Origin of the sequence: Bradyrhizobium sp. CCGB01 (genome assembly GCF_024199795.1) — a bacterium.
Classification (GTDB): Bacteria; Pseudomonadota; Alphaproteobacteria; order Rhizobiales; family Xanthobacteraceae; genus Bradyrhizobium.
In genome coordinates this window covers 9,177,943-9,235,387 of the sequence record NZ_JANADK010000001.1, presented here as the reverse complement: position 1 = coordinate 9,235,387, position 57,445 = coordinate 9,177,943, and the positions used below count along the sequence as shown (strand labels likewise).

General features: G+C 64.6%; 51 protein-coding genes (2 of these 51 running past the window's edge). 30 read left to right on the top strand and 21 right to left on the bottom strand.

Features of this window, described 5'->3' with window-relative positions:
* Positions 1-647, bottom strand: partial view of a DNA mismatch repair protein MutS gene (gene mutS / locus NLM25_RS43450; RefSeq protein ID WP_254141028.1) — the start only. Its footprint begins 2,092 nt before the window's first position; only the first 647 of its 2,739 coding nucleotides appear in the window; its start codon is at positions 645-647; its stop codon lies off the left edge, out of view.
* Between the two features lie 216 nt (positions 648-863).
* On the opposite strand from mutS, the gene pcaF reads away from it, so the two are divergent.
* The 6 genes from pcaF (at position 864) to NLM25_RS43420 (ending at position 7,618) form a co-directional block, all read left to right on the top strand.
* Positions 864-2,072, top strand: a complete 1,209-nt coding sequence (gene pcaF, locus NLM25_RS43445) for a 3-oxoadipyl-CoA thiolase (protein ID WP_254141027.1) — start codon at positions 864-866, stop codon at positions 2,070-2,072.
* A 137-nt stretch (positions 2,073-2,209) separates the two neighbouring features.
* On the top strand, positions 2,210-3,103 hold the full coding sequence (locus tag NLM25_RS43440) for a dioxygenase (protein ID WP_254141026.1): 894 nt from the start codon (positions 2,210-2,212) through the stop codon (positions 3,101-3,103).
* A gap of 121 nt (positions 3,104-3,224) precedes the next feature.
* Positions 3,225-3,926, top strand: a complete 702-nt coding sequence (pcaH, locus tag NLM25_RS43435; RefSeq protein WP_254124040.1) for a protocatechuate 3,4-dioxygenase subunit beta — start codon at positions 3,225-3,227, stop codon at positions 3,924-3,926.
* Between the two features lie 15 nt (positions 3,927-3,941).
* Positions 3,942-4,529, top strand: coding sequence for a protocatechuate 3,4-dioxygenase subunit alpha (gene pcaG, locus NLM25_RS43430; protein ID WP_254124039.1), 588 nt, complete (start codon positions 3,942-3,944; stop codon positions 4,527-4,529).
* 260 nt (positions 4,530-4,789) lie between these two features.
* A complete protein-coding gene (locus NLM25_RS43425; protein WP_254141025.1) occupies positions 4,790-6,481 on the top strand; it encodes a methyl-accepting chemotaxis protein in 1,692 nt (563 codons plus the stop codon).
* Between the two features lie 75 nt (positions 6,482-6,556).
* On the top strand, positions 6,557-7,618 hold the full coding sequence (locus NLM25_RS43420; RefSeq protein WP_254141024.1) for an ecdysteroid 22-kinase family protein: 1,062 nt from the start codon (positions 6,557-6,559) through the stop codon (positions 7,616-7,618).
* Positions 7,619-7,747: 129 nt separating this feature from the next.
* Here the strand turns inward: NLM25_RS43420 and NLM25_RS43415 are convergent, their stop codons facing one another.
* From NLM25_RS43415 to NLM25_RS43405, 3 genes are read right to left on the bottom strand one after another with little or no spacing between them, the layout of a single operon-like run.
* On the bottom strand, positions 7,748-9,304 hold the full coding sequence (locus NLM25_RS43415; RefSeq protein WP_254141023.1) for an MDR family MFS transporter: 1,557 nt from the start codon (positions 9,302-9,304) through the stop codon (positions 7,748-7,750).
* A gap of 4 nt (positions 9,305-9,308) precedes the next feature.
* A complete protein-coding gene (locus tag NLM25_RS43410) occupies positions 9,309-10,478 on the bottom strand; it encodes an HlyD family secretion protein (RefSeq protein WP_254141022.1) in 1,170 nt (389 codons plus the stop codon).
* On the bottom strand, positions 10,471-10,953 hold the full coding sequence (locus tag NLM25_RS43405) for a MarR family winged helix-turn-helix transcriptional regulator (RefSeq protein ID WP_254124034.1): 483 nt from the start codon (positions 10,951-10,953) through the stop codon (positions 10,471-10,473). The genes NLM25_RS43410 and NLM25_RS43405 overlap by 8 nt, the downstream gene beginning before the upstream one ends.
* Positions 10,954-11,110: 157 nt before the next feature.
* Between NLM25_RS43405 and NLM25_RS43400 the strand changes: the two genes are divergently transcribed.
* The 8 genes from NLM25_RS43400 (at position 11,111) to NLM25_RS43365 (ending at position 20,543) form a co-directional block, all read left to right on the top strand.
* Positions 11,111-11,605: a Fur family transcriptional regulator gene (locus NLM25_RS43400; RefSeq protein ID WP_254141021.1), complete on the top strand. Its 495-nt coding sequence runs from the start codon at positions 11,111-11,113 to the stop codon at positions 11,603-11,605.
* 35 nt (positions 11,606-11,640) lie between these two features.
* Positions 11,641-12,594 (top strand): DMT family transporter, encoded by a 954-nt coding sequence (locus NLM25_RS43395; RefSeq protein ID WP_254124032.1) that lies wholly within the window; start codon positions 11,641-11,643, stop codon positions 12,592-12,594.
* Positions 12,595-12,606: 12 nt separating this feature from the next.
* Positions 12,607-13,890, top strand: a complete 1,284-nt coding sequence (ispG, locus tag NLM25_RS43390; RefSeq protein ID WP_254141020.1) for a flavodoxin-dependent (E)-4-hydroxy-3-methylbut-2-enyl-diphosphate synthase — start codon at positions 12,607-12,609, stop codon at positions 13,888-13,890.
* A gap of 152 nt (positions 13,891-14,042) precedes the next feature.
* Entirely contained in the window at positions 14,043-14,939 is an 897-nt protein-coding gene (locus tag NLM25_RS43385) for a TauD/TfdA family dioxygenase (protein ID WP_254141019.1), read from the top strand.
* 86 nt (positions 14,940-15,025) lie between these two features.
* The gene (locus tag NLM25_RS43380) at positions 15,026-17,710 is read left to right on the top strand and encodes an SUMF1/EgtB/PvdO family nonheme iron enzyme (protein WP_375167872.1); all 2,685 of its coding nucleotides are present in this window, start codon (positions 15,026-15,028) and stop codon (positions 17,708-17,710) included.
* 81 nt (positions 17,711-17,791) lie between these two features.
* Positions 17,792-18,223, top strand: coding sequence for a hypothetical protein (locus NLM25_RS43375; RefSeq protein ID WP_254141018.1), 432 nt, complete (start codon positions 17,792-17,794; stop codon positions 18,221-18,223).
* Between the two features lie 163 nt (positions 18,224-18,386).
* Positions 18,387-19,724: a Rieske 2Fe-2S domain-containing protein gene (locus tag NLM25_RS43370; RefSeq protein ID WP_254141017.1), complete on the top strand. Its 1,338-nt coding sequence runs from the start codon at positions 18,387-18,389 to the stop codon at positions 19,722-19,724.
* A 45-nt stretch (positions 19,725-19,769) separates the two neighbouring features.
* Entirely contained in the window at positions 19,770-20,543 is a 774-nt protein-coding gene (locus tag NLM25_RS43365; RefSeq protein WP_375167897.1) for an N-acetylmuramoyl-L-alanine amidase, read from the top strand.
* A 218-nt stretch (positions 20,544-20,761) separates the two neighbouring features.
* Here NLM25_RS43365 and NLM25_RS43360 read toward each other — a convergent pair whose 3' ends face one another.
* The 3 genes from NLM25_RS43360 to NLM25_RS43350 all read right to left on the bottom strand — a co-directional run bounded on the left by NLM25_RS43360 (position 20,762) and on the right by NLM25_RS43350 (position 23,867).
* Positions 20,762-22,372 (bottom strand): Na+/H+ antiporter, encoded by a 1,611-nt coding sequence (locus tag NLM25_RS43360; RefSeq protein ID WP_254141015.1) that lies wholly within the window; start codon positions 22,370-22,372, stop codon positions 20,762-20,764.
* 46 nt (positions 22,373-22,418) lie between these two features.
* Entirely contained in the window at positions 22,419-23,276 is an 858-nt protein-coding gene (gene bla / locus NLM25_RS43355; RefSeq protein WP_254141014.1) for a class A beta-lactamase, read from the bottom strand.
* A 216-nt stretch (positions 23,277-23,492) separates the two neighbouring features.
* Positions 23,493-23,867 carry a nuclear transport factor 2 family protein gene (locus tag NLM25_RS43350; protein WP_007598116.1) on the bottom strand — a complete coding sequence of 125 codons (375 nt, stop codon included), beginning with the start codon at positions 23,865-23,867 and terminating at the stop codon, positions 23,493-23,495.
* A 95-nt stretch (positions 23,868-23,962) separates the two neighbouring features.
* On the opposite strand from NLM25_RS43350, the gene NLM25_RS43345 reads away from it, so the two are divergent.
* Complete coding sequence (locus NLM25_RS43345; RefSeq protein WP_254141013.1) at positions 23,963-24,391, top strand: GFA family protein; 429 nt, start codon at positions 23,963-23,965, stop codon at positions 24,389-24,391.
* Positions 24,392-24,576: 185 nt separating this feature from the next.
* Positions 24,577-26,388, top strand: a complete 1,812-nt coding sequence (locus NLM25_RS43340) for a caspase family protein (RefSeq protein ID WP_254141012.1) — start codon at positions 24,577-24,579, stop codon at positions 26,386-26,388.
* Between the two features lie 36 nt (positions 26,389-26,424).
* On the opposite strand, the gene NLM25_RS43335 is transcribed toward NLM25_RS43340, so the two are convergent.
* Together NLM25_RS43335 and NLM25_RS43330 are read right to left on the bottom strand one after the other, a co-directional pair.
* Positions 26,425-27,114 (bottom strand): DUF1345 domain-containing protein, encoded by a 690-nt coding sequence (locus tag NLM25_RS43335; RefSeq protein ID WP_254141011.1) that lies wholly within the window; start codon positions 27,112-27,114, stop codon positions 26,425-26,427.
* A 9-nt stretch (positions 27,115-27,123) separates the two neighbouring features.
* On the bottom strand, positions 27,124-28,047 hold the full coding sequence (locus NLM25_RS43330; protein ID WP_254124021.1) for a polyprenyl synthetase family protein: 924 nt from the start codon (positions 28,045-28,047) through the stop codon (positions 27,124-27,126).
* A gap of 161 nt (positions 28,048-28,208) precedes the next feature.
* On the opposite strand from NLM25_RS43330, the gene mtgA reads away from it, so the two are divergent.
* The 3 genes from mtgA (at position 28,209) to NLM25_RS43315 (ending at position 30,032) form a co-directional block, all read left to right on the top strand.
* Complete coding sequence (gene mtgA / locus NLM25_RS43325; RefSeq protein ID WP_254141010.1) at positions 28,209-28,883, top strand: monofunctional biosynthetic peptidoglycan transglycosylase; 675 nt, start codon at positions 28,209-28,211, stop codon at positions 28,881-28,883.
* A gap of 169 nt (positions 28,884-29,052) precedes the next feature.
* The gene (gene rpmF / locus NLM25_RS43320) at positions 29,053-29,235 is read left to right on the top strand and encodes a 50S ribosomal protein L32 (protein WP_007598106.1); all 183 of its coding nucleotides are present in this window, start codon (positions 29,053-29,055) and stop codon (positions 29,233-29,235) included.
* 146 nt (positions 29,236-29,381) lie between these two features.
* Entirely contained in the window at positions 29,382-30,032 is a 651-nt protein-coding gene (locus tag NLM25_RS43315) for a hypothetical protein (RefSeq protein ID WP_254124731.1), read from the top strand.
* A gap of 6 nt (positions 30,033-30,038) precedes the next feature.
* Here the strand turns inward: NLM25_RS43315 and NLM25_RS43310 are convergent, their stop codons facing one another.
* Positions 30,039-30,296 carry a hypothetical protein gene (locus NLM25_RS43310; RefSeq protein WP_254141009.1) on the bottom strand — a complete coding sequence of 86 codons (258 nt, stop codon included), beginning with the start codon at positions 30,294-30,296 and terminating at the stop codon, positions 30,039-30,041.
* Positions 30,297-30,516: 220 nt separating this feature from the next.
* On the opposite strand from NLM25_RS43310, the gene NLM25_RS43305 reads away from it, so the two are divergent.
* Positions 30,517-32,211: a bifunctional diguanylate cyclase/phosphodiesterase gene (locus NLM25_RS43305; protein WP_254141008.1), complete on the top strand. Its 1,695-nt coding sequence runs from the start codon at positions 30,517-30,519 to the stop codon at positions 32,209-32,211.
* A 268-nt stretch (positions 32,212-32,479) separates the two neighbouring features.
* Here the strand turns inward: NLM25_RS43305 and NLM25_RS43300 are convergent, their stop codons facing one another.
* A complete protein-coding gene (locus NLM25_RS43300) occupies positions 32,480-32,848 on the bottom strand; it encodes an antibiotic biosynthesis monooxygenase (RefSeq protein ID WP_254141007.1) in 369 nt (122 codons plus the stop codon).
* A 97-nt stretch (positions 32,849-32,945) separates the two neighbouring features.
* On the opposite strand from NLM25_RS43300, the gene NLM25_RS43295 reads away from it, so the two are divergent.
* Entirely contained in the window at positions 32,946-33,416 is a 471-nt protein-coding gene (locus NLM25_RS43295; protein ID WP_254124017.1) for a MarR family winged helix-turn-helix transcriptional regulator, read from the top strand.
* Between the two features lie 126 nt (positions 33,417-33,542).
* A complete protein-coding gene (locus NLM25_RS43290) occupies positions 33,543-33,842 on the top strand; it encodes a hypothetical protein (protein WP_254124016.1) in 300 nt (99 codons plus the stop codon).
* A 295-nt stretch (positions 33,843-34,137) separates the two neighbouring features.
* On the opposite strand, the gene NLM25_RS43285 is transcribed toward NLM25_RS43290, so the two are convergent.
* The 7 genes from NLM25_RS43285 to NLM25_RS43255 form a co-directional block, all read right to left on the bottom strand.
* Positions 34,138-35,646 carry a tripartite tricarboxylate transporter permease gene (locus NLM25_RS43285; protein WP_254141006.1) on the bottom strand — a complete coding sequence of 503 codons (1,509 nt, stop codon included), beginning with the start codon at positions 35,644-35,646 and terminating at the stop codon, positions 34,138-34,140.
* A 4-nt stretch (positions 35,647-35,650) separates the two neighbouring features.
* Complete coding sequence (locus NLM25_RS43280) at positions 35,651-36,136, bottom strand: tripartite tricarboxylate transporter TctB family protein (RefSeq protein ID WP_254141005.1); 486 nt, start codon at positions 36,134-36,136, stop codon at positions 35,651-35,653.
* A 63-nt stretch (positions 36,137-36,199) separates the two neighbouring features.
* Positions 36,200-37,177, bottom strand: a complete 978-nt coding sequence (locus tag NLM25_RS43275; protein WP_254141004.1) for a tripartite tricarboxylate transporter substrate binding protein — start codon at positions 37,175-37,177, stop codon at positions 36,200-36,202.
* A gap of 206 nt (positions 37,178-37,383) precedes the next feature.
* Positions 37,384-40,251 carry a PAS-domain containing protein gene (locus NLM25_RS43270; protein WP_254141003.1) on the bottom strand — a complete coding sequence of 956 codons (2,868 nt, stop codon included), beginning with the start codon at positions 40,249-40,251 and terminating at the stop codon, positions 37,384-37,386.
* Positions 40,252-40,604: 353 nt separating this feature from the next.
* A complete protein-coding gene (locus NLM25_RS43265; RefSeq protein ID WP_254141002.1) occupies positions 40,605-41,480 on the bottom strand; it encodes an acyl-CoA acyltransferase in 876 nt (291 codons plus the stop codon).
* A 37-nt stretch (positions 41,481-41,517) separates the two neighbouring features.
* A complete protein-coding gene (locus NLM25_RS43260; protein WP_254124010.1) occupies positions 41,518-42,498 on the bottom strand; it encodes an amino acid--[acyl-carrier-protein] ligase in 981 nt (326 codons plus the stop codon).
* Between the two features lie 73 nt (positions 42,499-42,571).
* The gene (locus NLM25_RS43255; protein WP_254141001.1) at positions 42,572-43,789 is read right to left on the bottom strand and encodes an acyl-CoA dehydrogenase family protein; all 1,218 of its coding nucleotides are present in this window, start codon (positions 43,787-43,789) and stop codon (positions 42,572-42,574) included.
* A 358-nt stretch (positions 43,790-44,147) separates the two neighbouring features.
* Here NLM25_RS43255 and NLM25_RS43250 point away from each other — a divergent pair, with 358 nt between their 5' ends.
* From NLM25_RS43250 to mtnA, 3 genes are all read left to right on the top strand, one after another.
* A complete protein-coding gene (locus tag NLM25_RS43250; RefSeq protein ID WP_254141000.1) occupies positions 44,148-44,420 on the top strand; it encodes a phosphopantetheine-binding protein in 273 nt (90 codons plus the stop codon).
* 272 nt (positions 44,421-44,692) lie between these two features.
* The gene (locus tag NLM25_RS43245) at positions 44,693-45,568 is read left to right on the top strand and encodes an S-methyl-5'-thioadenosine phosphorylase (protein ID WP_254124007.1); all 876 of its coding nucleotides are present in this window, start codon (positions 44,693-44,695) and stop codon (positions 45,566-45,568) included.
* 33 nt (positions 45,569-45,601) lie between these two features.
* Entirely contained in the window at positions 45,602-46,708 is a 1,107-nt protein-coding gene (mtnA, locus tag NLM25_RS43240; protein ID WP_254140999.1) for an S-methyl-5-thioribose-1-phosphate isomerase, read from the top strand.
* A 95-nt stretch (positions 46,709-46,803) separates the two neighbouring features.
* Here mtnA and NLM25_RS43235 read toward each other — a convergent pair whose 3' ends face one another.
* Positions 46,804-47,439, bottom strand: a complete 636-nt coding sequence (locus tag NLM25_RS43235; RefSeq protein WP_254140998.1) for an HAD-IA family hydrolase — start codon at positions 47,437-47,439, stop codon at positions 46,804-46,806.
* A gap of 109 nt (positions 47,440-47,548) precedes the next feature.
* On the opposite strand from NLM25_RS43235, the gene NLM25_RS43230 reads away from it, so the two are divergent.
* Positions 47,549-48,310: a trypsin-like serine protease gene (locus NLM25_RS43230; RefSeq protein WP_254140997.1), complete on the top strand. Its 762-nt coding sequence runs from the start codon at positions 47,549-47,551 to the stop codon at positions 48,308-48,310.
* 119 nt (positions 48,311-48,429) lie between these two features.
* On the top strand, positions 48,430-49,932 hold the full coding sequence (locus tag NLM25_RS43225; RefSeq protein ID WP_254140996.1) for an NAD(P)/FAD-dependent oxidoreductase: 1,503 nt from the start codon (positions 48,430-48,432) through the stop codon (positions 49,930-49,932).
* A gap of 217 nt (positions 49,933-50,149) precedes the next feature.
* Here NLM25_RS43225 and NLM25_RS43220 read toward each other — a convergent pair whose 3' ends face one another.
* Positions 50,150-51,076: a response regulator transcription factor gene (locus tag NLM25_RS43220; protein WP_254140995.1), complete on the bottom strand. Its 927-nt coding sequence runs from the start codon at positions 51,074-51,076 to the stop codon at positions 50,150-50,152.
* Positions 51,060-54,431: an ATP-binding protein gene (locus NLM25_RS43215; RefSeq protein WP_254140994.1), complete on the bottom strand. Its 3,372-nt coding sequence runs from the start codon at positions 54,429-54,431 to the stop codon at positions 51,060-51,062. The genes NLM25_RS43220 and NLM25_RS43215 overlap by 17 nt, the downstream gene beginning before the upstream one ends.
* 169 nt (positions 54,432-54,600) lie before the next feature.
* Here NLM25_RS43215 and urtA point away from each other — a divergent pair, with 169 nt between their 5' ends.
* The 3 genes from urtA to urtC all read left to right on the top strand — a co-directional run.
* The gene (gene urtA, locus NLM25_RS43210) at positions 54,601-55,860 is read left to right on the top strand and encodes an urea ABC transporter substrate-binding protein (protein ID WP_212487786.1); all 1,260 of its coding nucleotides are present in this window, start codon (positions 54,601-54,603) and stop codon (positions 55,858-55,860) included.
* A 133-nt stretch (positions 55,861-55,993) separates the two neighbouring features.
* Positions 55,994-56,920: an urea ABC transporter permease subunit UrtB gene (gene urtB / locus NLM25_RS43205; RefSeq protein WP_254140993.1), complete on the top strand. Its 927-nt coding sequence runs from the start codon at positions 55,994-55,996 to the stop codon at positions 56,918-56,920.
* 18 nt (positions 56,921-56,938) lie between these two features.
* Positions 56,939-57,445, top strand: partial view of an urea ABC transporter permease subunit UrtC gene (gene urtC, locus NLM25_RS43200; RefSeq protein ID WP_254123999.1) — the 5' portion only. 636 nt of this gene lie beyond the right edge of the window; 507 of the gene's 1,143 nt are visible here — the first part of the coding sequence; the start codon lies at positions 56,939-56,941; its stop codon lies beyond the right edge, outside the window.

Sequence of the window (57,445 nt, the reverse complement as noted above, 5' to 3'; positions counted from 1 at the left end):
CCGAATTCGCTGTCGTTGTAGAGCGCGTCGGTGACGATGGCTTCGTTCGGATTGATGCGGGCCAGCGTCGCGGCAAGCTCGCCGCTGGAGCATTCCATCACGGTGAATTCGGCGGTCGAGATGTCGATCCAGGCGAGGCCGAAGCGGTCGCCGCCGGCGGAGGAGCGGGCCCGCGCGATCGCCAGCAGGTAATTGTTGGCGCGCGCATCGAGCAGCGTATCCTCGGTCAGCGTGCCCGGGGTGACCAGCCGCACCACGCCGCGGCGCACCACGCTCTTGTTGCCGCGCGCTTTCGCGGCGGCGGGATCCTCGGTCTGCTCGCACACAGCGACCCGGTGGCCGGCGGTGATCAGGCGGTGCAGATAATCCTCGGAACGCTCGACCGGCACGCCGCACATCGGGATATCGGCGCCCTGATGCTTGCCGCGCTTGGTCAGCACGATGCCGAGCGTCCGGGAGGCGATCTCGGCATCCTCGAAGAACAGCTCGTAGAAATCGCCCATGCGGTAGAACAGCAGCAAGCCCTGATGCGCCGCCTTGATCTCAAGGTACTGTTCCATCATCGGCGTGACGCGCGCGATGGCTTCCGCCTGCGGCGCGGGCGTCGGTTCGGGGTCTGGCGCGGGAATGGGCTGTTGCATCGTCATGAGCGGCGCAACCTACAAAATTTCGCCTCCTGCTCCTATCGCTTTGGCCGGGGAGGGGAGGTTTTCCACGTTGTCCGCACCGCGGCATGCGCTGGCGGCGTGCGGGCCCTTCGGAACACGCAAGAAACCGTCAATTGACCTGCCGCGGGCGCCCTCCTAAAACTCCGCCGACATTGAAGAATTTGGGCCGAACCGCGGCATTCAGGGAGAACAACGATGCGTGACGTCTTTATCTGCGATGCCGTGCGGACCCCGATCGGCCGCTTCGGCGGCTCGCTCGCCAAGGTGCGTGCCGACGATCTGGCCGCCGCCCCCATCAAGGCGCTGATGGCGAAGCACCCGAAACTCGACTGGGCGCAGGTGGACGAAGTGTTCTTCGGTTGTGCCAACCAGGCCGGCGAGGACAACCGCAACGTCGCGCGCATGGCGCTGCTGCTCGCGGGCCTGCCGGATTCGGTTCCCGGCCAGACCCTGAACCGGCTCTGCGCCTCCGGCCTCGACGCGGTCGGTGCTGCGGGGCGCGCCATTCGCTCCGGCGAGATCGAGCTTGCGATCGCCGGCGGCGTCGAATCCATGACCCGCGCGCCCTTCGTGATGGGCAAGGCGCAGGAGGCCTTCTCGCGCTCCGCCGAGATTTTCGACACCACCATCGGCTGGCGCTTCATCAATCCGCTGCTGAAGGCGCAGTACGGCGTCGACGCGATGCCGGAGACCGGCGAGAACGTCGCCGAGGAATTCCAGGTCTCGCGCGCCGACCAGGACGCGTTCGCGATCCGCTCGCAGCAGCGCGCGGGTGCTGCGATTGCCGCTGGTTACTTCGCCGAAGAGATCACGCCGATCACCATTCCCGGCGGCAAGGCCGGCCCCATCACGGTCGACAAGGACGAGCATCCGCGTCCCGAGACCACGCTGGAAGGCCTCGCCAAGCTGAAGCCGATCGTGCGCAATCCTGGTACCGTGACCGCCGGCAACGCCTCCGGCGTCAATGACGGCGCCGCCGCGATGATTCTGGCCTCCGAAGCCGCGGTGAAGAAGCACGGCCTGACGCCCCGCGCCCGCATCCTCGGCCTCGCCTCGGCTGGCGTGCCGCCACGCATCATGGGCATCGGCCCGGTGCCGGCCACCCGCAAGCTGATGGAGCGGCTCGGCAAGAAGATCACCGATTTCGACCTGATCGAGCTCAACGAGGCCTTCGCCTCGCAGGGCATCGCCTGCATGCGCCAGCTTGGCGTCGCCGACGATGCCGATTTCGTCAACCCGCATGGCGGCGCCATCGCGCTCGGCCATCCCCTCGGCATGAGCGGCGCGCGTCTCGCGCTCACCGCCGTCCACGGCATGGAGAAGCGCGGCGGTAAGCTCGCCCTCGCCACCATGTGCGTCGGCGTCGGCCAGGGCGTTGCGGTCGCGATCGAGAAGCTGAGCTGACGGGACGCGTAGCGTCCCTTCATCCCGGGGCAGCCCGATAGGGTTGAACCCGGGATCTCGAGATTCCGGGTCTGGTCCTTCGGACCATCCCGGAATGACGGTGTTGGAGTTAAGCGGGTCGCTTCAGGGACCGTGCCATGATCATCGCGCGCGAGCAGGACGTCACGGCCGCCGCTCTGGCGGTGATGGAGCGGACGGCCGATCCGCGGATGCGGCAGATCATGATCTCGCTGGTCAAGCATCTGCACGGCTTCGTCCGCGATGTCAGGCTGACCGAGAAGGAATTCCGCGACGCCACCGCTGTGATCGCCGAGCTCGGCAAGCTGACGACCGACACGCATAATGAAGTCGTGCTGATGGCGGGCTCGCTCGGTGTCTCCCCGCTGGTGTGCCTGCTCAACAATGGCGATCAGGGCAATACCGAAACCGATCAGTCGCTGCTCGGACCGTTCTGGCGGTTGAACTCGCCGCGGGTCGAGAATGGCGGATCGATCGTCCGTTCCGAGACCCCGGGCGCACCGCTGTTCGTCAATGGCTGCGTCGTCGACAGTAACGGTCGTCCCGTCGCCGGCGCGGAGGTCGACGTCTGGCACGCTTCGCCCGTCGGTCTCTATGAGAATCAGGACCCCGAGCAGGCCGACATGAACCTGCGCGGCAAGTTCACGACCGATTCCGACGGGCGCTTTGCCTTCCGCTCGGTGATGATGGTCGGCTATCCCATTCCGACCGACGGTGTGGTCGGCCGCCTGCTGAAGGCGCAGGACCGGCATCCCTATCGTCCCGCGCATCTGCACGCCCTGATCTTCAAACCCGGATTCAAGGTTTTGATCTCGCAGGTCTACGACCCCAACGATCCCCACATCGACAGCGACGTGCAGTTCGGCGTGACGCAAGCGCTGATCGGCAAGTTCCTGCGCCACGATTCGCCGCATCCGGCTGCGCCCGGCGTCGCGACGCCCTGGTATTCGCTCGACCACACCTATCGGCTCGAGGCCGGCGAGGCCGTGCTACCGCGCCCGCCGATCAAATAGTACGCTCATGCCGGGCGCGCAGGAGGCCCGCTAAACCCGCTTCCCCCAATTAGTTATATCCTATAATGATCGGGGGAAGCGTTGACCGGCCGGACCAGAATGGCCGGGGAGGAGTTCGCCAATGACATTCATCTATCCCGTCGACAGCAACAAGGCGCATCCGCTGCCACTGTCGCCCGAATACAAGAGCTCGATCAAGCGCGCGCCGAACAAGCCCTTGATCCCGATGCGCCACACGCTGTCGGAGTTGACCGGCCCGGTCTACGGCCACGAGACCGTGCGCGAGGGCGATGCAGATCTCACCACCCAGCATACCGGCGAGCCGATTGGCGAGCGCATCATCGTGCACGGCCATGTCCGCGACGAGGACGGCCGCGGCGTGCCGAACTCGCTGGTCGAGATCTGGCAGGCCAATTCCTGCGGCCGCTATGTCCATGTCCGCGACCAGCACCCGGCGCCGCTCGATCCGAATTTTACGGGCGCGGGCCGCACCGTGAGCGACGCCGCCGGCTACTACCGTTTCGTCACCATCAAGCCCGGCGCCTATCCCTGGGGCAATCACCACAACGCGTGGCGTCCCGCGCACATCCATCTGTCGGTGTTCGGCCATTCCTTCGTCACGCGCCTCGTGACGCAGATGTATTTCCCGAACGACCCGCTGTTCCCGTTCGATCCGATCTTCAACTCGGTGCCGGACGAGAAGGCGCGGGCGCGCATGGTCTCCTCGTTCGACCTCGACAACACCCAGCCCGAATGGGCGCTGTGCTACCGCTTCGACATCGTGCTGCGCGGCAAGAACGCCACGCCTATGGAGAACCATTAAGTGCAGGGAAGCGAGATGGACAACGGTATCACCCCATCGCAGACCGTCGGACCGTTCTTCAAATACGGCCTGACGCCGACCGGCGAGTACGCCTGGAACGATGCGTTCACCAACTCGACGCTGACGCCCGACGTCACCGGCGACCGCGTCCGCATCGAAGGCCGTGTGTTCGACGGTGACGGCGTCGTGGTGCCCGACGCCATGCTGGAAATCTGGCAGGCGGACGCGCAGGGCCGCTTTGCCGACCCGCAGGACAAGCGCGCGTTGCCGAATGCCAGCTTCCGCGGCTTCGCCCGCTGCGGCACCGACAAGGACGGCAATTATTCCTTCGACACCATCAAGCCGGGCGCGGTGCCCGATCCCGACGGCAAGCCGCAGGCGCCGCACATCGTCCTTGCGGTGTTCGGCCGCGGCATGCTGCGGCATCTCTACACCCGCATCTATTTCAGTGACGAGGCAGGCAATGCGGCCGATCCGGTGCTGGGACTGGTGCCGCCCGATCGCCGCGCGACGCTGATCGCGACGCGCGAGGCGGGCAAGGCGGTCTACCGGCTCGACCTGCGGCTTCAGGGCGACGACGAGACGGTATTCTTCGACATGTGAGGCAACGCGGGCGGCGACGTTGACGCCGGCCCGCGCTTCTCATCCGGCGCAACGGAGCAGGTTGCTGCGTGGCATCGGGCCCGAGACGTTTCTCTTCGTGCTGTGAGTCAGTCGCCCTGACTCGCAGACCGGCCGTTTGACATCCAACTTCCGTAGTTTTCCGGTGTTCGCGCGATGCAATTTCCGCGCGAAGCAATCCTGTGTTTACCGCAGTCGTTTAGGGTCCGTTTGGATTTCGACCTGCGCCACCGGATTGATTCATGAAAATTCGTCTTTCCCTTTCTTCTGCGATCATTGCATTCGGGATCGTTCTGGCCATCGGTTTCACGGCCGTGGTCTCCACCAGCCTTTACGCGCTGCGCGAGCTCAAGGTCGGCGGCCCGCTCTATTCCGACATCAAGCTCGGCAACGACCTCATTGCCGACATCCTGCCGCCGCCGGAATATGTCATCGAGGCCTATCTCGAAGCCACCCTCGCCATGCGCGAGCCGGACCAGCTGGCGGCCCATGGCGAGCGTCTGGTCCAGCTCCGCAAGGATTACGACGAGCGCAAGGCGTTTTGGGTCACCTCCAGCCTCTCGGCCGACCTGAAGACGGCGCTGGTGTCGAAATCCGACGCCGAGGTGCAGAAGTTCTGGAAACTGCTGTCCGACCAATTGCTGCCGGCCCTCAAGGCCAAGGACACGGCCGCCTCCGAGCGCGCCTATGCGCAGCTCAAGGATGCCTACACCGCGCATCGCGCCGTCATCGACGGCATCGTCGAGAGTGCCAACAAGCAGAACGCCGACATGGAGAAGCTGGCCGCGGACCGCGACAGCTCGATCCTTTTCATCCTCCTCGGCGTTTCCGCCGCCGTCCTCGCCTTCATTGCCGCGGGCCTGCTCGGCGTCGCCCTCGGCGTGGTGCGTCCGATCGTGCGCATGACGGACACGATGCAGCAGCTCGCGACTGGCGATCTCGCCGCCGACATTCCCTTCGCGCATCGCAAGGACGAGGTCGGCTCGATGGCGGGCGCGCTGCTGGTGTTCAAGCAGGCCGCGGTCGAGAATTCGCGCCTGCGCGAGGAGCAGCTGCAAAAGGAGCAGGAGGCGGCGCTTGCCAAGCGTGGTGCCCTGCACCAGATGGCCGAGACCGTCGAGCGCGAGACCGGCCGCTCGGTCGATTCCGCGAGCGTGGCAAGCCAGGGCGTCGAACGGGCCGCCTCCAGCCTGTCCGAGATCGCCCGGTCGCTGTCCGCGGAGTCGCAAGCGGTGGCCTCGGCGTCCACCCAGGCCCTGGGCAGCTCGCAGACCGTCTCGGCCGCGGCCGAAGAGCTGAGCGCCTCGATCCGGGATATCGCAACGCAGGTCGCGCGGACCAGCACGGTCACCAAATCGGCGGTCGCCGGCCGCGAGCAGGCGCGTTCGACCATCCAGGCGCTGGCGGGCGCGGTGAAGAAGATTGCGGAGGTCTCCGACCTCATTGGCGGCATCGCCGGCCAGACCAACCTCCTGGCGCTCAATGCCACGATCGAGGCCGCGCGGGCCGGCGAGGCCGGTCGTGGCTTTGCGGTGGTTGCGGCCGAAGTGAAATCCCTGTCCGACCAGACCGCCAAATCCACCGAGGAGATCGGGCGTCTGATCGCGGAAATTCAGGCCTCGACGCAGGCGGCGGTCGATGCCGTCGAGACCATGGGAGGCCACATCGTCGAGATCGACGGCGTGGCGACCTCGGTTGCCGCCGCGATGGCGGAGCAGGACGCCGCAACGCGGGAGATCGCCCGGTCGATTTCCGAATCGGCCTCCGCCGCGAAGGAGGTCTCGGCCAAGATCGCCAATGTCAGCCGCGACGCCGCCTCGGTGGACGAGCGCGCCACGGAGGTGAGGCAGGCCATCAACGGCATGGCGGCCAATCTTGAATCGCTGCGGACGGTCGTGGTTCGGACCGTCCGCGATTCGACTGCGGCGGCCTGAGCAGGCGCGGGGTCTGGCGCTGGTGCCCGCGGTCGTGATCGTGCAGTATGGCGCGGGACGGGGGCATCGTGGTTCATGACAACTCCACAACTGCCGGCGGTCGTTGAGCCCGCCCGACTGACGGCCGCGCTACGTAAGGCTGGCGCGCTGGATCGTGGCGCCGTTCGCGAAGTGAAGGTGCTGCATGAGCGTGACACGATCCTGTCGCACATCGTGCGACTCGGCTTGCGCTATGTCGGGGAGTCTGCTGGTGCGCCGCAATCCCTCATCCTGAAGACCGCGCATTCCGCCTTCGCGAAGACGCTTGCAAATGGCGGCCGGCACGAAGTGACCTTCTACACGAAGCTTGCGCCGCAGATGCCGCCGGGGCTCGTGCCGCGCTGTTTCGACGGTCATTTCGACGAAGAGAGCCAGACCTGGCATCTGCTGCTCGAGGACCTCACCGACAGCCATGAGATCGCGACGCAATGGCCGCTGCCGCCGTCGCGCGATCAAGCGATGGCGATCGTCACCACGCTGGCCCGCATGCATGCAGCGTGGTGGGACCATCCCGGTCTCGGCGAGACTGCCGGCACCTGGGCGAGCACCGAGGACAGCGCAAGCCACATGGAGACCTTCGCCGGCCATTACGATCGCTTCGCCGACCTGCTCGGCGATCGCCTCAGCGAAGAGCGCCGCACCCTCTACCGCCGCCTCATCGATCAGTCGGCCCGGCTATCCCAGCGTTATCACTCTCGCCGCCACGCTACGATCACTCATGGCGACGCGCATACCTGGAATTTTCTGCTGCCGCGCGCCAGCGTCGCGGATAGCGTACGCATTTTCGATTTCGACCTCTGGGGCATCAACCTGCCTACCACCGACCTCGCCTACATGATGGCGATGCAATGGTATCCAGATCGCAGGCAAGTGCTCGAGCGGGCGTTGCTCAATCGTTACCACGAGACGCTGATAGCCAACGGCGTCAGCAGCTACACGCGCGGTGCGCTCGATCAGGATTATCGTCTGTCGGTGCTCTGGCACATCACCAAGCCGGTCTGGCAATGGAGCATCAACATCCCGCCGTTGATCTGGTGGAATAATCTCGAGCGGGTGATGATGGCGGTCGAGGATCTCGGCTGCGAGGAGCTGTTGTAAGCTCGCGCCACCTGTTCGCCGTCGTCGCCCGGCTTGACCGGGCGACCCAGTATTCCAGACACGTTCGTGGATACGGAGACGCCGCGGCGTATTGGATGCCCCGGTCAGGCCGGGGCATGACACCTGTGGCTACTCCATCACCGCATGTTCCGGCCCCGCGGCCTGCTTGCGCAGCGTGGCCTTGGTCGAGCCGATCAAGAGGGCCAGCGGAATGGTGCAGAGAATGAAGAACATCACCAGCTGGTAGTCGTGCGCGAAGGCGATGATCTGCGCCTGCACGCTGACCATTCTGTCCGCCATGGCGCGGCCGGCGTCGGTGGAGAGATCGATCATGCCGCTGACGCTGGGCATCTGAAGCGCGTGGTTGAACGGGTTGATGTACTCGGACAGGATCGCGTAGGTCCGCCGCGTGCCCTGCGTCAGCTCGGCGATGACGACGGAGATGCCGACCGAGCTCGCGACGTTGCGCATCAGGGTCAGCATCGCGGTGCCGTCGGTACGCAATTCGTTCGACAAGGTCAGGAACGCCACCGTCGAGAGCGGCACGAAGACGAGGCCGAAGCCAAAGCCCTGGATGACACTGACGGTGACGATCTCCGGCACCTGGGTCAGGTCGGTCCATCCGGTCATCTGGAACAGCGAGCCCGCGGTCAGCGTCAGGCCTGTGATGATCAGCGTGCGCGCCTCGAAATAACGCATCATGCGGCCGACCAGCATCATGGCGAAAAAGGTGCCGAAGCCCCGGCTCGCCAGCAGCAGGCCGGCGGTGATGATGGGATAGCCGATCACGTTCTGCATGTAGGGCGAGGCCAGCGCCATGGTCGAGAACAGCACGAGCCCCATCACGATCATGAACATGCAGCCGGTGACGAAGTTGCGGTCCCGGAACAGCGCGAAGCGGATGAACGGCGTCGAGGTCGTGAAGGAGTGCGCGAGGAAGAAGTAGAAGGCCACGGCCGAGACGATGAATTCCGCGATGATTTCGTTGGACTCGAGCCAGCCCAATTGCTCGCCGCGGTCGAGCGCGAGCTGAAGCGAGCCGATCGCGACTGCCAGTGCCGCGAAGCCGAACCAGTCGAATTTGCGGCTGAGGTCCTTGCTGGTCTCGTCCATGAAGACGATCAGGCCGAGCACGGTGACGGCGCCGAACGGCAGGTTGACAAAGAACACCCAGTGCCAGGAATAGGTCTCGGTCAGCCAGGCACCAAGGGACGGACCCATGATCGGGCCCATCATCACGCCCATGCCCCAGATCGACATCGCCTTGGCGCGTTCCTGGAGCGTGTAATAGTCGAGCATGACCGATTGCGACAGCGGCACCAGGGCCGCGCCGAACACGCCCTGCAGCAGGCGGAACAGCACCATCTGGTTGATGTCCTGCGCAAGCCCGCAGAGCACGGAGGCAAAAGTGAAGCCGGCCGAGCAGATGATGAAGATGCGCTTGCGGCCGAAGCGGTTGGCGATCCAGCCCACCGGTGCCGTCATGATCGCGGCGGCGACGATGTAGGAGGTCAGGACCCAGTTGATCTGGTCCTGCGAGGCCGACAGCGTGCCCTGCATGTAGGGCAGGGCGACGTTGGCGATGGTGGTGTCCAGCGCCTGCATGATGGTCGCGGTCATGGCGCAGATCGTCACCATGTTCCGGCGCAGGCCGGGGACCATCAGGCTGGCATTGGGGCCGGACATCGGGTCAGTCCTTGTCCTGATCTTGGCCCGCGGTCGCCGACAGGCCGAGCAGGCCGGCGAGCGAGCGCTTGTGGCCGGTGTCGATGGTGGCGTAGACGCTCATGCCGGCCTTGAGCTTCCGCACGTATTTGTCGGTCTCGTCGAAATAGATCCTGACAGGCACGCGCTGCACCACCTTGACGAAGTTGCCGGTGGCGTTCTGCGGCGGCAAGATCGCGAATTGCGCGCCGGTGCCGGGCGAGAGCGAACCGATCTTGCCCTTGAAGACGTGGTTCGGGAACGCGTCGACCTCGAGCGTAACAGGCTGTCCCTCGGTGACGTAGGTGAGGTCGCTCTCCTTCGGATTGGCGTCGACCCAGGGGTGGGCGACGTCGATGATGGAGAACACCGGTGTGCCGGCGGTGACGTAGCGGCCGAGCTGAATCTGCTCGACCTGCGTCGCAACGCCGCCCATCGATGCCCGCACCACGGCGTGGTCGAGATTGCGCTCGGCGTTCTCGAGCTTGGACTTGGCCTGCGCGTAAGGCGGGAATTTCTCCAGCGGCAAATCGGTGTCGCCGAGCAGCTGGGTCTTCGCTGCCGACATCTGCTGCTTGACGTATTGTGCGACGGAGCCTGACGTCACCAGCGCGTTCGATGCGTTGTCGAGGTCGAGCTGCGAGCCGTAGTTGTTCTTCACCAGCGCCTGCTTGCGTTCGACATCGCGCTGCTTCAGCTCGACGCCCTGCTGGGCGAGGCTGAGCATGTCGCCGTAGATCTTGATGTTGGCGCGAAGGTTGTCGTAGGTCGTCTGCGCCTGCATCAGCTGCGCCCTGGCCTCGTCCACCGCGAGGCGGAACGGCACGGGATCGATCTCGAACAGCTCGTCGCCCTGCTTGACGGTCTGGCCTTCCTTTACGACGACCTTCTGGATCTTGCCGGAGATGTCGGGTGTGACCAGGACTTTCTGCGCGCCGACATAGGCATCGTCGGTGCCGACATAGCGGCCGCCGTGCAGATAGAAGGTGATGCCGGCGCCGGCGACGACGAGCGGCAGCACGACCAGGAGCAGGAAGCGGCGATAGCGGCGCAGGCCCGCCACCAGGCGGCGGCGCGGGTCGGTACCGGCTTTCTTGGTGGGCTTGCCGCTGTCGCCCTTCTGCTCGGGCTGGAACTTGAGAACCTGATCAGCCATAGCGCTGCTCCTTACGCGCTTGCTCCGCTCCGCTGGTCTGGATCGCGGTACGCACGTTTTCCTTGATTGTTTCGAGTTGAGTGAGGAGACGGTGGGCCTCCGCCGGGGTGATGCCCTCGAGTGCATTGGCGGTGATCTCGGACCTGAGCCCGCTCATCCGGCCGAGCAGCTGCCGGCCCGCCTTCTTGAGATACAGGCGCTTGACCCGGCGATCCGAAGCATCGCTGCGCCGCTCGATCCAGTCACTGTCGCAGAGCTTGTCGATCAGGCGCGTCAGCGTGATCGGCTGCACCTCGAGGAGCTCCGCGAGTTCCGACTGCTTCATGCCCTCGCTGCGCTCGACCTTGGCCAGCACCGCCCATTGCGCGCGGGTGATGCCGAAGCGCGAGGCCTCCTTGTCGGCATAGACGCGCAACAGGCGGTAGAGCTCGGCGAGCGTAAACAGGAAGTTCTGGTCCACGGGCCCGGGACTCATGAGCTTGGTCTCCAATAAGCTTGCAATATAATAAGCAAGCTTATGATTATTTCATGGCGGGTTTGCGGGACGCTGTCCCGCAGGATGAGCATGGCTGATCGCCGCGACCCCGGTCGTGCTTTGGGTTCCACCGCCGAAATGCTAGAACGCCGATCCCATGACCCTCGCAAAGCCGGCCTTTCCCGCGCCCGACCACGATCACGGCCGCTGCACCGCGGACGCGTTGGCGCATGCCGAGGAGGTCTGCGAGCAGCGCGCGCAGAAATTCACGCCGATTCGCCGCCAGGTGCTGGGGGCACTTCTCTCCAGCCACAGGCCGCTCGGCGCCTATGAGGTGATCGACGAACTGGCCAAGTCGATGCCGCGGCCGGCGCCGATCACGGTCTATCGTGCTCTCGATTTCCTGATGGCCAACGGCCTCGTGCACCGCATCGAAAGCCGCAACGCCTATCTCGCCTGCGCCGCGCACGACCACGATTCGACCTCGGCGGTGGCGTTCCTGATCTGCGAGCGCTGCGGCCTGGTCGGCGAGATTTCGTCGGCGTCTTTCGCCGGGGATCTCAACGCCGCCGCGCGCAGCTCAGGCTTCGCGCCAAAACTGTCCGTGGTGGAGATCACAGGCGTCTGCACCCATTGCCAGAAGAAGCCTTGAAGTAACAACGGCGCAAAGCCGGTTTTCGGGAAGACATGTCCGCACCTCAAGAAATACCCTCTGCCGGGCGCCCCCTCAGTGCCGGCGCCATCGCCCTGATGCTCATGCTGTGCCTGACCTGGGGCTTCAACCAGATCGCGGTGAAGCTGGTGCTGCCGGATATCCCGCCGATGCTTCAGGCGACGATCCGCTCGATGGGCGCACTGCCGGTCTTGTTCATCATCGGCACCTTGAGGGGCGTCAAATTCTTCGAGCGTGACGGCACGTGGAAGCCCGGCGTCGTCGCCGGACTGATGTTCGGCGTCGAGTTCATCCTGATCTTCCAGGGCCTGCGCTTCACCCCGGCATCGCGGGCGGTCGTGTTCCTCTACACCGCGCCGTTCTTCGTCGCGCTCGGCTCCTACCAGGTGCTCGGCGAGCGGCTTGGCGGCACGCAATGGCTGGGGCTGGCCATCAGCTTTGCCGGGGTCGCACTCGCGATCGGCGTGCCGCAGCCCAACGTCGATTCGCATGTCCTGCTCGGCGACCTCATGATCGTCGGCGGCGCGGCGCTGTGGGCGGCGACCACGCTGGTCGCCAAGGGCACAAGGTTGCGCTTCGCTGCGCCGGAAAAGGCGCTCGGCTACCAGGTCGCGACCTCGATCCCGATCCTGGGGCTGGCAGCCTGGCTATCCGGGGAGACCATCACCCACACCCCGTCGCCGCTGTCGCTCAGCCTGATGGCCTTCCAGGCAATCTGGGTGGTGGGAACCACGTTCACGCTTTGGTTCGCGCTGGTGAAGGCCTATTCGGCCAGCAAATTGTCGGCTTTTACGTTCATCACCCCTTTGTTTGGCGTGGCGGGTAGCTATTTCATCATGCACGACACCTTGAGCCTGACATTCGGGGCCGCTGCGATCCTTGTAATTGCTGGGCTTTTTCTGGTTAACCGTCCGGGCCGATTGGCTGCGGCGCCGCCTGATGCATTGCTGAACGTCACCAAAACCTGATATTTGGACCCCATGAACAAGCTCGAAAACCCCATCGATTCCGATATCGCGGGCCCCGCGCCCCGGCACCAGACCACCCAGGTGAAGGTTGGCGACGTCGCCGTCGGCGGCGGTGCGCCGATCGTCGTGCAGTCGATGACCAACACCGACACTGCCGATATCGACGGCACCATCGCCCAGGTCGCAGCGCTCGCGCGCGCCGGCTCCGAAATGGTCCGCATCACCGTGGACCGCGAGGAAGCCGCTGCCGCCGTTCCGCACATTCGCGACGGCCTCGCCAAGCGCGGCATCACCACGCCCTTGATCGGCGACTTCCACTATATCGGCCACAAGCTGCTCGCGGCCTATCCGGCCTGCGCCGAGGCGCTCGCCAAGTACCGCATCAATCCCGGCAATGTCGGCTTCAAGGACAAGCGCGACACCCAGTTCGCCGACATCATCGAGATCGCGAACAAGAACAGCAAGCCGGTGCGCATCGGCGCCAATTGGGGCTCGCTCGACCAGGAGCTTCTGACCAAGCTGATGGACGAGAACGCCGCGTCCGCCAATCCGCGTGACGTCCGCGCGGTAACGCGCGAGGCCATGGTGCAGTCGGCGCTGCTCTCGGCCGCCCGCGCCGAAGAGCTCGGCATGCCCAAGGATCGCATCATCCTGTCCGCGAAGGTCTCGGCGGTGCAGGATCTGATTGCGGTCTATCAGGATCTCGCCAGCCGTTCCGACTACGCGATCCATCTCGGCCTCACCGAAGCCGGCATGGGCTCGAAAGGCATCGTGGCGTCCTCGGCCGCGCTCGGCATTCTCTTGCAGCAGGGCATCGGCGACACCATCCGCATCTCGCTGACGCCCGAGCCCGGTGGCGACCGTACCCGCGAGGTGCAGGTCGGTCAGGAGCTCTTGCAGACCATGGGCTTCCGCACCTTCGTGCCCTTGGTTGCGGCGTGCCCCGGTTGTGGCCGCACCACCTCGACCACGTTCCAGGAGCTGGCGCGCTCGATCCAGGACTTCATCCGCGACGAGATGCCGGCCTGGAAGACGAAATATCCCGGCGTCGAAGAGCTCAACGTCGCGGTGATGGGCTGCATCGTCAACGGCCCCGGCGAATCCAAGCACGCCAATATCGGCATCTCGCTGCCCGGCACCGGCGAAGCCCCGGCCGCGCCCGTGTTCGTCGACGGCAAGAAGTTCCGTACGCTGCGTGGCCCCACCATCTCGGCCGACTTCAAGGCGCTCGTGATCGACTACATCGACCAGCGCTATGGCCAGGGCGCGAAAGTGCCGGTGACGGCGGCGGAGTAAGCGTTTCCAAACATCGGAATCGTAGGGCGGGTTAGCGCAGCGTAACCCGCCCTATTTCTTTTTGCGGCGCGAAGTGGCGGGTTACGCTTCGCTAACCCGCCCTACATTGCTACGATGTCTCCCAATCAAGAATGATCGGGAGACGACACGCCATGAGCTCACTCGCCGGCAAGCAGGGTCCGCGCTATCGCCACACGGCCGAGGACGGCGCACCTTACGAGACCATCGCGGTCGAGAAGCTCACCCCCATCATCGGTGCGGAAATATCCGGCGTCGATATCGGCAAGCTCGTCTCGGACGATGCCCGCTCCAACCGGCAGATGGACGAGATCCATCGCGCGCTCGCCGAAAACCTCGTCATCTTCTTCCGCGATCAGGAGATCACGGCGAAACAGCATCTCGCCTTCGGCCGCAAGTTCGGCGAGCTGCATTTCCATCCCGCCGCGCCGCATGAGGACGAAGACCCGGCGCTGATGAAGATCTATGCCGACAAGAACTCGCCGCGCGCCAACGGCGAGGGCTGGCATTCGGACGTGTCCTGCGATCTCGAGCCGCCGATGGGCTCGATCCTCTACATCAAGCAGTGCCCGCCGCGCGGCGGCGACACGCTGTTCGCCAACATGTACGCCGCCTATGAGGCGCTGTCGGATCGGATGAAGGCCTATCTCGACGGGCTGACCGCGCTGCATGACGGTGAGCCGATCTATCGCGGCCTCTACGCGAACTATGGCGTCGCCGACCGCCCCTCCTATCCGAACGCCGAGCACCCCGTTGTGCGCACCCATCCCGTCACGGGCAGGAAGGCGCTTTACGTCAACCGCGGCTTCACCCGCCACATCAACGGCATCCCGCGCGACGAGAGCGATGCGATGCTGGCCTATCTCTACCAGCACGCCGAGAACCCGCTATTCCAGTGCCGCTTCCGCTGGACCGAGAACGCCATCGCGTTCTGGGACAACCGCTGCACCCAGCACCGCGCGATGTGGGACTACTGGCCGCATACGCGCTCGGGGACGCGCGTGACGGTGAAGGGGGAAAGGCCGGTGTGAACGGCTGTCGCTGCCGGACGCCCTGCGTGATCTGAATCACGGATTTGGCGCTGCCCATGTCAAATGATGTGGGCGTAGGGTGCTGCTTGCGGGCGCTTCAACCAGCGATATACTCGCAAGGGGCGATTTGGGGGGATCTTATGCGCTTGGTGGCGGCTACCATTCTTGCGCTCTTTTTTTGCGGGTTTGCAGGTCAGGCGGCGGCCGAGAAACGCGTCGCTCTGGTGATCGGCAATTCGTCGTACCGGAACGTTCCGAGCCTCCCCAATCCCCGGAATGACGCTGCAGAGATTGCGGCCTTGTTCAGATCCGCAGGCTTTTCCGCGATCGACGCTCGCCGCGATCTTGGAATCTCGGACATGCGCCGCGCGATCAGCGATTTCGCGGAGATGGCGAGCGATGCCGACGTGGCCGTCGTCTATTTTGCCGGACATGGCATCGAGGTGGATGGCGCAAACTACGTCATCCCCGTCGACGCGAAGCTGGCGCGCGACTTCGATATCGAGGATGAGGCCATTTCCCTCGATCGCATTCTGAAGTCGATCGAGCCCACCAGGCGGCTTCGCCTCGTCATCCTGGATGCCTGCCGGGACAATCCGTTCCTCAAGACCATGAAGAGAACCGTGGCTTCTCGTTCAATCGGTCGCGGATTGGCGAAGGTCGAGCCCGCGGTCACCGATACGCTGATCGCCTTCGCGGCCAAGGCCGGGTCGGTCGCGCTGGATGGCGATGCGAAGAACAGTCCCTTCACGGCTGCGCTGCTGCACAACATTGCTGCTCCCGGCTTGGACCTGCGGATTGCGTTCGGCCGGGTTCGCGATGAGGTGCTGAAGGTCACCAATCGTCACCAGGAGCCGTTCGTCTACGGATCGCTGGGCGGCTCCGTCGTCTCGATCGTCGATGCACCGAAGCTTCCGCCGCCGCCAACGACGGATGACATCGTGTGGAGCGCCGTGAAGGATTCGACGTATCCGGCGGTGTTCGAGGAGTTCATCGCGAAGTTTCCGACGAGCCCGCATCTGAAGGCGGCGGAATCACGGCGCGGCGAGCTGATTCAGGCGCAGGCCGCGGCTGCCGCGCGGGTGCCGCCGCCACCTACGGCCGACGAAATCGTCTGGATGGCGATCAGGGATTCGAACTATCCCGCCATTTTCGATGATTTCGTGAGCAAGTTTCCGGCCAGCAAGCATCGAGCCGAGGCACAATCGCGCCGCGACGAATTGCAAAAGCAGATTGCCGCCGCAGCCGCCCGCATTCCACCGCCTCCGACGGCCGATGAAGTCGTCTGGGATGCCATCAAGGGCTCGACTCATCCGGCAATCTTCGAGGATTTCGCCAGCAAGTTTCCAGCAAGCCCGCATCTGGCGGACGCGCAGGTGCGCAGGGACGAGTTGAAAAAGCAGATTGCCGCCACACAAGCTCCGCCGCCTCCCGCCGCCGAGGACATCGTTTGGGCCGCGATCAAGGGATCGCGTGATCCCGCGATTTTCGATGAGTTCGTGAGTAAATATGCGGCGAGCTCGCACGTCGCGGACGCACGGCAGCGCAGGGATGATTTGAGGAAAGAGATTGCCGCCGCTCAAGCGCCGCCACCGCCTCCGGCGGAGGAGATCGTCTGGAACGCGATCAAGGAGTCGCGCGACCCTGCGATCTTCGAGGAGTACTCCGCGAAATATTCGAGCAGTTCGCACGTTTCCGCCGCGCTATCGCGTCGTGACGATCTGAAGAAGGAGCTGGCCGCGGCAGCGGCGCCGCCTCCGGCGCCTCCCGCAACCGATGAGATCGTCTGGAATGCGATCAAGGACGGGCACGCGCCGGCAATGTTCGAAGAATTCCTCAGCAAATTCCCCGAAAGCTCGCGGTCGGCAGAGGTGCGCGAACGGCTCAAGGCGATGCAAGCCACGCAATTGGCTTCCACCAACGCCACGCTCCCGGCCATGGAGGCGACCCAGCAGCGCGAGGGATCGACTGCGCTTGGTCTCAAGGTGTTGTCCGAGTCGGAAGAGACGGCCCTGAAGCAAAAAGCCAGTTTCAAGGAATGTGAAAAGTGTCCGGAGATGGTCGTGGTGCCGCCCGGCGCCTTCATGATGGGAGCGTCGGAGAGCGCATCGAAGCGCGCCACGGAATCGTCTCGTCACAAGGTGACGTTCGCCCATTCATTCGCCGTTGGCCGTTACGCCGTCACGTTTGCGGAATGGGACGCCTGCGTCGCCGATGGGGGATGCAACGGATACAAGCCCTGGGACAATGGTTGGGGCCGCGGAAGGCGGCCGGCAATCAACATTTCCTGGTCGGACGCGAAGAGCTATGCGGCCTGGTTGTCGGGCCGCACCGGCAGAACGTACCGCCTCCTGAGCGAAGCCGAGCGGGAATATGTGACACGAGCGGGAACGACGTCGTCGTTCTGGTGGGGAGCCTCGGTTTCTCGGGGACAGGCCAACTACGATGACAGGGCCAGCCAGGACAAGAATGCAAAGGGTGGCTCCGGACAAAAGACGGCTCCTGTCGATTCCTTCCAGCCAAATCCGTGGGGGCTCTATCAGGTGCACGGCAATATCTGGGAATGGGTCGAGGATTGTGTCAACGACACTTATGAGGGCGCGCCTACGGACGGTAGTCCTTGGCTGAAAGGCCGATGCGAGCAGCGCGTCCTCAGGGGAGGCTCTTGGGTGAGCAAGGCGGATGCCGTCGAAGCGGGGAGCCGCTATGGCGTGCAGTCCGAAGGACGCGTGAGCAACGTTGGATTTCGAGTCGCGAGGATGTTGAGATAGCCGGGCACGAATTCATCGGCCTCGCCAGCCGGAACGACCACATACGATAATTCTACGATTTTTTCATTGGAGAGATATGAGATGACAATCTACCCGGTACGCCTACCGACGGCCCTTTTGATCAAAATCAGTGCGGCGCTCGTCCTGTTCTTCAGTATCCTCTGTGGCGCCCATGCGGGCGGGGGGAACACGTCGCTCGTCGTGAAATCGGGCGAGGCAAAGGAAATCTGCAAATGCGGAGGACACTGGCGCGTCGATGCCAGTGGCAAGGTATGGCCCGTCAGCATTGAGGTCGTGTCTCCGCCGAAAAACGGCGCCGTGACGACGAGAGCGAGCTCCGGGCAACGCAAGTTGAGAAACGGAGAAGCCAAGACCGTGCGGCTGACCAGCGTGGTGTACCAATCCAAGAAGGGGTTCGTCGGCGAAGACTCCTTCACGTATCGGCGCGTGACGGCAGACCCCACCGACCCGGATAATGGCAAGGTATACACGGTCGCTGTCACCGTCAGGTAATTCCAACGAGTGCGGGGCCGAATGGCGGTGCATCGTCCGCCATTCGGTCTGCGAGAGCGGTGGAGGTTTCGCTTCGCCAATCCGCCCTACAAAGCTGTTCTTGCGTTGACGTCTTCCCCCGCACGCGCCAATCTTCCCGAAAACAACATCGGGAGGATCAGGCATGCTCCGCGCCGAGGACAACAAGTTTCTGACCGAGTCCGGCCCCGGAACGGGCATGGGCGAGCTGCTGCGACGATTCTGGATCCCCGTCCTGCTCTCAGAAGAACTCCCCGAGCCCGACGGCGAGCCGAAGAAGATCGTCGTGCTCGGCGAAGAGCTGCTCGCCTTCCGCGATTCCTGTGGTGTCGTCGGCGTGATCGACCAATACTGTCCGCATCGCGGCGCCAATCTCTGGCTCGGGCGCGTTGAGGAATGCGGCATCCGATGCGTCTATCACGGCTGGAAGTTCGACACCGACGGTCGTTGCGTCGACATGCCGACCTCCTATCCCGATCTCAACGCCAAGGATCTCATCCGCATCAAATCCTACCCGGTGCGCGAATGGGGTGAGATGATCTGGGCCTATATGGGTCCCGCGGAGGTGATGCCCGAGCTGCCCGACCTGGAAATGGCGCTGCTGCCGGCCTCGCATCGCTACGTGAGCAAGAAATGGCAGGACTGCAACTGGGTGCAGGCGCTGGAAGGCTCGATCGACACCGCGCATTTCACCTTCGCGCATCTTTCCTTCGACAAGGAGGAGAACGAGATTCTGGACATCAAGAAGCATTTCGTGAATCCGCTGGTGCGGATGTCGAGCGACCATATGCGCTGGATCGCAGAGGATCCGCGTCCCGTGATCAAGGTCGCCCCGCACGAGGCTGGCCTCACGATTGCCGGCGGCCGTCTCACGGGCAGCGACAACATCTACTGGCGCATTGCGCAATTCCTGATGCCGTTCCACGCCTACGCGCCGAGCGCGATGCCGGGCGAGAACATCTTTGGCCAGACTTTTGTGCCGGTGACCGACACCAATTGCTGGATCTATACCTATGTCTGGAATCCGGAGCGACCGCTGACGCAAGGAGAGCGTGATGCTTATGATCGCGGCAATGGCGTGATCGCGGAGGTCGACGACAATTACGTGCCGCTGCGTCACAAGGGCAACGATTACCTGATCGACCGAAAACTCCAGAAGACCCGGAGCTACACCGGTATCAAGGGCGTCTCCGAGCAGGATGCCGCCGTGCAGGATAGCCAGGGCCCGATCGCCGACCGCACTCGCGAGCATCTCGGCCCGACTGATCTCGGCATCATGCATTTCCGGAAAGTCGTGATGGAGCTGGCGCGTGCGCTTCAGCAGGGCGAGCCGCCGCCGCAAGCGGCGTATCAGGATCGCTACGCGGTGCGCTCGGGCGCCTGTGTCACCAGCAAGACCAAGGATTTGCCGGCCGTGATGCTGGAGCGCTTCGGCGATGTCGCCGGCTTCGTCGGCCGTCCCCAAATCGCGGCAGCGGAGTAGGACTTGTCGCCAGGGCGGGGTATCGTTGCAATTCTCCTCGTGTCGATGGTTGCGCTGTTGCTTCCGTCGATCGACGCGGGCCGTGCCGCCCCGGCCCGGAAGATTGCGAAAGCAAAGCCCAGGCCTTCGTCTGCACCGGTCAAATGCGAGAAGCCGAAATTTCGGATCGTCGTTGATGTCGGGCACACCCCGGACTCCTATGGCGCCCTGAGTGCGCGCAATGATCCGGAGTTCGGCTTCAACGTCCGGCTCGCAAGGCTGGTCACGGCGAAGCTCAAGTCCGAAGGCTTTGCCGCAACCCGCCTGCTCATCACGGACGGCAAGGCGCGGCCGAGCCTGTTCAAGCGGGTCGGTGCCGCGAATGACGGCCGGGCCGATCTCTTCCTTTCGATCCATCACGATTCGGTGCCGGACAAGCTGCTCGAGACTTGGGAATTCGACGGCGCGAAGAGCTATTTCAGCGACCGCTTTTCCGGCCACTCGCTGTTCGTGTCGCAGCAGAATCCGCACTTCGCCACCAGCCTGATGCTGGCCCGGATGATCGGCCGGCAGTTGAAGCAGCAGGGCCTGCATTATGCCAGCCAATACACGTTGCCGGTGATGGGCCGCTACCGGCGCCAGCTGCTCGACAAGGAGGTCGGCGTCTACCGCTATGATGGGCTCATCGTGCTCTCGCGGACGAGGAGTGCCGCAGTGCTGCTCGAGGCCGGCTCGATCATCAACCGCGACGAGGAGATGACGATGAACTCGGCGGAGCGGCAGGAGATGATTGCGGGAGCGGTTGCGGCGGGGGTCGAGGAGTTTTGCGAGAGGCGGTAGTGCGCTCGCAATGACGAGGCGACAGTGTCAGCCAACCTCATCACTGTCGTCCCCGCGAACGCGGGGACCCATAACCACAGGGAGCGGTTGTGGCGCGAGACGGTAACTCCGAGTCTTCGCCAAACAACTCCCTGTGGTTATCGCGACGAGCGCAAGCGCTCGCGCGGGGTCCCGGATCTGCGCTCCGCTTCGCTGCGCTTGTCCGGGACGACGGCGCCTCACAGCGGCGCCCCCCGATATTCCCGGTTCGCCAAACTCGCCTCTTCCAGATCCAGATCCCGCTCGATCCGGCGTCTCGTCTCGTCGGTGATCTGACCGTCGCGCAGGAGGTTATGGATGAACTTGCGCTCGGCGTCGATCAGGTTGCGGGTCAGTGCGGTGCCGGCGGCGGAGACGTCATGGTGGGCGGGATCGAGCGACTCCGGCAGCTGGTTGACGCGGATCTCGTGACGCGCGCGCAGGAGCCGCATGACCTCGTCGGAGACCTCCTTTTCGGCTGTCAGCGCGTCCAGCGATTTCAGCGCGGCATCGAGCGCCTGGCGCCGTGCGGCGATCTCGGCCTCGTGCTCGGCGACATGCTCGTTGCGGCCGGCTTCGGCGACGCCGAGCCAGCGCACCACCGGCGGCAGCGTCAGGCCGACGCCGATCAGCGTGACGAAGATGACGCCGAATGCCACGAACAGGATCAGGTCGCGATACGGGAAGGCTTCTCCGCCCGGCAGCGTGAACGGAAGCGCCAGCGCCGCCGCCAGCGACACCGCGCCGCGCACGCCAGTGAAGGCGAGCACGAACGGCCATTGCCAGGGCGGCGACGGATCGCGCTCGCGCAGCGACTTCGAAAGAATCCGCGGCAGATAGGTCGCGGGATAGAGCCAGACGAAGCGTGCGATCACGATGATCAGCAGAACCACGGCGGTCGCGATCAGGATGTCGTCGAGCGGGAACGTCTTCGATTTCTCGTAGAGCGCGCGCATCTGGAAGCCGGTGAGCAGGAACAGCAGGCCCTCGATCAGATAGATCACGAGGTCCCAGAAGAAGATTCCTTGCAGGCGCGTCGACGCCGAGATCAGCAGCGGGCCGTTCCAGCTGACATAGAGGCCGCAGGCGACGGTGGCGATCACGCCGGAGCCGCCGACATGCTCGGGCAGCCAGTAGGAGACGTAGGGCGTGATCAGCGACAGCGTCAGCTCGACCTGCGGATCCCTGGACCATTTGCGGGCGCGAAGTGAGAGCCAGCCGACGCCGATGCCGAAGGCGATTTCGCCGGCGACGATCAGGGAGAACTCGCCGGCCGCCAGCGGCAGCGAGAAGTGGCCGACCGTGATGGCGGCGAGCGCGAAGCGGTAGAGGATCAGCGCGGTGGCGTCGTTGGCGAGCCCTTCGCCCTCGAGGATCACCACGAGCCGGCGCGGCAGGTTGAGCCGGCGCGCGATCGCGAGCGGCGCCACCACGTCGGGCGGCGCGACGATGGCGCCGAGCAGGAAGCCGATGGTCCATGGCAGGCCGATCAAATAATGCGTGGCGGCCGCCACCAGCGCTGCGGTGAAGATCACCGCGCCGACCGCGAGCAGCACGATCGGGCGCAGGTTGTTCCTGAACTCGCGCCAGCTCATCGCGACGCTCGCCGAGTAGATCAGCGGCGGCAGCACCATCAGCAGCACCAGTTCCGGCGGCAGTTCCACCGGGGGCATGCCCGGCACGAAGGCGAGGCCGACGCCGGCCAGCATCAGCAGAATGGCCGGGGCGACGTTGAAGCGGCGCGCGGCCAGCGCCACGCCCGCCAGCACGGCGAGCAGGATGAGAAAGGTCTGAAATTTGGCTGCGATCATGGCCTGTCTTGGCCCGGAAGCCGCCATGAGGTCAATGCGGCGCGGCTCACGCCAGCCGTTCGGTCACCAGGCGCCCGATGCGCGCGAACGCGGCCTCGATCTGCGGAGCGGTCGGCGTGCCACCCTGGGTATAGGCCGCGATCAGGATCGGCGTGTCCGGCTTCGGCCAAACGACTGCGATATCGCCCGAGGCATCCTTGCCGTTGTTGCCGGTCTTGTCGCCGATCTTCCAGCTTGCCGGCAGTCCGCCGCGCAGCCTGTTCGCCCCGGTCTTGCAACCCAGCATCCATTCGGTGAGCTGGGCACGCGAGGCCGCCGACAGTGCTTCGCCGGTGACCAGCCGGCGCAGATTGCCTGCCATCGCCGCCGGCGTCGTGGTGTCCCGGGGATCGCCGGGCGGTGAGCGGTTGAGTTCGGGCTCGTTGTGGTCGAGCCGCGAGGTGGTGTCGCCGAGCGACCGCCAGAACGCGGTGAGCGCGGCGGGGCCGCCGATCCGCGCCAACAGCAAATTGGCGCAGGTGTTGTCGCTGAGCTCGACGATCGCCTTGCACATCTCGCTGACCGACATCTTGCCGGCGGCGAGGTTTTGCTTGGCGATCGGGGCGTAGTCCAGCAGGTCGGCTTGGCCGTAGGGGATCATGGCGGCAAGCTGCTCCTCGCCACGATCGACCCGCGCCAGCACGCAAGCGGCGAGCGAGGCCTTGAAGGTCGAGCACATGACGAACCGCTCGTCGGCGCGCCATGCGAGCTTGGCGCCGGTCGCGAGGTTTTCGGCATAGACCCCGATCCGCCCGCCGCTCTCGCGCTCGTAGGTTTCGAGTTCAGGCGGCGCCTCTGCGGCGAACGCGGGGGAGGCAGCCATCCAGCAGAGCGAGGCGAGCAGAGAACGGCGATCGAGCAGCATGGGGGACCTTGGGCAAGACGGAGGGATGCAATGGACGCGTTATCCGCGCCGTCATTGCGAGCGCAGCGAAGCAATCCAGAGTTTCTCCGCGGAGGGATTCTGGATTGCTTCGTCGCAAGGGCTCCTCGCAATGACGCGTGGCGAGAGTTGCGCTCGCAATGACGGAGAATGAGGGGTGAGTGTGCCCGATTTCGGGCAGCGGAAGGTTAGAGCCCCTCACTCCCTCAGGTCATACCGATACGATTTCGACACGATCTGCCAGCCGTCGGCCAGCTTCATCGCCACCAGATAGTCGGTGAAAAACCGCGGCGGCAGCTGGCATCTGACCTTGATGAAGGCGGTCTTGTCGTCGGAGCGGTCGATGGTGACGATGAAATCCTCGCGCGGCTTGCCTTCGGCCTTGCCGGAGGGGCGCTTGCGCACGCGGTCGAGCCAGTCGGGCACGGTCAGCACCTGAAGCTCGCCCTTCTCGACCCAGCGCAGATCGGCAGAGGGATGGAAGATGGCGCCGAGTTTTTCGGCGTCGCCCTCGTAGAGGCCGTCGAAATAGGATTGCACGACGGCTTCGACGCTCGAACGGTTCTGGCTCATGGGTCATCCCTTTGAATGATGGCTTGGAGCGAACTTAGTCGTACACATCAAAATGCGCTATGGGTGTCTATCGCCAATTGCGCGAGGACGCTGGAATGACTGGATCAGAAAATTCGAACGCTCGTATCCTCACCGGCGAATGCTACTGCCGTGCCGTGCGCTACGAGGTTGCGGACGCGTTCTCTTACGCGATGAACTGCCATTGTTCGAACTGCCGCCGCACCACCGGCTCCGCCTTCAAGCCGTTCGCCGGGATTGCGCAGGACAAGCTGCGCATCGTCCACGGTGAAGACCAGCGCATCATCTACGGCGACGACACCACCCATGACGCCCACTGTGCCCGCTGCGGCTCGCTGCTTTATTCCCGGGTGCGCGAGGGAAAATGGGTTCATGTCGCCATGGGAACCCTGACCGATGCCCCCTCGATCCGGCCGAGCGCCCACATTTTCGTGGGCTCGAAGGCGCCCTGGCATGAGATCGCGGACAATCTGCCGCAATATCGGGGGCACATCGGGGATGCCTAGGGGGGAACAAGGCCCGCACACGCGTTGGCCGGCGAACCGGGGCCGGACTGGTGCGACAAACAAAAGGGGCCTTCCGGCTGGTCGCCGGCGCCACCTTCGTGACCTCCATCACAAGTGTCGGCGGCGGATTTTGCTAAAGCGGTCCCAAAGGGGCTCGAGATGCCCCGAATTTTGGAAGTCGTGTCATGCGCAATCTGCTCAGACTTTGCCCGCTTCTCCTTGCCGTCGCGCTGCTGTTCGGCGCTGGTCCCGCTTTCGCCGGAAAGCGCGTCGCGCTGGTGATCGCCAATTCGGCGTATCAGCACGCACCACTGCTCGCCAATCCCGTCAATGACGGTTCGGTGATGGCGAAGACACTGAAGGAGGCCGGCTTCGACGTCGTCGAGTCCCGGCACGATCTGTCGGCGCTGGATACGCGGCGCGTGCTGCGCGAATTCGCCGATGCGACGCGCAACGCCGACATCGCCGTGGTCTACTATGCCGGCCACGGCATCGAGGTCGAAGGCTCGAACTATCTGATCCCCGTCGATGCCAGGCTGGAGCGCGACACCGACGTCTACGACGAGGCGCTGTCGCTCGACCGCATCCTGGTCGCGGTCGAGCCCGCCAAGCAGCTTCGCCTGGTGATCCTGGATGCCTGCCGCGACAATCCGTTCGGCAAGACCATGAAGCGCACGATCGCTGCGCGCGGCATCGGCCGCGGCCTCGCCCAGGTCGAGCCGACCAGCCCCAACACGCTGATCGCCTATTCGGCCAAGGCCGGTTTCACGGCGCAGGACGGCGACGGCGCCAACAGCCCGTTCACGGTGGCGCTGTCGAAGCATCTGACGACGCCGGGCCTCGACGTCCGCCGCGCCTTTGGCTTCGTGCGCGACGACGTGCTCAAATCGACCGGCAACAAGCAGGAGCCGTTCGTGTACGGCTCGCTCGGCGGCGAAGACGTGCCGCTGGTGCCGGTCAAGGTGGTGGCTGCAGCACCCGTCGCACCGGTGGTGAACCCGCAGGCCGATATCCGCCGCGACTATGAGCTCGCGCTCCAGGTCGGCAACAGGGCGGCTTGGGATGCCTTCCTCGCCCAGCATCCCGACGGTTTCTATGCGAGCCTCGCCAAGCTGCAGGTCGAGAAAATTGGCGCCGAGCAGGCCCATGCCGCGGCGACCGAGAAGGCGAAGCAGGCCGAGGCCGAGCGCGATCGTCTCGCCGCCCTCGGCGCGCAGAAGGATGCGCAGGCCAGGGCTGCGGCCGATGCGAAAGCCGCCGAGCAGGTGCAGCTCGCCGCGCAGAAGGCCAAAGAGCAGGCGCAGCAGCAGGCGGCCGCCGCCGAGCAGCAGCGCGTCAACCTCGCCGCCGCGGCGCCGAGCGCTGCGCCCGCCAGCACGGCGAGCCCGTCCGGCACCAACGTCGCGTCGCTGACGCCGGCGACGGCGCCGGCCGATCTCAGCCGCTCGGTGCAGACCGAGCTCGGCCGCGTCGGCTGCTATTCCGGGCAGGCCGACGGCAACTGGAACACGTCCTCGCAACGGTCGCTGTCGCAGTTCAACCGTTATGCCGGCACCAAGCTCGACGTGAAGGTGGCGAGCACCGATGCGCTCGATACGGTCAAGGCCAAACCGTCGCGCGTCTGTCCGCTGGTCTGCGAGCACGGCTTCAAGGCTGACGGCGACAAGTGCACGAAGATTGTCTGCCGGGACGGCTATGCGGTCAACGACGACAACGAGTGTCAGAAACAGCGTGCCGCCAGGCCGGCCAAGCCCGCGACCGCCAAGCGCGACGACGGCGACGAACGTCCCGCGCGGCAGCGTCGTCAGGCCGGCGGTGCGGCGGGCGGCTATGGTGCCGCCGGCATTGCTGCTGCCGGCGTCGGTCGGCCCTCGGGTGGCGGGCAGGTTATCTGCACTAACAACAGCGGCTGCCGTCCAGTCAGCCGCGGCTGCCATCTCGAATATCGCGGCGGCGGCGGCCCCGGCAACGAGGCTAATGTCGAGGTGTGCAATTGACGCTACTGGGTTGTCCCGGCGAATGCCGGGACAACGTTACGTCGAGATCGCGCTCGCCGCGATGTTCACCGTCAGCGCCAGCAACGCCGTGTTGTAGATGAAGGACACGATGCCGTGCGCCGTCGCCGTGCGGCGGATGATCTTGTCGGAGATGCCGACGTCGGAGACCTGCGCGGTCATCCCGATCACGAACGAGAAATAGACAAAATCCCAATAGTCGGCGTGATCTTCCTTGTCGCCGCTCGGGAATTGCAATCCACCCGGCGGATGCCGGTAATATTCATGGGCGTAATGCAGCGCGAAGGTCGTGTGTACGGCGGCCCATGACAGCGCGATGGTGGTGATCGCGATGGTCAGCTCCCACGCCCCGCGGTGCGGCGTGCCGAGCTCGGAGACGATCGCGGCGATGCTGGCAAAGGCGCCGATCGCCGTCACCAGCAGGATCACGAAGCGGCCGTCGTCCTGCATCGCGGCGGCACGGCGAATATGCTGGTGGTCGTTGCACAGCATCATCGCGTAGACCAGCACGAGATAGACCGCGATCAGCGCATCCCAGCCGAACAAGAGCCGCGTCACCGGCCGGTGCGAGCCCGGCAGCAGCAGGCAGACCAGGATGCCGGCAGCAAGCGCGATGAAGGTCCGCGGCCGCGCATAGATCAGGCGCACCGGCCGCGACATCTTGCGGAAGCGGACGAGGACGGGATCTTCCTTGCCCTCGGCCGCCATCGGAGCGCGCTAGCTCTTCCGCTCGGCGACGAACCGCGCGGCGGCCTGCAGCACGGCGGCGCGGTCGCCGAAGATCGACACGGCGCTGTCGGCGCGCGCGAGCAGGTCGCGCACGCGCTGCTTGGCGCCGTCGATGCCGAGCTGGGTGACGAAGGTGGTCTTGCCCAGCGCGGCATCAGCGCCGGCCGGCTTGCCGAGCGCGGCCGCATCGCCTTCGACGTCGAGCAGGTCATCGGCGATCTGGAAGGCCTCGCCGAGCGCGCGGCCGTAATCGTCGAGCGCCTGGTATTCCTTCTGCGAAGCTTGGCCGAGGATCGCGCCGGCGATGCAGCCGTAGCGCAGCAGCGCGCCGGTCTTCATCTGCTGAATACGGGCGACATCGATCGGTTCGTTGCCGCCGAAGCGGCCTTCGCCGGCGAGGTCGAGGATCTGGCCGCCGACCATGCCGCCGATGCCGGCGCAGCGCGCCAGCGCGCGCGTCAGCAGGAGGCGCACTTGGGCGTCGCGGTGGATCTCGTCGCGGGTGACGATGTCGAAGGCGAGCGTCAACAGGCCGTCGCCGGCGAGGATCGCGGTCGCGTCATCGGTCTTCTTGTGCAGGGTGGGGCGGCCGCGGCGCAGGTCCGAATTGTCCATCGCCGGCAGGTCGTCATGGATCAGCGAATAGCAATGGATGCATTCGAGCGCGGCGCCGACGAGCAGCGCGGCCTCGCGTGGAACACCGAATACCGCCGCGCTCTCGACCACCAGGAACGGCCGCAGACGCTTGCCGCCGTTGAGGCTCGAATAGCGCATTGCGTCCATCAGTCGCTTGGGCCGGGCGATCTCATCGTGCAGGATGTCGTCCGACAACAGTCGTCCGAGCAGGGCCTCGGTATCATCAGCGGTCTTGTCCAGACGTTTGGCGAAATCGGACGGGGACGTGCCGGTCATCAAGAAGGGCTCCAGAACTAAAATTCGGCCGGACAATCCTTTATGCGCCCGCCCCAGTCAATCGTTTGGAAGGCCTAAAAAGTGCTGGAAAAGGCCCGAATTATCACAGACTTAATGGCGGGATCGGTGGTCGCGTTTCATTTTGCGCCGGAAAGGTCGATTTGCGCATCGTTAAGATCCTGCTGGTGCTGCTCGCGGTCGTAGCTCTCGCGCCCTACGTGATCGCGCCGTTCTACCGCACCGGCCATCCGGTTTCGACGCTGATGGCCTGGCGCAGCTTGCGGGGTGCGCCGATGCATCGGGAGTGGATCGATCTGGCGGCGATGTCGCCCGCACTGCCGCGATCGGTGGTGGCGGCCGAGGATGCCCATTTCTGCAAGCATCACGGCATCGACTGGGGCGCGCTGCGCGAGGCGATCGACGACGCGAAGGAGGACGGGACGCCCTTCCGGGGCGCCTCCACCATCACCCAGCAGGTGGCAAAAAACCTGTTCCTCTGGCAGGGGCGGGATTTCATCCGCAAGGCGCTGGAATTCCCGCTGGCGCTCTGGATCGACCTTGTCCTGCCCAAGGCCCGGATCCTCGAAATCTACCTCAACATCGCCGAGCTTGGCCCGCAGGGCCAGTTCGGGGTCGAGGCGGCCAGCGCCTATGCCTTCGGTAAATCGGCGGCCAACCTCTCCCCCCGGGAGGCGGCCCTTCTGGCCTCCATCCTGCCGAATCCGGTCAAACGCAGCGCCAGGACCCCCGGGCCGGGCGTCCGGCGGCTGGCCGGGACTTATGTGGCAAGGGCGCAAGCCAGCTCACTTTCCCCCTGCTGGCGGGAAAATCGCTGATTTCGGGCCCATTCCGGGCGTATTTTCCGGTCCAAGAGCCTAGATTTACGGCCAGCCTTCCTCTATAAGCCCGGCCTTGATCGGCATTCAGCTCGCCTCGGTTTGCGGGTGCTGAGCCGTCCCTTCGCGGACGATGCCCTGATGACACCAATCCCTAGAGGATATTGAAATGGCCGTTCCGAGAAGAAAAACCTCGCCGTCGCGCCGTGGCATGCGCCGCTCGGCTGACGCCATCAAGAAGCCGACCTATGTGGAAGACAAGGACTCCGGCGAGCTCCGTCGTCCGCACCATCTCGACCTCAAGACCGGCATGTACAAGGGCCGTCAGGTCCTGAAGAAGAAAGAGTCCTGAGTTTTTAGGACCTTTCTTCGGGCAGGATGATTTCGCCTGCCTGATTTCGGCCAACCCATGAGATAATGACAGTGACGGCGGCGGAGCCAATGCTTCGCCGCCGCATTGTCCTGTCCGGATATCTTGATCGAGAAGGCATTTCGCCGATGGTCGGTTTCCCGCTGCTCCTGATCCCGCTCGCGGTCTACAACATCATCGCCTTCCTGATGCCGAGCGTGTCCTTCACGGACGTGCTCTTCAAGGTGCCGATGATCACGGGCGAGACCTGGCCGGTCACGCTCGCCGACGTGATGGTCGCGCTCGGGATCGTGCTGCTGCTGCTCGAGGTGGTCAAAGGTGCGCGGCCCGGCTCGAAATTCCTGATGGATCACCTGCTGTCGCTGATCGTGTTCGGCGCAGCCGCGGCCGAATTCGTGATGTGGCCCAAATTCGGCAACTCCACCTATTTCCTGCTGGTGCTGCTCGCGATGGCCGATTTCTTCGGCGGTATCGCCCAACGCACGCGCCGCCGCGTCACTTATGTTGCCGAGACCACAGTGCCGGCGCCGCGCAAGGCCAAGCGTCAGGCCGAAGCGCCGGTCGATGAAGCCGTGGCCGAGCCCAGGTTCGAGCCGGTGACTGCGCCGCAAGCCGCGCCGGTGGTGCCGCCCGCGCCCTCCGCGCAGTCGGTCGCAGAATCCGTGCTGAAGGATCACCCCGCGCCGAAGCCGGTGACCCCGCCCTCGCCGGAAATTCCCTCGCCGGATCTGCAGCCGGGCAACGGCACGCCGTCCTCGCCCGACACGCCGCCGCGCTGATCTACCTCAAGCCACTTGTCGCGTGCGTGCGGTGACGCTCGGAAGCGGGTGCTTGCTGCCATAGGCCATCTGCGCGTCCTCGGATGAGGCGCGGCGGAGCCGGCTGGCCTGGGGCAGGTGCTCGGCATTGGCGATGAGCTGGGTGACGAAGCTCGGATCGGGGCGGGGCAGCGGCGCCTTGTGGACCCATTGCAGAATCGGCAGCTGCGGCACCAGGGCCGTGCCCGTGCCGTTCGTCCGGTCCGATTGATCAGTACTCAACATCGCTATCACCGTTGATCCGGCGGGCCTGTCGCGTTTCGGGACGCTGGCGCCGGTGCGTGTCATGTACTCGCAAGGCCTATGCCGGCCGGGCCGGTTTGGTTCCGTGGGCCTGCGAAACGTGGTTTCCAAATTGTTTATGAACTTTGCCTAGGGTTGGGGGCGAATCTGGCCGTATTCTGTGCCGGCCCAGGACTCCCCGCTGTCCCGAAACGAGGCGATTTTGACCCCTGCATTGCCGCAAGCCTCCGACATCCTGGCCGCGCTCGGCCAGGCCGTTTTCGCCTGGGACATCGCCAGCGACGTCATCGTCTGGGGGGAGCAGCTCAGTGCCGTCTTCCCCGGCATCCCGGCCGAGCGGCTCGCGACCGGCGCCGAATTCGCCAAGCTGATCGAGCCCGCGCAGACACTGCGGACCGCCGCGCTGGCGCAGACCTTCCCGGTGCACGGCGCCGACGGCACGCCCTACCGGGTCGAATACGGCGTGCGCATGAGCGCCGCCGATCCCGTGGTCTGGATCGAGGAGACCGGCCGCTGGTTCGCCGGCCCCGATGGCCGCCCGACACGCGCGATCGGCGCGGTCCGCATCAACAATGAACGCCACGCGCGCGATGAGGAGCTGGCGAAGCTCGCCCGGCTCGATCCGCTGACCGGCGAGCTCAACCGCTCGCACCTGATCGCGGCGCTGGCCGAGGCGATCGAGGAGACGACCCGCTTCCGTTCGACCGCGGCGTTCATGCTGGTCGGCATTGATCACCTCGCCCGCGTCAACGACGCCTTCGGCTTCGACGTCGCCGACGCCGTGATCCTCGACGTCGCCAAGCGCATCCGCGCGCGGCTGCGCGGCGGCGACGTGCTCGGCCGCTTCTCGGGCAACAAGTTCGGCCTGATCCTGAAGAACTGTACCGTCGATGACATGAACGTCGCCGCCGAGCGTTTCCTCGCCGGCATCCGCGACGACGTGGTGCCGACCAAATCCGGCCCGGTCTCGGTTACGGCTTCGATCGGCGCGGTCAGCCTGCCGCGCTATGCCCGCAACACCGATGAGGCCGTCAACCGCGCCCATGAGACACTGGACGCCGCCAAACAACGTCGCGTCGGCTCGTTCGCGGCCTGGCGCCCGGATGCCGCGCGCGACGCGCAGCGCCGCGTCAACATCCGTGTCACCGACGAGATCGTCACCGCGCTGAACGAACGCCGCATCAAGCTCGCCTATGAGCCCGTGGTCTCGGCGGTCTCGCGCGAACGCGCGTTCCACGAATGCCTGGTGCGGATGGACCAGGGCGACGGCCAGGTGCTGCTGGCACCCGACATCGTGCCGGTCGCCGAACGGCTCGGCCTGATCCGCCTCGTCGATCACCGCGTGCTCGAGCTCGTGGTCGCCGAGCTCGCGGCCGCGCCCGACATCTGCCTCAGCCTCAACATCTCGCCGGATACGACGATGGATCCGGACTGGTGGGCCGGCATCGAATCGCTGATGCAGGCGCATCCGGGCGTCGCCGGACGGCTGATCGTCGAGATCACCGAGACGGTCGCGATCCAGGACCTCGACGACGTCCGTGCCTTCGTCGGCCGCCTCAAGCATTTGGGCAGCCGCATCGCCATCGACGATTTCGGCGCCGGCTACACCTCGTTCCGCAATCTGCGCAAGCTCGGCGTCGACATCGTCAAGATCGACGGCGCCTTCGTGCAGAACATCACCCATTCCGCCGACGACCGCGCCTTCGTGCAGACCCTGATCGACCTCGCCCGCCGCCTCGACATCAAGACGGTGGCCGAATGGGTGCAGGACGACGAGGCCGCAAACATGCTGCGCGACTGGGGCTGCGACTACATCCAGGGCCGTTTGATCGGGCTCGCCTCGGCCGACCGCCCGTGGGGCGCACCGCCGGACAGCGCGCTGCCTGCGGCAAGCTGAGGCAACTCGTAGGGTGGGCAAAGCGGAGCGTGCCCACCACGTTTCAAGAGACGCCGCACGAATTAGGAGCGCGCGTCGAGTGACCATTCCTCCGATCAGTTTCGTGGATCGCGACAGCGATGGAGTGATCGAAGCCCTTCGGACGGCGCGCCGTTTAGTGCGAGCCAACAACCCGCGCTAGCTCGGTGGGCACGGCGCAAGTGCGCCTTTGCTCACCCTACGAGAGTGGTCGTGGGCTCGGCTCTCTCCCCCGTCATTACGTTTGCAGCTACGCCACGCAAATACCTGCTACCGCGACCTTCTGGAACAGATGCGGGCTTGCGACGGCGGAGGCGGGGTAGACGGCGATCTTCGCGCGGAAGTCCGGGTGAGTGAACGCTGCGCGGAAATGGGCATTGGATTCCCAGACCGCGTAGTTGAGATAGGTCGGATTGTCGCCGAGGGCGCGGTGGAGCTGGGTCGAGATGAACCCCGGTTGCCGTTTCATGAAGGCGGCGTCGTCCTGCCAGCCTTTCAGGAAGCGCTGTTCATCCGCGGCATCGAGCGTGAACAGGTTGACCAGCACCACGGGACCGGCGTCGAGCGCGATCTGGCGGTCAATCGGGAAGGTTGGGTCGAGCGGACGCATCTGGGGCATGGCATCACTCCATCTCGTTTGGTACCATTATGTCAATTCGACAAGATGTGCCATAGATATTTGACACGATGATGTCAATATAGGGCGATCAATACAAATGACCAAGACCAGACGAACCCCGGCCGGCGAGGCGTTGACCGGTTTTATCCTCGACCTGTTCCGGGCCAACGGCCTGCTCCTGACCGCCGGTGACCGGCTGGTCGCCTCGCTCGGCCTCACCAGCGCGCGCTGGCAGATCTTGGGGGCGATCGTCGATGCGGAGCGCCCCGAGCCGGTCGCCTGGCTGGCGCGCAATCTCGGCGCCAATCGCCAGAACGTGCAGCGGATCGTCAACGACCTCGAGCGGGATGGCCTCGTCGTGTTCGAGACCAATCCGCATCACCGTCGGGCGCAGCTCGTGGTTCTCACCGACAAGGGCAGGCAGGCCTACGACGCCGCCGGGCGGTTGCAGATCCCCTGGGTCAACGGCCTTGCGGATGGATTGTCGGTCAGGGATATCGACGTGGCCCGTCGCGTCGTGACCGCACTGCGAGCCGGTCTGAAAGACGCCGGTGAAGCGAACGAATGAGCAAGTGAGGCGTCGGGGGACACGAGGCGTACATCGTGCGAGCCCATTTCGGACTCAAATCCGCCGCCGACTCAATCGATGTATCCAAATGCGGCTGGAGGCATGTCCTGAGTTGGGGAATTTGCCATGCGTGATGAAGATTTAGCTCGTCATAAGAGACAGAAGCTGATTTCCACTGCCGAAGATATCGTGCGTGATGAGTCTTTCGAACTCTTGTCGCGGCAGTTCCGCGAAGGCGCTAGCTTTTCGGACGATGAATCCCCGTCGAACGACGTTTTTTTGCTTCTTGAGGAGAATGCGAGGCTTCGTGCGCTTGCCATCAGTCTTTCCAGCCTGGTCGGAGACCTCTCCGAACAGGAGTGGGGCAACGCGCTCGCATCGGCAGATCGTGCCACGCTCAATCGCCTGAGGTCGTGTCGGGCGTGACGATAGAGAGAGCGGCGAGGTGAAGCGGAGCGTCACGCCACGCGCCTGACCGCGTTCAGTCGCTCGATCGCGTGGCCGACATCTGCCGCCGGGCACGGCCTGCCGAAATAATAGCCCTGTACCGCGGTGCAGCCGCATTCGCGCACGAAGTCGAGCTGCTCGATCGTCTCCGCGCCCTCCGCGGGGTCTCGACGCCGGGTCGAAGGGTGGGCGAAGCGTGCCCGCCGTTCGCGTCACGCATTTGGAGAGATGGCGGGCACGGCAAAAGCGCGCCTTTGCCCACCTGCGAAACCTCTCACGCCCCCTCATCCAGTGCCACCAGCTCGCGCTTCTTGCGCAGCGCGGGCAATAGCGGCGCGATCAGCAGCGCGAGTGCGAGAAGAAGGCACGCCGCCGAGATCGGCCGCTGCACAAAGGTCCAGAGATCGCCCTGCGACAGGATCAGCGATTTGCGCAGATTGTTTTCCAGCATCGGTCCCAGCACGAACGCCAGCACCAGCGGCGCCGGCTCGTAGCCGAGCTTGCGCATGAAATAGCCGATGATGCCGAACGCGATCATCACATAGACGTCGAACACGTTGTTGCTCGAACAGTAGACGCCCAGGATCGTGAACAGGATGATCAGGGGAAACAGGATGTTGTAGGGCAGCTTCAAGAGCTGCACCCACATGCCGATCATCGGCAGGTTGAGGATCAGCAGCATGACGTTGCCGATATACATGCTGGCGACGATGCCCCAGAACAGGCCGGGATTCTGCGTGATCATCAGCGGTCCCGGCTGCAGGCCGTGGATGACGAACGCGCCCAGCAGCAGCGCCATCACCACGTTCGGCGGAATGCCCAGCGTCATCAGCGGAATGAACGCGCCGCCGGCCGCCGCATTGTTGGCGGACTCGGGGCCTGCGACGCCCTCGATCGCGCCATGGCTGAATCGCTCCGGTGTCTTCGACAGCCGTTTCTCCAGCGCATAGGAGGCGAACGAAGCCACCACCGCGCCGCCGCCCGGCAGGATGCCGAGCAGGAATCCAAGCAGCGTGCCGCGCGCCACCGGGCCGGCGCTCGCCTGCCAATCGGCCTTGTTGGGCAGCAGCTGCGTGATCTTCGCGTTGATGATGTCGCGCTTGATCGCCTGCTCTGTGTTGAGCAGCACCTCGGCGACGCCGAACAAGCCCATCACGACGGGCACAAGGCCGATTCCGTCGATCAATTCCATGCGACCGAAGGTGAGGCGCGGCTGCGCCGTGATGCTGTCGAGCCCGATCAGTCCGAGCACGACGCCGATGCACGCCATCAAAAGCGCCTTCGGCATCGAGCCCTGGGTGAGGAAGGTGAGCACCACGAGACCGAGCACCATCAGGCTGAAATACTCGGCCGGGCCGAACGCGATGGCGATGCTGGCAAGTCTCGGCGCCACCAGCATCAAGGCGATCAGCGCAAACGTGCCGGCGATGAAGGAGCCGAAGGCGGAGATGCCGAGGGCGGGGCCCGCGCGGCCCTGCTTGGCCATCTGGTGGCCGTCGATGCAGGTGACCACGGACGCCGCCTCGCCGGGAATGTTGACCAGGATCGAGGTGGTCGAGCCGCCATACATCGAGCCGTAATAGATGCCGGCCATCATGATGATGCCGGATTCCGGCGTGCCCGACAGCGTCACTGGCAGCAGCAGCGACATCGCCGAGATCGGACCGATGCCCGGCAGCACGCCGACCAGCGTGCCGATGAAGACGCCGATGAAACAATAGAGCAGGTTGATCCCGGTCAGCGCGACGCCGAACCCGTGCGCGACATTGGCAAGCGTATCCATGGGGTCAGCCGATTCCGAGCAGGCCTGAGGGCAGTTGAATCAAGAGCAGCCGCTTGAGCACCCACCACATGCCGGTCGGTACCAGAACGGCGACCGGGATCGCCAGCGTCCAGCGCACGGGATCGATCAAACGCAACAGCAGCAGCATCAACGGGATCGACGACAGCAGGAATCCCAGCGGCTCCAGCGCGAACGAGAACGCGGTGAGGCAGGCGATGACGAGGAGCGGCTTGCTCCAGCGCACATTCTCCCAGCGCGAGGCCAGCGTCGGGCCGCCCTCGGTGAACGCCGAGATGATGATGGAGCCTGCAAACACGCACATCAGGATGCCCGTGTAGAACAGCACGTAGCCCGAGCCGGGATCGTTGATGGTGCCGAGCTTGAGCTTCAGTCCCTGCCAGATCACGAAGCCGCCGAGCGCGAGCCCGATCAGCCCGCCCCAGAGTTCGGAGTTGCTGAGGCGGAGTTTGACATTGGTTTGGTCGTTCATCGACGTCCTCTCAGCCGTTTCCCGGACGCCGCGAAGCGTCCGCGACACGGAAGTGGCTCGGCACTACTTCTTCGCAAGCCCAAGCGTGTCGATCACCTTGCGCTCGGACTCCGTGACCTCGACGACGAACTTCTTGTAGTCTTCGGTGTTCTTGTAGTTCGGCACCATGTCGTATTTGGCGAGCGTTGCGATCACCGCGGGATCCTCGACCGCTTTCTTGAAGGCGTCGTGCAGCTTGGCGACGATCTTTGGATCCATCCCCTTCGGGCCGGCGATGCCGAACGGGGAATCGTAGACCATGGGATAGCCGAGCTCCTTCAAGGTCGGCACGTCAGGATAGTTCGGCGACCGCGCGCCGGTCCACACCATCAAGAGCCGCAGCTTGCCGGCATCGACCAGCGGTCGCCATCCCGTGGAATCGGCTTGCAACATGGTATGCTGGCCGAGCACCGCGGCATTGGTCTCGGCGCCGCCCTTGAACGGCACCTGCGTGAGCTTGATGCCGGACATCGCCGCGATCTGCTCCATGCCGATATGCAGCGAGGTGCCGGTGCCCGGCGTGGCGTAGGTGATCTTGCCCGGATTGGCCTTGGCAAAGTCGACCACGTCCTTCCAGGACTTGAATTGCGACTCCGCGTTCGTGGTCACGCCGAACGTGTAGCCGGTGAGGTGGATGATGTAGGAAAAATCCTTCGCCGGATCCCACGACACTTCCTGCATCAGGGGCAGCCGGAAGACCGTAATGGGGAGCTGTGAGATGGTGTAGCCGTCCGGCTTCGCGGCCGCCGCCATGGTCGCAGGTCCGACCGTGCCGCCGCCGCCGGCCTTGTTGTCGATCACGATCGGCTGCCCCAGCACCTTCGAAGCGCTGTCGGCGATCGCGCGCATCGAGATGTCGGTCGAACCGCCTGCCGGCCACGGCACGATCAGTGTGATCGGCTTGGTGGGATAATCCTGCGCATGGGCGGCGGTCGAGAGCAACGCGCCCACGACGGCATGCATGGCGGCAAATGCGATCGTCTTCAGCCCGCATCGCGGCATCGATAATTCCTCCCTCGCAGCGGCCTCGTTGGGCTGCCGTTTCTCGTTGTTATGACGGGATTGTCCCCGAAATCACGAGAGAAGAAAAGCGCCTTCGCGCGGATCGAGCGCAGGGCGCGAGTCGTCAATTCGGCCGGAAACGGTACGTGCGACAATTGGTCGTTTGGAAGCGTGCCGAGACACGGAATTTGGCGCGGCCGGCGTCTCTACGCCACGCGGCGGACTGCGTTCAGCGTCTCGATGATGCGGTGGATCTCAGACGCTGGGCACGGCTTGCCGAAATAATAGCCCTGCACGGCGGTACAGCCGCATTCGCGGACGAAGTCGAGCTGCTCGATGGTCTCGACGCCCTCCGCCGTGGTCTCGACGCCGAGCACCGAGCCGAGGCTGGCGATGGTGCGGACGATGGCGACACTCTCCGGGCTTTCGCCGAGCGTGCCGACGAAGGAGCGGTCGATCTTGATGCGGTCGAACGGAAACTTGCGCAAATAGCTCAGCGAGGAATAGCCGACGCCGAAATCGTCGAGACTGACGCGCACGCCAAGCGCGCGCAGCTGGTGCAGGATCTCGATCGTCGCCTCGCTGTCGTCGAGCAGCGCCGTCTCGGTGACTTCGAGCTCGAGCCGCTGCGGCGGCAGGCCGGCTTCCGCAAGCGCGCTCGTGACCATTGCCACCAGTCCGCGCGAGCGGAACTGCACCGGCGACAAATTGACCGCGACGGTGACATCGGGCCAGGACGCAGCGGTCGCACAGGCCGTGCGCAGCACCCATTCGCCGATCGGAACGATCAGCCCGTTCTCCTCCGCGATGGGAATGAATTCGGCCGGCGAGACCAGGCCGCGTGAGGGATGTTTCCAGCGCAGCAGCGCCTCGAAGCCGGTGAGCTCGGACGAATCGAGCCGCACCTGCGGCTGAAACACCAGGTGGAATTCGCGTGCTTCTAGCGCGCTGCGCAGATCGTGCTCCAGCGCGTGCCGGCTCCGGGCCTCTTCCTCCATCTCGGGCTCGAACAGCTGATAGGCGCCGCGTCCCTTGGCTTTGGCCTGGTACAGCGCGAGGTCGGCGCATTTCATCAGCTCGTCGGCATCGAGTCCGTGATCGGGCGCGATCGCGATGCCGACGGAAACGCCGACATGGATCGACTGACTTTCCAGCGGCGGCGGATGGCCGATGATCTCGACCAGGCGGCGGGCGAGCCGTTCCGCCGATTGCGGCTGCGGCCCGCGCTGGAGAACGGCGAACTCGTCGCCGCCGAGGCGCGCGACGGTGTCATGCTCGCCGACGTTTTCTTTCAGCCGCGCCGCGACCCAGCGCAGCAGCCGGTCGCCGGCGGCGTGGCCGAGGCGGTCGTTGACGGTCTTGAAATTGTCGAGGTCGAAGCACAGCACGGCCATCGCACCGCCGGCAATCGCGACCTGGTTCAGTCCCTCGCCCATCTTCTCGCGGAACAGCGTGCGGTTGGGCAGGTCGGTGAGCGAATCGTGCTGGGCCATATGCGCCACGCGCGCCTGGGCCTTGTGGCGCTCGGTGACGTCCTCATAGGTGACGACCCAGCCGCCATGCTCCATCCGCTTGTGATTGAGCTTGATGATGCGGCCGTCGTTCAGGTGGCGGTGCAGCGTGTGCTCGCCCTCGCGCAGCCGCTCGACGTAGTCGGCATAGAGGCTCGCGGCGGTCGTGTTCGGATGGATGCCGAGCTCGCAGCTGTGCTCCATGATCTCGCGCATCGAGGCGCCGGGCTTCACGACATCGGGCGACAGGCCGTACATCTCGATGTAGCGGCGGTTGCAGACGATCACGCGCAGGCTCGAATCGAGCATGCACAGGCCCTGGCTCATGTTGTTCAACGCTGCGTCGAAGCGACGATATTGCTCGCTCAGCTCCTCGACCGCACGCTCGCGCTCGGTGATGTCCTCATAGGTGGCGACGAAGCCGCCTTCGGGCAGTGCGCAGTAGCGCACCGAGATCACGGTGTCGTTGGCCATGCTCCGCCGCATCGGCGAGCAATCGCGGCTCGCGATCCGCGCGCGGGCGGCTTCGAGGATTTGCTGCGGGCTATATTCCGAAGCGAACGCGCCGTTTTCGATCGAGCGCTCGATCAATTCGGCAAGATGCGTGCCCGGCCTCGTCTCCTCCGGCGACAGTTGATAGATCTTGCGATAGGTGGTGTTGCAGACCCGCAGACGCATGTCGCTGTCGTAGAAGGCGAGCCCGTGCGCCATGTTCTCCAGCGCCGCATCGAGGATGAAATTCTGCTGCCTCAGCGTCTCCTCGTATTGCAGGCGCTCGGTGACGTCTTCATGCACCGTCACCCAGCCGCCGTCGGGCAGGAAACGGGAGACCGCTTGTACCATCCGTCCGTCATAGCGCATCACCAGCAGGGTCTTCGCCTTCCTGCTGCGCACGTCCTTCAGCCTGGTCTCATGGAATTCGTCGGCCGACATGCCCGGCAGGTTGCCGCGCGACATCCAGTGCTCGATCACCGAGCAATGCGCGACACCCGGCCTCACGATGTCGGAATCGAGGTTGTAGAGGTTCAGGAATCGCTCATTGCAGAGGACGACACGGCTGTCGGCGTCGTACATGATGAGGCCGTGCGACATGTTCGCGAGCGCGTGCTGGCTGCGCTCCGTCTGCACACGCAGTTCCGCCTCGAGCCGGGCGAGGCGGCTGACGTCATCGCAGATCGTCATCCAGCCGCCGCCGGGGAGCGGCTTCAGCTCGAGCGCCATGACGAGGCCGCTCGCCAGATGCTGCTCGGTCCGGAACGGCTGGCCGGCCGCGATCTGCTTCACGCGCTTTGCATAGAGCGCGTCGAGCTCGCTGACCGGGAAGTTGCCGCGCGCTGCGCTGTGAGCGAGCACGTCGCGATAGCTCGTGCCGACCCGCACGATGTCGGCCGACATGTCGAACAGCGACAAATAGCGCTGGTTGACCAGCACGATCCGGTTGTCGGCATCGTAGACGCAGACACCCTGCTCCATGTGGTCGAGCGCGAGCTGGCTCAGCGAGACCAGGGCTGGCGGGCCCTGTTCGCGGCGTGCACCAAATTCGTTGTCGCAGGTCGACGTCATGGGATCGACAGGGTCTCGGCGGGCGATAGACTTAACGCAACGTAATCCGTGTGCCGAGGGTAGCGAAGAGGCGGGAAAATTCCCTTAAGCGCAGTAGTTTACGGAGGGTGACTGGCGATGCAGAGAAGCCTGTGCTCGCGCGTGAGCGCGGAACCGCCTGCAAGCCGGATTTGGCCGAGAGCCGCCAAAAAATTCCGCTGTCGTCCCTGCGAACGCAGGGACCCACAACCACAGGGAGAAGTTTGGCGAGGACTGAAAGTGAGTGGGGCTTCCCGCGGTATTAACACCCGTGCTTACCGGCAGATCTCGCGGTATGGGTCCCTGCGTTCGCAGGGACGACAGCCGAGCATCCCCTATGGCCCGTACAGCACGAGCTCCGTGTCGGTCAGGTCGCCGAGCTGCGGCCGGTGCGGGCCCTTGAAATATTTACGGCCGCGCCGCTCGGTGTAGATGCCGGCGAGGCCGGGAATCGGGCCATTGGAATCGATCGCCACCGAGATCTTGCCGAGCCGCAGCAGCAGCCGGCCGATGCGGCCAGCGCAGACGGCGTATTCGGCGGCGCTACGGCAATAGATCAGCTTCATCGCGGGCGGCGCGATGAAGCCGCGGCGGATGCGCACCGGTTGCAGGATGAAGGGGAACGTTCCCTTCGGCGTGCGGCAGACGAGGCTGAGGCAATTGTAGCGGGCATGCCGGGTCAGCAGCGCGGTCTCGTCGTCGGAGAGCCCATCGATCGACTTGGCGTGCTGCGAGATGACCTCGATCTTGCTCCAGCGCGGGGCGCGCGCGAGTGCAGGCACGGAGAAGAAGATGCCGTGACAGTAAGCGCGAAAGCCCTGGGTCTCGATGATGGGCCAGGTCCACGGCGCCGGGCTGATGTTGAGATAGGTGACATCCTTGTGCCGCTGCGCGATCTTGGTCAGCAGCGGGGCGTAGTTGCGGTAGGCCGGATCGACATACCAGCTCGACAGATTGCACTGGATGGCGGTCTCCTCGCCGTGCTTCCGCGCCGTGTAGATCAGAAGCAGCACGCCAACGGGCTCGCCGTCATTGTCCAGCATGTAGCCGAAGCGCGGATAGCCCTCCGGCACGGGGCGGAAGGCCTGCCGGCGCAGACCCTGCATCCAGTAGTCGCGCGAGCGGCCGACGAAGCCGCGCGTCAGGAGGTCGGCGACCTTCTCGACGTCGGCTTCGGTGATCTCGCGGCTTCGGACCTTGGTGTGGATCACGCTCGTCTTGCCCGTGGAAATGGGAGGCCTCGTTCGCTTAGCGCCAGCCTTCGCCATGGGCGTCGGCCGCGACTTGCGGCTGCATGCCCATGAGCTCCCTCACCTTGGCGGGCCAGGCGGATAGATCCGTGCCGTGGGTGTGGAACATGGCGACGGCCAGGCGGTCCATGCCGAAAGCGACGCAGCCGGTGTGGGCCGGTTCGCCATTGGCGTCCTGGATGCCCCAGGTCGTGCCGAAATGCTCGCGGTGATAGTTGAAGCTCATGCAGGCCGTCGGCTGCTCCTCCGAGCGGAGCGGGATCAGGAGCTCGAACTTGAGCTGCTGCTGCTTCTGGCTCACCGCCTTCATCTGGCCGACGCGGCCGAAGAAGGGGTCGCTGGCATAGTCGACGCGGAAGGTGAGGCCGAGGTCGCGAGCGATCGCCTGCGCGCGCACCATCCAGCGCTCGCGGAAATCGGCGACGTCGTCGGGTGTGCCGATGCAGACATATTCGCGCATCCGGAACGATTGCAGCCGGTCGAGATGTTTTGACGGCTCACGGCGGAAGCAGTCGGCGGCGACGTCGAAGCGCAGGCCGCCCTTCGGCAAAGGTCCGCGGCTCGCCGCGATCGGGTAGACCGGATAGCAGGCGGCCGGCGACAGCACGAGGTCGGCCGGGGAGAGCGAGGTGGTCCAGTCGCCACCGGCATCGAAGCGGCTTACCGCGGCGTTGATCTCGCGTTCGGTGCCGTGCAGGCCGCAGACGCAGCCGAGCAGGTTCGGAAAGCTCTTGAGATAGCCGGATTTTTCCAGCTGGGCGCGGCTCATCACCGGCGGGAAGCGCATCACCTCCGTGCCGGCTTCGCGATGCCCGGTGATCAGTGCGGCGAGCTTCTCGACGACGCCCTCATAGAGGGCGGTGCGGGCGTAGACGCCGTCCGAGCCCATGGGGTGGAACAGCTTGTCGGCGAGATGATCGAGCGGATCGATGATTTGCGGGGCGGTCTCGGGCGATTCGGGGAGGACGGCAATGTTCATGGTTCGGTGTCCTGCTATTTCAAAATTGTTCTTGTTGGTTTGGTCGCCAAGGAACGTCAGTCACGAAGGCACGTCAGTCACGAAGGCTGGTCGGGACGCCGCTCATCAAGGTCGAGGTCGCGGCATTGGCCAGGATGCGGTCGTTGTTGATCATGATCGGCGACGACAGCACGTCGCGCAGGTGACGGCCCATGGTGAATTCGCCGTCGTTGCGGTAGCCGGAAAGGCCGGCGGTGCGCATCGCATGCATCACGGTCTCGACCGCAAGCTCGGAGGCCTGCACCTTCAACAGCGTGATCGAGGACTGGAAATCGAGCGAGCTCAGCGCGCGCTCGTCATGCTCGGCGCGAGCAAAGGCGTCGATATTCGCTGCGATCAGCGCGCGCAGTTTTGCGAGTGACATCTTCGCGGCGGTGAAATGCGCCGCGGCCGGCGGCATCTGGCCGCCGGAGGTGCGCGCAGCCTTGCGGACGAAGGCCTGCGCGCGCGTGACAGACGCCGCGGCAATGCCGGCCCAGGCCGACGACCAGCACAGATGCGCGAACGGCGTCATGGTCTGGGCATGGATCTTGTCATAGGCTTCCGGGAAGACGCGGTCGGCGGGGCAATCGACCTTCAGCTCGAAACCGGTCGAGCAGGTGCCGCGCATGCCGAGCGTTTCCCAGCCCTGCGTCTGCTTCAGCGAGTAATCGTCCTTGGCGAGCGCCAGCAGCACCTGGTCGGAGGCGGCGGCCTCGGTGGCGCGGCGGGCGATGGTGACGAGACCGTCGGCCTCCGCGCCGTAGGAGATCACGGTGGCGTCGCGCACCAGCGAGACTGTGTCGCCGGCGTGGTCGACCGCCGCGGCGCTGGCGCGGATGTTGCCGCCGTTCTGGCCTTCGGTGGTGGAGGAGGCGAGCAGCCACTGGTCGCGGGCGACCCGGCGCATCATGGTTTCCATCCAGGGAATGCCGTGGCCATGCCTGACGACGCAGGCGACCTTCGTCGTGTGCATCGCATAGATCATCGCGGTCGAGGCGCAGGCGCGCCCGAGCGTGTAGCAGATGTCGGTGACGTCGTAGATCGAGGCGCCGAAGCCGCCGAACTCGACCGGGATCATGGCGCCGAGCAGCTTTTGCTCGCGTGCGATATCGAAAGCCTTGTGGGGGAAGCGGGCGTCGCGATCGACGCCGTCTGCGTCGGCCGCAGCTGCCGCGGCGGTCCGGGCGGCGCGCTCGACGAGGGAGGGGCCCTGTTCGAGATAGCTCGTTTGCGTTTCGTCGACAGTGAGGACTGCTTCACGCACGTTCATACTCGTCCGCCTCCGGTTTGTCGTTCAGGATCGCCGGCATCATTCGCGACGCCGCATAAGCGATCCTCCGACCATCTTTGCTTGTGAGACGAGGCTACGGATTTAATTCAAATTCGTCGATGAAATAGAGGGTAAACAAAGCCCAATTCCAAACGAACAGTTAAGGTCCGGTTGTTTGCATCAACCGAATTTCCGCGATGGCGTTAGGAATCCGGAAGAAGCTGGAATTCCAGACAATCTGAGTCATCGTTTACTAAGAAAGGCGAAGTAATGGTGGCGCCCATTGTGGGATCGGCCCGTCGCGCCCATCGTAACTCGCGACAGCTCCGCCCTTTCATGGACAGATGGGAATTTTCCGATGCAGGCCTTCGATACCGAATTGCGTAGTCGCATCATCAAGCTGGTGAAGGGCATCCTCGAGCAGAATTCGCTCACCGCCGAGATTACGCCTTCGACGAAGCTCGTCGACGCCGGCCTGACCTCGATGGACATGGTCAACCTGATGCTCGGCGTCGAAGCCGAGTTCGATTTCACCATCCCGCAGTCCGAGATCACGCCGGAGAATTTCCAGTCCGTCGCGACGCTGGAGCGCATGGTCGCGGCCCAACTGCAGCTGGCGACCGCAGCTTAAGTTAAGCGCACCAATCTCTCCCCGGGTCGTCCCTGCGAACGCAGGGACCCATCACCCCAGGGAGGAGTTTGGCGAAGACCGGTCGTTCGGGATTGCGACCGACCACCTCGATAGATTCCGCGGTATGGGTCCCTGCGTTCGCAGGGACGACATCGAGTGAGAGGCCCGCGCCCCTCACACCACCGGCATCACCCCACCACCCCCGTTCCAAAACCGCCGCAAAACTGGCATAGCTTAACCATGTCGTAGGTAGCTGACAGGGTGGAGCGGGCATGACGCAGGCGGTATTGGGCATCATCGGCGGCTCCGGCATCTACGACCTGCCGGGCCTCGAAGGCGCGCGCGAAGAGGTGATCAAGAGCCCCTGGGGCGAGCCGTCGGCCCCTCTGCGGCGCGGCTCCATCGCCGGCCTGCCGATCGTGTTCCTGCCGCGGCACGACAAGGGCCACCGGCTGTCGCCCTCCGACATCAATTATCGCGCCAATATCGACGTCTTGAAGCGGGCCGGGGTCACCGACCTGATCTCGCTGTCGGCCTGCGGCTCCTTCAAGGAGGAACTGCCGCCCGGCACCTTCGTTCTCGTCGACCAGTTCGTTGATCGCACCCACAAGCGCGAGAGCTCGTTCTTCGGCCGGGGCTGCGTCGCGCATGTGTCGATGGCGCACCCGGTCTCGCCGCGGCTGCGCATCCATCTTGCGGCGGCAGCTGAAGCCGAGGGCATCGCGTTTGCGCGCGGCGGCACCTATGTCTGCATGGAGGGACCGCAATTCTCCACCTATGCGGAGAGCATGACCTACAAGACGCTGGGCTACTCTGTCATTGGCATGACCAACATGCCCGAGGCGAAGCTCGCTCGCGAGGCCGAGATCTGCTACGCCACCGTCGCGATGGTGACCGATTTCGACTGCTGGCATCCCGATCACGATGCCGTCACCGTGCAGGACATCATCCGCGTGCTGACCTCGAACGCCGACAAGGCGAAGGCGCTGGTGGCACGGCTGGCGAAGGACTTTCCGCGCGAGCACGAGCCGTGCCCGATCGGTTCGGACCGCGCGCTCGACACCGCGCTGATCACGGCGCCCGAGGCGCGTGATCCCGAGCTCCTGAAGAAGCTCGATGCGGTGGCCGGGCGCATCCTGCGCGGTTGAGACGCAAGGCGAAGGACGAGAAGGCAGAATGCCATGAAGGTCGACGGCAAGCATTTCCGCAGCATCTGGCGTGAGCGCGATGGTTGGTCGGTCGGAGCGATCGACCAACGCAGGCTGCCGCATGAGTTCGTCGTCGCGCGTCTGACGTCATGCGAAGACGCGGCGGTCGCGATCCGCGACATGCTGGTGCGCGGCGCCCCGCTGATCGGTGCAACCGCGGCCTATGGCATGGCGCTCGCCATGCGCGAGGATTCCTCGGATGCCGGCTTGAAGCGTGCCTACGAGACGCTGATCGTGGCGCGGCCGACGGCGATCAATCTGAAATGGGCCCTGGACGAGATGCGCACGGCGCTCACGCCGGTCGATCCGCTCGAACGAGCTGAAGTGGCCTATGCGCGCGCCGACGAGATTGTCGAGCAGGACGTCGAGATAAACCGCGGCATTGCCGGCAACGGTTTGAGGCTGATCGAGGCGATTGCGGCGAAGAAGCCGGGCGAGACAGTCAACGTGCTGACCCATTGCAATGCCGGCTGGCTTGCCACCGTCGACTGGGGCACAGCGACGGCGCCGATCTATCTCGCGCATGAGCGCGGGATCAAGATCCATGTCTGGGTCGACGAGACCCGTCCGCGCAACCAGGGCGCCTCGCTGACCGCCTGGGAGCTCGGCCATCACGGCGTGCCGCACACCGTGATTCCCGACAACACTGGCGGGCATTTGATGCAGCACGGCATGGTCGATCTCGCCATCGTCGGCACCGACCGCGTCGCGGCCAATGGCGACGTCTGCAACAAGATCGGCACCTATCTGAAGGCGCTTGCCGCGCATGACAACGGCGTGCCGTTCTACGTCGCGCTGCCGTCGCCGACGATCGATTTCGCCGTCAATGACGGCATCCGCGACATCCCGATCGAGCAGCGCAGCGGCACGGAAGTGACCGACATGACCGGCCGCACCGCGGATGGACGACTGGAGACGGTACGGATCGTGCCGGAGGGCTCGCCGGTCGCGAATTACGCGTTCGATGTGACGCCGGCGCGTCTCGTCACCGGCCTTATCACCGAGCGCGGCGTGCTGAAGCCGGACCGTGCTTCGCTCGCGGCGGCATTTCCGGAGCGGATCGCTGCCGCCGCGGAGTAGGCTCTCGTAGGGTGGGCAAAGGCGCAGAAGCGCCGTGCCCACCATCTGCTTGTGGTGGGCACGCTTCGCTTTGCCCACCCTACAGCACTGGTGAACTATGTCAGCTTCAACCCCGTCGCCGCCTCGAGCTCGGCAATCGCCTGGGCGCCGCTGACGACCTTGATCGTCGTCATGCCCATCTCGCGCGCGGGTTTTAGATTGACGCCGAGATCGTCGAGGTAAACGCAGTTCCTGGGATCGACCTTTAGCGTCTCCACCATCATCTTGTAGATGCGCGGGTCGGGCTTGCGCAGGCCGATCTTGGCGGACTCGATGACGTGGTCGAACAGCACCATGACCTCGGCGATGTAGAGCGAGCGCCCGGTCATGCTGCCGATCGCATTGGCCGGCAGATTGTTGGTGATGCAGCCGGTCTTGAATTGCGCCTTGATGCGCTTCAGGGCCTCGACCATCTCGGGGCGCAAATCGCCCTGAAGCAGCGGCAGTACCTCGCGGCCGCGAACCTCGGCGCCGAGCGCGCGCGATTCCTCCGCGAACAGCTTGTCGAATGTCTCGATATCGACCTCGGCGCGCTCGAACTTGGCCCAGGCGTTTTCGAGGTGATTGGCCGCGTTGGTGCGCCGGATGATGTCGATCGGCAGGCCGCGCTCGGTTTCGAACCGCGCGAACGCCTCGAATGGCGAACTCGTCAGCACGCCGCCAAAATCAAAGATCACAGCCTCGATCGCCACTATCCTGCCCTCGTCAATTCCTTTCCAAGAGCGCTAGCATGCGCTATCGGCAAGGGCCAGTCCGAAGCAATCCCTGCCGTCACCGATGCTGCCGCCAAAGCGTGTTCCCATGAAAAAGCTTGCAACCTTCGTCACAACCGCGCTGCTGCTGCTCGCCACGCCCGCGCACGCCATCGTCGGCGGCGGCACGCCACAGGCCGATGGTGTCGCGCGCGCCGTCGTCACCATCGTGGGATCGCGCGGCAATTTCTGCACCGGCACCCTGATCGCGCCGAAACTCGTGCTCACCGTTGCCCACTGCGTGCAGCCCGGAGCTGACTACAAGATCGTCGATCGCGGCGCTGACGGTCAGCCGCAATTGCTGAATGTCCGCACCGTCGCGATCCATCCCAACTTCAACATGCAGGCGATGCAGGCGCACCGCGCCACCGCGGACGTGGCATTGCTGCAACTGGAAATTCCACTCAAGGGAAAATCGACGGTGTCGGTCGGCGCGCCGAATATTCCGATCCAGGTCGGTAGCCGCTTCGTCATTGCCGGTATCGGCGTCACCGTGCGCGGCGACGGCAAGAGCGGCGGCGCGACGCGCGTTGCCGGCCTCATCGCCACGGGCCAGCCCGGCACGCTCCAGATCCGCTTGGTGGATCCCGTAACTAACGGTGTTCGCGATGGAATCGGCGCCTGCACCGGCGATTCCGGCGGCCCCGTGTTCGAGGACAAGCCGAACGGTGCCGTACTCGTTGGTCTCATCAGCTGGTCGACCGGGCCGAACAACGCCGCCGGCTGTGGCGGATTGACCGGCGTCACGCCACTCACGCTCTATCGCGACTGGATCTTGCAGACTGCGCGAAGCTGGGGCGCGGCGCTTTGATCGCGAATTGATCTATGTCATTTTAACAGGGAAGCGCGATGGGCGACCATGCCCGTCGCGGAGGAAACGCGTCGCCCAATCAAGGGCGGCCACAAAAGCAAGCAAGGCAAGAAGCAACAATGAATGTCGCTGTTCGCAGTCACGCCACGGCCAAGCAGGCCTCTGAACATTTCGACGTGCTGATCGTCGGTGCCGGCATCTCCGGCATCGGCAGTGCCTACCACATGACAAAGCAGCTTCCGGGCGCGAGCTTCGTCATTCTCGAAACGCAGGCGACGTTCGGCGGAACCTGGACCACGCATCGCTATCCCGGAATTCGTTCGGACAGCGACCTCCACACTTTCGGCTATAGCTTCAAGCCCTGGGTCGGACCGCCGATCGCGACCGCCGAAGAAATCCTCACCTACATGAACGAGGTGATCGACGACAACGATATCGCGAAACACATTCGCTACAAGCACAAGATCAATTCCGCGAGCTGGTCGAGCGAGCAGAATCTCTGGACCATCGAAGCGATGACGACGGACACCGGAGAGCCCAAGACCTTCACTGCAAACTTCCTCTGGATGTGCCAGGGCTATTACCGTCATTCGGAAGGCTACACGCCGGAATGGAAGGGCACGGACCGCTTCAAGGGCCGCATCGTCCACCCGCAGACATGGCCTGACGATGTCGACCTCGCGAACAAGAAGGTCGTCGTGATCGGCTCCGGTGCGACGGCGGCGACGCTGGTGCCGAACATCGCCGACCAATGCGCGCATGTCACCATGCTGCAGCGCTCGCCGACCTATTTCCGCCTCGGCCGCAACGCCATCGAGATCGCCGAGGAACTGCGCAGGCTCCAGGTCGACGAGCAATGGATCCACGAGATCGTCCGCCGCAAGATTCTGTTCGAGCAGGACGCGTTCACGAAACTCTGCCTGTCCAAGCCGGAGCAGGTGAAGAAGGAGCTGATCGGCCAGATCAGCGCGGTGCTCGGCCCGGACTACGACGTCGAGACGCATTTCACGCCGACATACCGGCCATGGCGGCAGCGCATCGCCTTCGTGCCGGATGCCGATCTGTTCAAGGGCATCGCCAGCGGCAAGGCTTCCGTCGTCACCGACGAGATCGAGTGTTTCGTCGAGAACGGCATCCAGCTCAAATCCGGCAAGCTGCTCGAGGCCGATATCATCGTCACCGCGACCGGCTTCAACCTCGCGGCGCTCGGCGACATCGCCTTCGAGATCGACGGCAAGCCGCTCGCCTTCGGTGACACCGTGACCTATCGCGGCATGATGTTCACGGGCGTGCCGAACATGGTCTGGGTGTTCGGCTATTTCCGCGCCAGCTGGACGCTGCGCGTCGATCTCGTCGCCGACTTCGTCTGCCGGCTGCTCGGACACATGAAGGCGAAGGGCACAAGGAAGGTCGAGGTCAAGCTGCGCGCCGAAGACCACAACATGCCGATCCTGCCCTGGATCGATCCGGAAAACTTCAACCCCGGTTACATGATGCGCAACATGGACCTGCTCCCCAAGCGCGGCGACAAGCCGGAATGGCAGCACAGCCAGGACTACTGGACCGAGAAGGACGAGATCCCGAAGACGGATCTGGATGACGGGGCGTTTGTGTATGGGTAATGGGTTGTCGGAGTGAGGGGCGGCAGTGGTTGCCCCAAACTCCGCTGTCGTCCCTGCGAAAGCAGGGACCTATAACCCCAGGGAGCAGTTTGGCGAAGATTCGTCGTTTTGTACTGCGACCGTCCGAAATCGAGAGATCACACGGTATGGGTCCCTGCGTTCGCAGGGACGACACCGCCTGTTGGGTTGGTGGTGTCAAAACTCACCCGTACAGCCGCTACGAATTCCTTCGCGTCGCATTCGTGGCAATCGCAGCCGCCGCGGTCCGGTTCTCAACGCCGAGCTTGGCGTAGATCTGCTCCAGATGCTTGTCGACCGTGCGCGGGCTCAGCCCCAGAATCTGCGCGATGTCGCGGTTGGTCTTGCCCTTGCTGAGCCAGGCCAGCACCTCGCCTTCGCGGGTGGTGAGGCCGAGCTCGCTGGTGAATTCGGTCGGCAGCGACGTGCCGGATTCCCTGGACAGCCGCAGCAGAAACTCGTTCGGCGCGGTTTCGCCCATGTAATAGAGCCGCAGTTGCGGATTGTCGGGCAGGGAAGCCGCTTGCGACTTCGCGCTGCCCTTGCCTTTCGCCTGCTCCAGCCATTGCAGGAGTGATGGCGGCAGGACGAAGTCTTCGGTCTGCGCGCCGTAATGATCGGACAGCAGCTTCTGCGCCTGCGGGGTCGCCCAAAGAATGTTGCCCCCGCGGTTGACCGCGAACAGGAAACGGCCGGAGACGTCGAGCGCGGCGCGCGCGCTCTGGGTCAGGCGGGCATTGCCGAGATGGACACGGATGCGCGCCAGCATCTCCTCGATCACGATCGGCTTTGTCACGTAGTCGACGCCGCCGGCCTCCAGTCCGCGCACGATGTGCTCGGTTTCGGCAAGGCCCGTCATGAAGATCACGGGCACGTTGGCAACGCCCGCATCGCGCTTGAGCCGGCGGCAGGTCTCGAATCCGTCCATGCCGGGCATCACGGCGTCAAGCAGGACGATGTCGGGCGTGATCTGGTCGACGATGCGCATCGCGGCCGCGCCGTCGAGCGCCACCATCACCGTCATCCCGGCGCCGTCGAGCGCATCGGTGAGCAGCCGCAGCGTCTCCGGGGAGTCATCGACAACGAGCGCGACATCGCGCTTCCTCGATTCAATGCTCATGCGCATGCAACGTCTTCAATGTGGCCATGTACCGGTCGAGATCGAAGCGGTCGACCAGCGACCGCATTTCCGCGACGAAATCGGCATGCTCGGGGTGCTCGCTGCCGATCTCGTCCAGTTTCAACTGGATGCCCTTGACGTAGCCGATCTGGCCGAGCCCGATCAGCGCCTCGATGTGCCGCACCGGTGGCCTTGATCCGCTCTCCGGCCGCCAGAACGGCACCGCGATCTCGTCCGAGCCGTATTGCCATTCGATCCTGAGGAGCTGGCGTATCGTCTCCAGCAGCCGCGGGATGTCGATCGGCTTCATCAGATAGCCGTCGTGGAAGGGCTGTGCCAGCGGCGTGCCGTGGGCCTCCAGCGCGCTCGCCGACACCATCAGGATCCGCGCCTGGTGATGGCCGCTCGTGCGCAAGGCCTCCGCCACCGCCCAGCCGGCCATGCCCGGCATGGAGATGTCGAGCAGGAACAGATCGGGCCGGCAATGCTGCGCCAGCGCCAGGCATCCCGGGCCGTCGGTGGCGCTGAGCAGGATGAAGCCGAGCGGGGTCAGCACCTCGCGCAGGAGGTCGCGATGGACGGGGTCGTCGTCGGTGATGAGGATGGTCTTGCGTGCGCCGTGATAGCCGGAGATCGGGGCCTCCACCGGCGCGATGCGCTGCGGATTGGTGACTTCCGACAGCAGGATCTTGACCTTGAAGGTGCTCCCGGCGCCGACCGTGCTCAAGACCTTGATGTCGCCGCCCATGACGCCGGCGAGCAGCCGGCTGATGGTCAGGCCCAGCCCGGTGCCGGTCTGCGGCTGCGAGACGCCGAGCGCGCCGCGCTCGAAGGGCGCAAAGATGCGTTCGAGGTCGTCGCCCTGGATGCCGGGGCCGGTGTCGATCACTTCGAACTCGGCGACGGGGCTGCGATAGTGCACGACGAACTGCACGCTGCCGGTCTGGGTGAACTTGATCGCGTTGGAGAGCAAATTGATCAGCACCTGGCGCAGCCGCTTCTCGTCGGCAAAGACCACGACCGGCAAATGCGCCGGCCGCCTGAACACGAAGTCGATGCCCTTGGCGGCGGCCTGGAGACGGAACATGCCGACGAGCTGGTCGAGGAATTCGCTCAGGCGCACCTCGTCGCGCGAGAGATACAGCCGCCCCGCCTCGATCTTGGAGATATCCAGGATACCGTCGATCAGGCCGGAGAGGTGATCGGCACTGCGGCGAACCACGCGGACCTGGTCGCGCGGCTTGGTGTTGAGCGTCGCGTCTTGCTCCAGCAACTGGGCATAGCCGCTGATGGCGTTCAGCGGCGAGCGCAACTCGTGGCTCAGGCCCACCACGTAGCGGCTCTTGGCGAGGTTGGCGGATTCGGCGACTTCCTTGGCGCGCTGCAGCTCGGCGTCGGTGCGCTTGTGCGCGTCGATCTCCTGGATCAGAAGCGCGGTCTGCCGCCGCGTCTCGGCCTCGGCGGCGCGGCGGCTCTGCTGCGCCAGGACGAACAGCCAGGCCACCACGCCGATGATGATGCTGAGCGAGAAGAACACCTTCCAGAGCACGTTCGAGACGAGCGAATTCTCGCCGGGCACGCTCGCCGAGGTCTGCAGATAAATCAGTCCCAGCACCAGCGCGACGAGGCCGGCGGAGACCACGAACACGCCGATATAGTGGCCGAACTGCGAGTTGATCCGCTGATAGATCGGCTGTGGCAAGATCCTGCCGAGCGCGTCGGCGAACTGCACCTGCGCCCGCGCATGCGGCTTGCAGCGGTCGTGGCAGCGCGCATCGAGCGAGCAGCACAGCGAGCAGATCGGGCCGGCATAGGCGGGGCAGGACGTCATGTCCTCCGGCTCGAAATTGTGCTCGCAGATACAGCACTGGATCGCCTCGATATTGGCCCAGCTCCTCTTCGGCTTGCGCGCGATGTAGTATTTTCCGTCGGTCAGCCAGGCGATGACAGGCGCGGTGACGAAGGCGACCGTCAGCGCGACGAAGGCCGCGAGCGCTTTCATGGTCGGGCCGAACAGGCCGTAGAACGCCGCGATCGAGACGATGGTCGCGATCGTCATGGCGCCGACGCCGACCGGGTTGATGTCGTAGAGATGCGCGCGCTTGAACTCCATCTGCGGTGGACGTAGCCCAAGCGGCTTGTTGACGACGAGATCGGACACGAGTGCCCCGACCCAGGCGATCGCGACATTGGAATAGAGCGCCAGCGTCTGCTCCAGCGCCTTGTAGACGCCGATCTCCATCAAGAGCAGAGCCACCATCACGTTGAACACCAGCCAGACGACCCGGCCGGGATGGCTATGCGTCAGGCGCGAGAAGAAGTTCGACCAGGCGATCGAGCCGGCATAGGCGTTGGTGACGTTGATCTTGAGCTGCGACAGGATGACGAACATGCCGGTGAGCGCCAGCGCCAGGTCCGGCTGCGACAGCACGTAGCGAAACGCCTCGAGATACATGTGCGCGGGCTCGGCTGCCAGTTCGCCCGAGAGGCCGTGGCTCAGCGCAAAGAAGGCGAGAAAGGAGCCCAGCAGCAACTTCAGCGCGCCGAAGATGATCCAGCCGGGGCCCGCGATCAGCAGGGCGATCCACCACGACGTTCGCGACGTGCGGCGGTCGCGCGGCAGAAACCTGAGGAAGTCGACCTGCTCGCCGATCTGCGCCACCAGCGAGAACACCACGGAGGATGCGACGCCGAACAGCAGCAGATCGAACTGGCCGCTCGCGTCGCCATGCTCGCCGGCGAACTTGCGCCACTCCGTGAACGAGTAGGGGTTGGCCCAGGCGATCGCGGCAAAGGGCAGGATGTGCAGGATGATCCAGATCGGCTGCGTCCAGAGCTGGAAGCGGCTGATCAGCGTGATGCCGTAGGTGACGAGCGGGATGATTGCCACCGCGCTGATGAGGTAGCCGATCGGGCGTGGGATGCCGAAGCACATCTCCAGCGCGGTGGCCAGGATCACCGCCTCGATGGCGAAGAAGATGAACGTGAATGAGGCATAGATCAGTGACGTGACGGTCGAGCCGATATAGCCGAAGCCGGCGCCGCGGGTGAGCAGATCAATATCGATGCCGCATTTGGCTGCGTAATAGGCAATCGGCACGCCGCAGAAGAAGATGATGGTGGAGACGACCAGGATCGCGGCGCTGGCGTTGGTGACGCCGTAGTTCAGCGTGATGGTGCCGCCGATCGCTTCCAGCGCCAGAAAGGAGATGGCGCCGAGGGCGGTGTTGGCGACACGGGCGGCAGACCAGCGGCGCGCGCTCTTGGCGGTGAAGCGCAGCGCGTAGTCTTCCAGCGTCTGGTTGGCGACCCATTGATTGTACTGGCGCCTGACGCGGTCTATTCGCTGCCGCCCTGCCACTAACCCCACTCCCGATACAGACCCGGCGCTCCTCGCAAATCCCGTACCAAAAGCCTACGTCGGTATTTTGCGGTGCAGTATACGCAATCTTGCGTATGCTTGCGCTGCACAAATTCGAGCCATCCTCACGGCACCAATCGCGTGTCCTCGAACAAGAAGTGGGGTGCTCATGTCAGACGAAGCCAACAAGGGCCTGTTATCGCCGCTCCGGCGCAAACTATTAATGGGAATGGCCGCCGTGCCCGCTATCACGATGCTGCCGCGGGCGTCTTTTGCGCAGGCCCCGGCAACCTCGGCGGTCAACACCACGGGTCTGGCGGTCACCGACACCGAGGTGACGGTCGGCATCCTGCACTCGGCGACCGGCACCATGGCGATCTCCGAGACCGGCTCGATCGAAGCCGAAAAGCTCGCCATCGAGCAGATCAACGCCATGGGCGGCGTGCTCGGACGCAAGATCAAGTTCATCCAGGAAGACGGCGCCAGCGACTGGCCGACCTTCGCCGAAAAGGCCAAGAAGCTGCTCGTCAACGACAAGGTCGCGGCGATCATGGGCTGCTGGACCTCGGCATCGCGCAAGGCGGTGCTGCCGGTCATGGAGCAGTACAACGGCATGCTCTATTACCCGACCTTCTACGAGGGCCTCGAGCAGTCCAAGAACGTGATCTACACCGGCCAGGAAGCGACCCAGCAGATCCTCGCCGGCCTGAACTGGATCGCCAAGGAGAAGGGCGCAAAATCCTTCTTCTTCATCGGCTCCGACTACATCTGGCCGCGCACCTCGAACAAGATCGCGCGCAAGCACGTCGAGAACGTGCTGAAAGGCAAGGTCGTCGGCGAGGAGTATTATCCGCTCGGCAACACCCAGTTCAACTCGGTCATCAACAAGATCAAGCTGACCAAGCCCGACGTGATCTTCACCGACGTCGTCGGCGGCTCGAACGTCGCGTTCTACAAGCAGCTCAAGGCTGCCGGCATCGATCTCTCCAAGCAGGCGCTGCTGACCATCTCGGTGACCGAAGACGAGATCGACGGTATCGGCGGCGAGAACATCGCGGGCGCCTATGCCTGCATGAAGTACTTCCAGTCGCTCGACAATCCGAACAACAAGGCCTTCGTGCCCGCGTTCAAGAAGATGTGGGGCGAAAAGACCGTGATCGGAGACGTCACCCAGGCTGCCTATCTCGGCCCGTGGCTGTGGAAGTTGACGGTCGAGAAGGCCGGTTCCTTCGACATCGACAAGATCGCGGCGGCTTCGCCGGGCGTCGAGTTCAAGGGCGCGCCGGAAGGCTACGTCCGCATCCACGAGAACCATCATCTCTGGTCCAAGACCCGGGTGGGACGCGCCAAGCTCGATGGTCAGTTCGAGCTGATCTACGAGACCGCCGATCTCGTCGAGCCGGATCCGTTCCCGAAGGGTTACCAGTAAGAGACGCGGCGTTCGACGCCGTTTCCCAAAAGGCAAAACCGCTCCCTGGCGTGGACCGCAAATCCACGCCCAAGACCCCCGCGTCGCGAACCTGCTCGCGACGCGGGGACCCTTTCCCCGACGGAGGACATCGATGTTCGGCGACTACTCGCTTGGTGATCTTGGCTCCATCTTCGTCATGCAGGGTTTTGCGGGACTGATCCTGTTCTCGGTCTACGTCCTGATGGCGCTCGGGCTTGCGATCATCTTCGGCCAGATGGGCGTCATCAACATGGCCCATGGCGAGTTCATGATCCTCGGGGCCTACGTCACCTGGATGACCTCGAATTTCTTCCAGTCCTATCTTCCGAGCTTGTTCAGCGGCTACTTCTTCCTCGCGATGATCCTGGCCTTCGTCGCATCCGGCGCGCTGGGAATGCTGGTGGAGTGGGTGCTGATACGGCATCTCTACAAGCGCCCGCTCGACACGCTGCTGGCAACCTGGGGCCTCAGCCTGATGCTGCAGCAGGCCTATCGTTCCGTGTTCGGCGCGCGCGAAGTCGGCGTCGAGTTGCCGCAATGGATGCTCGGCTCGTTGCACGTCACCGACAGCATCGAGGTGCCGATCAACGGCGTCTTCGTGATGTGCCTCACCGTGCTGATCACCATCGGCGTCGCCTATGTCATGTACAAGTCGCGCTGGGGCCGCCAGGTTCGTGCCGTCGTGCAGAACCGCATCATGGCCGGCGCGGTCGGCATCAACACCGAAAAGGTCGATCGCTACACCTTCGGTCTCGGTTGCGGCATTGCCGGCGTCGCCGGCAGCGCCTTCACGATGATCGGCTCCACCGGGCCAACCTCCGGACAGCTCTACATCGTCGATACGTTCCTGGTGGTCGTGTTCGGCGGCGCCGCGAGCTTGATCGGCACCATCGCCTCGGCCTTCTCGATTTCGCAGACGCAATCCACCCTCGAGTTCTTCATGTCGGGCTCGATGGCGAAAGTGCTGACGCTGCTCGCCGTTGTCGGAATCCTGATGCTGCGGCCGCAGGGGCTGTTCGCCCTCAAGGTCCGCAAGTGAGAAACTGGGGCTGATGCAATGACCGACAATCGGTTCTTCAATCGATCGGAGCTCATCGGAATTCTGCTGCTCGCGGTCTTCCTGGTGGTGATCCTTCCACTCACGCTGGATGTCTTCAGGCTCAATCTGGTCGCGAAATACCTGACCTACGCCTTCGTCGCGCTCGGCCTGGTGATCTGCTGGGGCTATGGCGGCATTCTCAGTCTCGGCCAGGGCGTGTTCTTCGGGCTCGGCGGCTACTGCATGGCGATGTTCCTCAAGCTTGAAGCCTCGAGCGTGGAGAATACCAAGATCCAGTCGACACCCGGCATTCCCGATTTCATGGACTGGAATCAGATCACCGCGCTGCCGCTGTTCTGGAAGCCGTTCAGCAGCCTCACCTTCACGATCGCCGCCATCATCCTCGTGCCCGGCATCTTCGCTCTCATCATCGGCACCGCGATGTTCAAGCGCCGGGTCGGCGGCACCTACTTCGCCATCATCACCCAGGCGGTCGCAGCCATCCTGACCATCCTGATCGTGGGA

Bases quoted from the DNA above. Each gene is read 5' to 3' on its own strand.
- NLM25_RS43345 (WP_254141013.1), top strand. From the start codon at position 23,963: ATGACTGGATCAGAAAATTCGAACGCTCGTATCCTCACCGGCGAATGC.
- NLM25_RS43375 (WP_254141018.1), top strand. From the start codon at position 17,792: ATGACAATCTACCCGGTACGCCTACCGACGGCCCTTTTGATCAAAATC.
- NLM25_RS43350 (WP_007598116.1), bottom strand. From the start codon at position 23,867: ATGAGCCAGAACCGTTCGAGCGTCGAAGCCGTCGTGCAATCCTATTTC.
- NLM25_RS43410 (WP_254141022.1), bottom strand. From the start codon at position 10,478: ATGGCTGATCAGGTTCTCAAGTTCCAGCCCGAGCAGAAGGGCGACAGC.
- NLM25_RS43370 (WP_254141017.1), top strand. From the start codon at position 18,387: ATGCTCCGCGCCGAGGACAACAAGTTTCTGACCGAGTCCGGCCCCGGA.
- pcaG (WP_254124039.1), top strand. From the start codon at position 3,942: ATGGACAACGGTATCACCCCATCGCAGACCGTCGGACCGTTCTTCAAA.
- NLM25_RS43280 (WP_254141005.1), bottom strand. From the start codon at position 36,136: ATGAACGACCAAACCAATGTCAAACTCCGCCTCAGCAACTCCGAACTC.
- NLM25_RS43220 (WP_254140995.1), bottom strand. From the start codon at position 51,076: ATGCGCATGAGCATTGAATCGAGGAAGCGCGATGTCGCGCTCGTTGTC.
- mtnA (WP_254140999.1), top strand. From the start codon at position 45,602: ATGAAGGTCGACGGCAAGCATTTCCGCAGCATCTGGCGTGAGCGCGAT.
- NLM25_RS43330 (WP_254124021.1), bottom strand. From the start codon at position 28,047: ATGACCGGCACGTCCCCGTCCGATTTCGCCAAACGTCTGGACAAGACC.
- NLM25_RS43425 (WP_254141025.1), top strand. From the start codon at position 4,790: ATGAAAATTCGTCTTTCCCTTTCTTCTGCGATCATTGCATTCGGGATC.
- NLM25_RS43315 (WP_254124731.1), top strand. From the start codon at position 29,382: ATGGTCGGTTTCCCGCTGCTCCTGATCCCGCTCGCGGTCTACAACATC.
- bla (WP_254141014.1), bottom strand. From the start codon at position 23,276: ATGCTGCTCGATCGCCGTTCTCTGCTCGCCTCGCTCTGCTGGATGGCT.
- NLM25_RS43440 (WP_254141026.1), top strand. From the start codon at position 2,210: ATGATCATCGCGCGCGAGCAGGACGTCACGGCCGCCGCTCTGGCGGTG.
- NLM25_RS43365 (WP_375167897.1), top strand. From the start codon at position 19,770: ATGGTTGCGCTGTTGCTTCCGTCGATCGACGCGGGCCGTGCCGCCCCG.
- pcaH (WP_254124040.1), top strand. From the start codon at position 3,225: ATGACATTCATCTATCCCGTCGACAGCAACAAGGCGCATCCGCTGCCA.
- urtA (WP_212487786.1), top strand. From the start codon at position 54,601: ATGTCAGACGAAGCCAACAAGGGCCTGTTATCGCCGCTCCGGCGCAAA.
- NLM25_RS43285 (WP_254141006.1), bottom strand. From the start codon at position 35,646: ATGGATACGCTTGCCAATGTCGCGCACGGGTTCGGCGTCGCGCTGACC.
- NLM25_RS43335 (WP_254141011.1), bottom strand. From the start codon at position 27,114: ATGGCGGCCGAGGGCAAGGAAGATCCCGTCCTCGTCCGCTTCCGCAAG.
- NLM25_RS43245 (WP_254124007.1), top strand. From the start codon at position 44,693: ATGACGCAGGCGGTATTGGGCATCATCGGCGGCTCCGGCATCTACGAC.
- NLM25_RS43300 (WP_254141007.1), bottom strand. From the start codon at position 32,848: ATGCCCCAGATGCGTCCGCTCGACCCAACCTTCCCGATTGACCGCCAG.
- NLM25_RS43405 (WP_254124034.1), bottom strand. From the start codon at position 10,953: ATGAGTCCCGGGCCCGTGGACCAGAACTTCCTGTTTACGCTCGCCGAG.
- rpmF (WP_007598106.1), top strand. From the start codon at position 29,053: ATGGCCGTTCCGAGAAGAAAAACCTCGCCGTCGCGCCGTGGCATGCGC.
- ispG (WP_254141020.1), top strand. From the start codon at position 12,607: ATGAACAAGCTCGAAAACCCCATCGATTCCGATATCGCGGGCCCCGCG.
- NLM25_RS43415 (WP_254141023.1), bottom strand. From the start codon at position 9,304: ATGTCCGGCCCCAATGCCAGCCTGATGGTCCCCGGCCTGCGCCGGAAC.
- NLM25_RS43260 (WP_254124010.1), bottom strand. From the start codon at position 42,498: ATGAACATTGCCGTCCTCCCCGAATCGCCCGAGACCGCCCCGCAAATC.
- NLM25_RS43360 (WP_254141015.1), bottom strand. From the start codon at position 22,372: ATGATCGCAGCCAAATTTCAGACCTTTCTCATCCTGCTCGCCGTGCTG.
- NLM25_RS43255 (WP_254141001.1), bottom strand. From the start codon at position 43,789: ATGAACGTGCGTGAAGCAGTCCTCACTGTCGACGAAACGCAAACGAGC.
- NLM25_RS43395 (WP_254124032.1), top strand. From the start codon at position 11,641: ATGTCCGCACCTCAAGAAATACCCTCTGCCGGGCGCCCCCTCAGTGCC.
- NLM25_RS43225 (WP_254140996.1), top strand. From the start codon at position 48,430: ATGAATGTCGCTGTTCGCAGTCACGCCACGGCCAAGCAGGCCTCTGAA.
- NLM25_RS43310 (WP_254141009.1), bottom strand. From the start codon at position 30,296: ATGTTGAGTACTGATCAATCGGACCGGACGAACGGCACGGGCACGGCC.
- NLM25_RS43275 (WP_254141004.1), bottom strand. From the start codon at position 37,177: ATGCCGCGATGCGGGCTGAAGACGATCGCATTTGCCGCCATGCATGCC.
- NLM25_RS43295 (WP_254124017.1), top strand. From the start codon at position 32,946: ATGACCAAGACCAGACGAACCCCGGCCGGCGAGGCGTTGACCGGTTTT.
- NLM25_RS43340 (WP_254141012.1), top strand. From the start codon at position 24,577: ATGCGCAATCTGCTCAGACTTTGCCCGCTTCTCCTTGCCGTCGCGCTG.
- NLM25_RS43230 (WP_254140997.1), top strand. From the start codon at position 47,549: ATGAAAAAGCTTGCAACCTTCGTCACAACCGCGCTGCTGCTGCTCGCC.
- NLM25_RS43400 (WP_254141021.1), top strand. From the start codon at position 11,111: ATGACCCTCGCAAAGCCGGCCTTTCCCGCGCCCGACCACGATCACGGC.
- urtB (WP_254140993.1), top strand. From the start codon at position 55,994: ATGTTCGGCGACTACTCGCTTGGTGATCTTGGCTCCATCTTCGTCATG.
- pcaF (WP_254141027.1), top strand. From the start codon at position 864: ATGCGTGACGTCTTTATCTGCGATGCCGTGCGGACCCCGATCGGCCGC.
- NLM25_RS43290 (WP_254124016.1), top strand. From the start codon at position 33,543: ATGCGTGATGAAGATTTAGCTCGTCATAAGAGACAGAAGCTGATTTCC.
- NLM25_RS43250 (WP_254141000.1), top strand. From the start codon at position 44,148: ATGCAGGCCTTCGATACCGAATTGCGTAGTCGCATCATCAAGCTGGTG.
- NLM25_RS43385 (WP_254141019.1), top strand. From the start codon at position 14,043: ATGAGCTCACTCGCCGGCAAGCAGGGTCCGCGCTATCGCCACACGGCC.
- NLM25_RS43270 (WP_254141003.1), bottom strand. From the start codon at position 40,251: ATGACGTCGACCTGCGACAACGAATTTGGTGCACGCCGCGAACAGGGC.
- NLM25_RS43420 (WP_254141024.1), top strand. From the start codon at position 6,557: ATGACAACTCCACAACTGCCGGCGGTCGTTGAGCCCGCCCGACTGACG.